53 protein-coding genes and 1 tRNA gene (2 of these 54 running past the window's edge) are annotated in these 56,599 nt (G+C 65.1%); 21 read left to right on the plus strand and 33 right to left on the minus strand.

Going from position 1 to position 56,599, the window contains the following annotated elements:
* The 3 genes in view from ftsH to AC3FNH_RS03875 are tightly spaced (at most 44 nt apart) and all read left to right on the plus strand, a layout consistent with a single transcriptional unit that may run on beyond the window.
* Positions 1–1,361, plus strand: the 3' portion of a protein-coding gene (gene ftsH / locus AC3FNH_RS03865) for an ATP-dependent zinc metalloprotease FtsH (RefSeq protein WP_488719129.1). 577 nt of this gene lie to the left of the window's left edge; 1,361 of the gene's 1,938 nt are visible here — the last part of the coding sequence; its start codon lies beyond the left edge, outside the window; it ends in the stop codon at positions 1,359–1,361.
* Positions 1,342–2,145 carry a polyphosphate kinase 2 gene (gene ppk2 / locus AC3FNH_RS03870; RefSeq protein ID WP_488719130.1) on the plus strand — a complete coding sequence of 268 codons (804 nt, stop codon included), beginning with the start codon at positions 1,342–1,344 and terminating at the stop codon, positions 2,143–2,145. Before ftsH ends, ppk2 (AC3FNH_RS03870) begins: the two co-directional genes overlap by 20 nt.
* Positions 2,146–2,189: 44 nt before the next feature.
* On the plus strand, positions 2,190–4,625 hold the full coding sequence (locus AC3FNH_RS03875; RefSeq protein ID WP_488719131.1) for a heavy metal translocating P-type ATPase: 2,436 nt from the start codon (positions 2,190–2,192) through the stop codon (positions 4,623–4,625).
* 532 nt (positions 4,626–5,157) lie between these two features.
* On the opposite strand, the gene AC3FNH_RS03880 is transcribed toward AC3FNH_RS03875, so the two are convergent.
* The 8 genes from AC3FNH_RS03880 to cysS form a co-directional block, all read right to left on the minus strand.
* Positions 5,158–5,373 carry a DUF3330 domain-containing protein gene (locus AC3FNH_RS03880; RefSeq protein ID WP_488719132.1) on the minus strand — a complete coding sequence of 72 codons (216 nt, stop codon included), beginning with the start codon at positions 5,371–5,373 and terminating at the stop codon, positions 5,158–5,160.
* An 820-nt stretch (positions 5,374–6,193) separates the two neighbouring features.
* The gene (locus AC3FNH_RS03885; RefSeq protein WP_488719133.1) at positions 6,194–6,712 is read right to left on the minus strand and encodes a hypothetical protein; all 519 of its coding nucleotides are present in this window, start codon (positions 6,710–6,712) and stop codon (positions 6,194–6,196) included.
* A gap of 1,070 nt (positions 6,713–7,782) precedes the next feature.
* A tRNA-Ser gene (locus AC3FNH_RS03890) sits at positions 7,783–7,876 on the minus strand.
* Between the two features lie 131 nt (positions 7,877–8,007).
* A complete protein-coding gene (locus AC3FNH_RS03895; RefSeq protein ID WP_276097803.1) occupies positions 8,008–9,258 on the minus strand; it encodes an aspartate kinase in 1,251 nt (416 codons plus the stop codon).
* Between the two features lie 85 nt (positions 9,259–9,343).
* On the minus strand, positions 9,344–10,828 hold the full coding sequence (gene tilS / locus AC3FNH_RS03900; RefSeq protein WP_488719134.1) for a tRNA lysidine(34) synthetase TilS: 1,485 nt from the start codon (positions 10,826–10,828) through the stop codon (positions 9,344–9,346).
* Positions 10,794–11,765 (minus strand): acetyl-CoA carboxylase carboxyltransferase subunit alpha, encoded by a 972-nt coding sequence (locus tag AC3FNH_RS03905; protein ID WP_276097804.1) that lies wholly within the window; start codon positions 11,763–11,765, stop codon positions 10,794–10,796. The genes tilS and AC3FNH_RS03905 overlap by 35 nt, the downstream gene beginning before the upstream one ends.
* 115 nt (positions 11,766–11,880) lie before the next feature.
* Positions 11,881–12,639 carry a DNA-3-methyladenine glycosylase family protein gene (locus tag AC3FNH_RS03910; protein ID WP_488719135.1) on the minus strand — a complete coding sequence of 253 codons (759 nt, stop codon included), beginning with the start codon at positions 12,637–12,639 and terminating at the stop codon, positions 11,881–11,883.
* Positions 12,636–14,024, minus strand: coding sequence for a cysteine--tRNA ligase (gene cysS / locus AC3FNH_RS03915; RefSeq protein WP_488719136.1), 1,389 nt, complete (start codon positions 14,022–14,024; stop codon positions 12,636–12,638). Before cysS ends, AC3FNH_RS03910 begins: the two co-directional genes overlap by 4 nt.
* Positions 14,025–14,267: 243 nt before the next feature.
* On the opposite strand from cysS, the gene AC3FNH_RS03920 reads away from it, so the two are divergent.
* The 4 genes from AC3FNH_RS03920 to AC3FNH_RS03935 all read left to right on the plus strand — a co-directional run bounded on the left by AC3FNH_RS03920 (position 14,268) and on the right by AC3FNH_RS03935 (position 16,983).
* Complete coding sequence (locus AC3FNH_RS03920) at positions 14,268–14,921, plus strand: tetratricopeptide repeat protein (RefSeq protein WP_488719137.1); 654 nt, start codon at positions 14,268–14,270, stop codon at positions 14,919–14,921.
* 75 nt (positions 14,922–14,996) lie between these two features.
* Entirely contained in the window at positions 14,997–15,584 is a 588-nt protein-coding gene (locus AC3FNH_RS03925) for a peptidylprolyl isomerase (protein ID WP_488719138.1), read from the plus strand.
* A 24-nt stretch (positions 15,585–15,608) separates the two neighbouring features.
* Positions 15,609–16,109: a peptidylprolyl isomerase gene (locus AC3FNH_RS03930; RefSeq protein ID WP_276097809.1), complete on the plus strand. Its 501-nt coding sequence runs from the start codon at positions 15,609–15,611 to the stop codon at positions 16,107–16,109.
* Positions 16,110–16,185: 76 nt separating this feature from the next.
* Complete coding sequence (locus AC3FNH_RS03935) at positions 16,186–16,983, plus strand: UDP-2,3-diacylglucosamine diphosphatase (RefSeq protein WP_488719139.1); 798 nt, start codon at positions 16,186–16,188, stop codon at positions 16,981–16,983.
* Between the two features lie 42 nt (positions 16,984–17,025).
* Here AC3FNH_RS03935 and cysE read toward each other — a convergent pair whose 3' ends face one another.
* Positions 17,026–17,769 carry a serine O-acetyltransferase gene (cysE, locus tag AC3FNH_RS03940; RefSeq protein WP_276097811.1) on the minus strand — a complete coding sequence of 248 codons (744 nt, stop codon included), beginning with the start codon at positions 17,767–17,769 and terminating at the stop codon, positions 17,026–17,028.
* Positions 17,770–18,031: 262 nt separating this feature from the next.
* Entirely contained in the window at positions 18,032–18,910 is an 879-nt protein-coding gene (locus AC3FNH_RS03945) for an RNA methyltransferase (RefSeq protein WP_488719140.1), read from the minus strand.
* Positions 18,911–19,089: 179 nt separating this feature from the next.
* On the opposite strand from AC3FNH_RS03945, the gene AC3FNH_RS03950 reads away from it, so the two are divergent.
* From AC3FNH_RS03950 to AC3FNH_RS03975, 6 genes are all read left to right on the plus strand, one after another.
* Positions 19,090–19,911, plus strand: coding sequence for an inositol monophosphatase family protein (locus AC3FNH_RS03950; RefSeq protein ID WP_276097813.1), 822 nt, complete (start codon positions 19,090–19,092; stop codon positions 19,909–19,911).
* A gap of 160 nt (positions 19,912–20,071) precedes the next feature.
* Entirely contained in the window at positions 20,072–20,287 is a 216-nt protein-coding gene (locus AC3FNH_RS03955; protein ID WP_276097814.1) for an HP1242/YdcH family protein, read from the plus strand.
* Position 20,288: 1 nt separating this feature from the next.
* Positions 20,289–21,383 carry a polyphosphate kinase 2 gene (gene ppk2 / locus AC3FNH_RS03960; protein ID WP_276097815.1) on the plus strand — a complete coding sequence of 365 codons (1,095 nt, stop codon included), beginning with the start codon at positions 20,289–20,291 and terminating at the stop codon, positions 21,381–21,383.
* 41 nt (positions 21,384–21,424) lie between these two features.
* Positions 21,425–21,859, plus strand: coding sequence for a universal stress protein (locus tag AC3FNH_RS03965; protein ID WP_488719141.1), 435 nt, complete (start codon positions 21,425–21,427; stop codon positions 21,857–21,859).
* A gap of 333 nt (positions 21,860–22,192) precedes the next feature.
* Positions 22,193–24,817, plus strand: coding sequence for a DNA mismatch repair protein MutS (gene mutS, locus AC3FNH_RS03970; protein WP_488719142.1), 2,625 nt, complete (start codon positions 22,193–22,195; stop codon positions 24,815–24,817).
* Positions 24,814–25,857, plus strand: a complete 1,044-nt coding sequence (locus AC3FNH_RS03975) for a hypothetical protein (protein WP_276097818.1) — start codon at positions 24,814–24,816, stop codon at positions 25,855–25,857. Before mutS ends, AC3FNH_RS03975 begins: the two co-directional genes overlap by 4 nt.
* Before the next feature lie 71 nt (positions 25,858–25,928).
* Here AC3FNH_RS03975 and AC3FNH_RS03980 read toward each other — a convergent pair whose 3' ends face one another.
* Entirely contained in the window at positions 25,929–26,453 is a 525-nt protein-coding gene (locus AC3FNH_RS03980) for an FKBP-type peptidyl-prolyl cis-trans isomerase (protein WP_276097819.1), read from the minus strand.
* Positions 26,454–26,464: 11 nt separating this feature from the next.
* Here AC3FNH_RS03980 and AC3FNH_RS03985 point away from each other — a divergent pair, with 11 nt between their 5' ends.
* Both AC3FNH_RS03985 and AC3FNH_RS03990 read left to right on the plus strand, forming a co-directional pair.
* A complete protein-coding gene (locus tag AC3FNH_RS03985) occupies positions 26,465–27,673 on the plus strand; it encodes a ribosomal protein uL16 3-hydroxylase (protein ID WP_488719143.1) in 1,209 nt (402 codons plus the stop codon).
* A 200-nt stretch (positions 27,674–27,873) separates the two neighbouring features.
* Positions 27,874–28,113, plus strand: coding sequence for a hypothetical protein (locus AC3FNH_RS03990; RefSeq protein ID WP_276097821.1), 240 nt, complete (start codon positions 27,874–27,876; stop codon positions 28,111–28,113).
* 75 nt (positions 28,114–28,188) lie between these two features.
* On the opposite strand, the gene AC3FNH_RS03995 is transcribed toward AC3FNH_RS03990, so the two are convergent.
* The 7 genes from AC3FNH_RS03995 to AC3FNH_RS04025 all read right to left on the minus strand — a co-directional run bounded on the left by AC3FNH_RS03995 (position 28,189) and on the right by AC3FNH_RS04025 (position 34,207).
* A complete protein-coding gene (locus AC3FNH_RS03995; protein ID WP_488719144.1) occupies positions 28,189–28,974 on the minus strand; it encodes an MBL fold metallo-hydrolase in 786 nt (261 codons plus the stop codon).
* 73 nt (positions 28,975–29,047) lie between these two features.
* Positions 29,048–30,280 carry an NlpB/DapX family lipoprotein gene (gene bamC / locus AC3FNH_RS04000; protein ID WP_488719145.1) on the minus strand — a complete coding sequence of 411 codons (1,233 nt, stop codon included), beginning with the start codon at positions 30,278–30,280 and terminating at the stop codon, positions 29,048–29,050.
* Positions 30,281–30,326: 46 nt separating this feature from the next.
* Positions 30,327–31,211 (minus strand): 4-hydroxy-tetrahydrodipicolinate synthase, encoded by an 885-nt coding sequence (gene dapA / locus AC3FNH_RS04005; protein WP_488719146.1) that lies wholly within the window; start codon positions 31,209–31,211, stop codon positions 30,327–30,329.
* A 137-nt stretch (positions 31,212–31,348) separates the two neighbouring features.
* A complete protein-coding gene (locus AC3FNH_RS04010; protein ID WP_276097825.1) occupies positions 31,349–31,924 on the minus strand; it encodes a class I SAM-dependent methyltransferase in 576 nt (191 codons plus the stop codon).
* A gap of 10 nt (positions 31,925–31,934) precedes the next feature.
* The gene (locus AC3FNH_RS04015; RefSeq protein ID WP_276097826.1) at positions 31,935–32,600 is read right to left on the minus strand and encodes a site-2 protease family protein; all 666 of its coding nucleotides are present in this window, start codon (positions 32,598–32,600) and stop codon (positions 31,935–31,937) included.
* 52 nt (positions 32,601–32,652) lie between these two features.
* A complete protein-coding gene (locus AC3FNH_RS04020) occupies positions 32,653–33,276 on the minus strand; it encodes an L-threonylcarbamoyladenylate synthase (protein WP_488719147.1) in 624 nt (207 codons plus the stop codon).
* An 85-nt stretch (positions 33,277–33,361) separates the two neighbouring features.
* On the minus strand, positions 33,362–34,207 hold the full coding sequence (locus AC3FNH_RS04025; RefSeq protein ID WP_276097828.1) for a 3',5'-nucleoside bisphosphate phosphatase: 846 nt from the start codon (positions 34,205–34,207) through the stop codon (positions 33,362–33,364).
* Positions 34,208–34,360: 153 nt separating this feature from the next.
* Between AC3FNH_RS04025 and AC3FNH_RS04030 the strand changes: the two genes are divergently transcribed.
* Entirely contained in the window at positions 34,361–35,452 is a 1,092-nt protein-coding gene (locus AC3FNH_RS04030; RefSeq protein WP_488719148.1) for an NAD(P)/FAD-dependent oxidoreductase, read from the plus strand.
* Between the two features lie 11 nt (positions 35,453–35,463).
* Here the strand turns inward: AC3FNH_RS04030 and AC3FNH_RS04035 are convergent, their stop codons facing one another.
* A complete protein-coding gene (locus tag AC3FNH_RS04035) occupies positions 35,464–36,357 on the minus strand; it encodes an alpha/beta fold hydrolase (RefSeq protein WP_276097830.1) in 894 nt (297 codons plus the stop codon).
* Positions 36,358–36,478: 121 nt separating this feature from the next.
* Between AC3FNH_RS04035 and AC3FNH_RS04040 the strand changes: the two genes are divergently transcribed.
* The gene (locus AC3FNH_RS04040; RefSeq protein ID WP_488719149.1) at positions 36,479–38,209 is read left to right on the plus strand and encodes an acetate--CoA ligase; all 1,731 of its coding nucleotides are present in this window, start codon (positions 36,479–36,481) and stop codon (positions 38,207–38,209) included.
* On the opposite strand, the gene AC3FNH_RS04045 is transcribed toward AC3FNH_RS04040, so the two are convergent.
* Positions 38,206–39,060, minus strand: a complete 855-nt coding sequence (locus AC3FNH_RS04045) for a ferritin-like domain-containing protein (RefSeq protein WP_488719150.1) — start codon at positions 39,058–39,060, stop codon at positions 38,206–38,208. The two genes, AC3FNH_RS04040 and AC3FNH_RS04045, sit on opposite strands and share 4 nt — an antisense overlap.
* Positions 39,061–39,214: 154 nt before the next feature.
* Here AC3FNH_RS04045 and AC3FNH_RS04050 point away from each other — a divergent pair, with 154 nt between their 5' ends.
* The 3 genes from AC3FNH_RS04050 to AC3FNH_RS04060 all read left to right on the plus strand — a co-directional run bounded on the left by AC3FNH_RS04050 (position 39,215) and on the right by AC3FNH_RS04060 (position 41,320).
* Positions 39,215–39,739 carry a gamma carbonic anhydrase family protein gene (locus AC3FNH_RS04050; RefSeq protein WP_488719151.1) on the plus strand — a complete coding sequence of 175 codons (525 nt, stop codon included), beginning with the start codon at positions 39,215–39,217 and terminating at the stop codon, positions 39,737–39,739.
* 42 nt (positions 39,740–39,781) lie between these two features.
* Positions 39,782–40,783, plus strand: a complete 1,002-nt coding sequence (gene hslO, locus AC3FNH_RS04055; RefSeq protein ID WP_488719152.1) for an Hsp33 family molecular chaperone HslO — start codon at positions 39,782–39,784, stop codon at positions 40,781–40,783.
* A gap of 150 nt (positions 40,784–40,933) precedes the next feature.
* Entirely contained in the window at positions 40,934–41,320 is a 387-nt protein-coding gene (locus AC3FNH_RS04060) for a hypothetical protein (RefSeq protein WP_488719153.1), read from the plus strand.
* 44 nt (positions 41,321–41,364) lie between these two features.
* On the opposite strand, the gene ftsB is transcribed toward AC3FNH_RS04060, so the two are convergent.
* The 12 genes from ftsB to edd all read right to left on the minus strand — a co-directional run bounded on the left by ftsB (position 41,365) and on the right by edd (position 54,433).
* Complete coding sequence (gene ftsB, locus AC3FNH_RS04065) at positions 41,365–41,706, minus strand: cell division protein FtsB (protein WP_276097836.1); 342 nt, start codon at positions 41,704–41,706, stop codon at positions 41,365–41,367.
* Positions 41,707–41,865: 159 nt separating this feature from the next.
* Positions 41,866–43,155, minus strand: a complete 1,290-nt coding sequence (eno, locus tag AC3FNH_RS04070; protein ID WP_276097837.1) for a phosphopyruvate hydratase — start codon at positions 43,153–43,155, stop codon at positions 41,866–41,868.
* Between the two features lie 106 nt (positions 43,156–43,261).
* Positions 43,262–43,555 carry a DUF1330 domain-containing protein gene (locus AC3FNH_RS04075; RefSeq protein ID WP_276097838.1) on the minus strand — a complete coding sequence of 98 codons (294 nt, stop codon included), beginning with the start codon at positions 43,553–43,555 and terminating at the stop codon, positions 43,262–43,264.
* 82 nt (positions 43,556–43,637) lie between these two features.
* Complete coding sequence (gene kdsA / locus AC3FNH_RS04080; RefSeq protein WP_488719154.1) at positions 43,638–44,507, minus strand: 3-deoxy-8-phosphooctulonate synthase; 870 nt, start codon at positions 44,505–44,507, stop codon at positions 43,638–43,640.
* Between the two features lie 26 nt (positions 44,508–44,533).
* Positions 44,534–46,186: a CTP synthase gene (gene pyrG / locus AC3FNH_RS04085; RefSeq protein ID WP_276097840.1), complete on the minus strand. Its 1,653-nt coding sequence runs from the start codon at positions 46,184–46,186 to the stop codon at positions 44,534–44,536.
* A 128-nt stretch (positions 46,187–46,314) separates the two neighbouring features.
* A complete protein-coding gene (locus tag AC3FNH_RS04090) occupies positions 46,315–47,121 on the minus strand; it encodes an alpha/beta fold hydrolase (RefSeq protein WP_276097841.1) in 807 nt (268 codons plus the stop codon).
* 13 nt (positions 47,122–47,134) lie between these two features.
* Positions 47,135–47,956: a proteasome-type protease gene (locus AC3FNH_RS04095; RefSeq protein WP_488719155.1), complete on the minus strand. Its 822-nt coding sequence runs from the start codon at positions 47,954–47,956 to the stop codon at positions 47,135–47,137.
* A 338-nt stretch (positions 47,957–48,294) separates the two neighbouring features.
* A complete protein-coding gene (locus tag AC3FNH_RS04100; RefSeq protein ID WP_276100754.1) occupies positions 48,295–49,134 on the minus strand; it encodes a transglutaminase family protein in 840 nt (279 codons plus the stop codon).
* Between the two features lie 69 nt (positions 49,135–49,203).
* Positions 49,204–50,157 (minus strand): alpha-E domain-containing protein, encoded by a 954-nt coding sequence (locus AC3FNH_RS04105; protein ID WP_488719156.1) that lies wholly within the window; start codon positions 50,155–50,157, stop codon positions 49,204–49,206.
* A 37-nt stretch (positions 50,158–50,194) separates the two neighbouring features.
* On the minus strand, positions 50,195–51,670 hold the full coding sequence (locus AC3FNH_RS04110) for a circularly permuted type 2 ATP-grasp protein (protein ID WP_276097844.1): 1,476 nt from the start codon (positions 51,668–51,670) through the stop codon (positions 50,195–50,197).
* A gap of 225 nt (positions 51,671–51,895) precedes the next feature.
* A complete protein-coding gene (locus AC3FNH_RS04115) occupies positions 51,896–52,402 on the minus strand; it encodes a gluconokinase (RefSeq protein ID WP_488719157.1) in 507 nt (168 codons plus the stop codon).
* A gap of 135 nt (positions 52,403–52,537) precedes the next feature.
* Complete coding sequence (edd, locus tag AC3FNH_RS04120; protein WP_488719158.1) at positions 52,538–54,433, minus strand: phosphogluconate dehydratase; 1,896 nt, start codon at positions 54,431–54,433, stop codon at positions 52,538–52,540.
* Positions 54,434–54,679: 246 nt separating this feature from the next.
* Between edd and AC3FNH_RS04125 the strand changes: the two genes are divergently transcribed.
* Positions 54,680–55,609: a MurR/RpiR family transcriptional regulator gene (locus tag AC3FNH_RS04125; protein ID WP_276097847.1), complete on the plus strand. Its 930-nt coding sequence runs from the start codon at positions 54,680–54,682 to the stop codon at positions 55,607–55,609.
* 12 nt (positions 55,610–55,621) lie between these two features.
* On the opposite strand, the gene AC3FNH_RS04130 is transcribed toward AC3FNH_RS04125, so the two are convergent.
* Positions 55,622–56,599: the 3' portion of a DNA internalization-related competence protein ComEC/Rec2 gene (locus tag AC3FNH_RS04130; RefSeq protein WP_488719159.1), read on the minus strand. 1,434 nt of this gene lie beyond the right edge of the window; only the last 978 of its 2,412 coding nucleotides appear in the window; the start codon falls outside the window, past its right edge; the stop codon is at positions 55,622–55,624.

A 56,599-nucleotide genomic window follows, 5' to 3' on the forward strand; every position in this document is an offset into this window, starting at 1 on the left:
CCCTGCGCTACCGGCGCCTCGGCGGCAAGATTCCCAAGGGGGTATTGCTGCTAGGTGCACCGGGAACTGGCAAGACGCTTCTGGCAAAGGCAGTCGCGGGGGAAGCCGGCGTTCCATTTTTTAGCATGAGCGGCTCGGAGTTCGTGGAGATGTTTGTCGGCGTAGGTGCAGCGCGCGTTCGCGACCTCTTCAACCAGGCCGAGACCAAGGCACCCTGCATCATCTTCATTGACGAACTCGACGCGCTGGGCAAAACCCGTGCCCTCGGTGCAGTTACCGGCAACGACGAGCGCGAACAGACTCTGAACCAGTTGTTGGTCGAGATGGACGGCTTTGATACCAACAAAGGCGTCATCATCATGGCCGCGACCAACCGGCCGGAAATACTGGACCCAGCACTCTTGCGCCCCGGGCGGTTTGACCGTCATGTTGCGCTGGACCGGCCAGACCTGAAGGGCCGCGAGCAGATTCTCAAGGTACACGTCAAGAACGTCGTCCTTGCGCCCACTGTCGACCTGACAAAACTGGCAGCCCGCACGCCCGGTTTCGCTGGTGCCGACCTGGCCAATCTCGTCAACGAAGCTGCGCTTCTTGCCGCTCGCAAGGGCAAAGACGCGGTGGACATGACTGATTTCGATGAGGCGCTTGACCGCATCGTAGGCGGACTCGAGAAGAAGAATCGCCTAATGAATCCGCAGGAAAAGGAAACCATTGCCTACCACGAGGCTGGTCACGCTATCGTGGCGGAATTGCGCCCTCGGACTGACCGGGTCTCCAAGGTGTCGATTATCCCGCGAGGCGTCGCCGCCCTGGGCTACACGCAGCAGACCCCCACAGAAGACCGCTATCTCCTGAAGCAGAGCGAACTGTATGACCGGCTAGACGTCCTGCTGGGTGGGCGCATTGCCGAGCAGATTGTCTACGGAGACGTTTCAACTGGAGCACAGAACGACCTTCAACGTGCCACCGACATGGCTCGGCAGATGATTACGCGGTTCGGCATGAGCGAGCAGCTTGGGCTTGCCACTTATGAGGATATGCGGAATCCGCTCTTCAACGAAGCGGGCATGATGCCCCGTGACCTGAAGGAGTACAGCGAGAGCACTGCACAAATCATTGATGCAGAGGTCCGCAAGATTCTGGGTGACGCGAGCCTGCGGGTGAAGCAGACGCTGCTGGCGAATCGGCACAAGCTTGACGCACTGGCAAAGCTTCTCCTCGAACAGGAGGTGGTAGACCGACCTGCCCTGGACCTGCTGCTCTCCGAAAAAGTCACCACGCTAACACCCGGGAAGCCCCACCCAGCCACGCCCGCTGCGCCAGATGTACGGAAGGGAAATCATGAAAATGAAGGCAAGTAGCCACAGCGCTACATCCGAGGTAAGCGCGATTTCCCATGAGAACTACGAGGGGAACCTCCACCTGCTGCAAATTGAACTGGTCAAGCTGCAGAAACACTTCATCTACTGCAATGACCGGATTCTGGTGATTTTTGAAGGCAGGGATGCTGCCGGGAAGGATGGCACCATCAAACGCATTATCGAACATCTCAGCCCTCGTGAAACCCGCGTGGTCGCGCTGGGAAAGCCTTCCGACCGCGACCGGGGCTCCTGGTACTTCCAGCGCTATACCGCCGAACTCCCAGCCGCTGGCGAGTTCACGCTCTTCAATCGCAGCTGGTACAACCGAGCGGGCGTGGAACACGTGATGGGCTTCTGCACTGATGACGAGCACGAGGAGTTCATGGCAAGCGTTCCGGAGTTCGAAGGGATGCTCGTGCGCTCCGGGATTCGTCTTATCAAGTACTACCTGGACATCAGTAAAGCCGAACAGAAGAAGCGCATCGAAGAGCGCCGTCGAGACCCGCTAAAGCAATGGAAAGTCAGCCCCATCGACGAGCAAGCAGTATCGCTCTGGAAGAAGTACAGCAAGGCGCGCAACGAGATGTTTGCTCGGACCAGCGACATCGTGCCATGGAACGTCGTGCGCGCCGACGACAAACGTGTCGCGCGCCTCAGTGTCATCAAGGATTTACTGACCCGTCTGCACTATGCGAACAAAGATAAAGAGCTGATAAGTCCCAATCTCGAAGTGGTGTTCCCCTATGCAGAGGAACATCTGGTGAGCGGTGCGATTGCGAAGTGATGCTGTAGCTCGTTGCGAACCCACGTACAGCAAGGATGGATAAGATGAAGACTAGTATCATCGAAGTAGGAGGTCTCCTGTCTGTCCTCAGCGCGCGCGGGGTCGAGAAGCAGCTTGCACGCCTACCCGGAGTTGTCCGGGTGGAGGTCAACTGCGTCTCCGGTAGCACCACGGTCGAGTATGACGATACGGTGACGAGTCTAAGCGCCATCAAGGCGAAGCTCGAAGAGTGCGGCCACCATTGCCATGGTGAACTGGTGCCACGGCACATCTGCACGCCAGAAGACCCGCCGGGCGGCCTCGTCGCAAGCGGCATTGTTGGCGAGCACGCGCACACAGCAGCCCGGCTAGCCGCGCTTGGCAGACACCCGGACCGTATCCATGCGGCTACACACGGTGCGAAAGGGAAAGCAGAAGCCCACACTACACATGGCCAGATGGCCCGTGACATGGGGCACGGCGCGGGCATGGATATGGGGGAAATGGTGCGCGATATGCGCAACCGGTTCTGGATTTGCCTGGTGTTCACCATCCCCATCTTTCTCTACGCGCCGATGGGAATGCAGATTCCCATGCCGAGTCCGCCATTCGGCCTGGGCATGAACCAGTGGCTGTTCCTGCTGGCGAGCGCGGCCATCCTGTATCCAAGTTGGCCCTTCTTCGTATCCGCGTGGCGCGCCCTCCGGGACGGCACGCTCAACATGGCCACACTGGTTGTCCTCTCTGTCGGTACGGGCTATCTGTTCAGCGTCGGAGCGACTTTCTTCTTTCCGGGAGAGCAGTTCTACGAGGCCTCGGCAGTCCTCCTGGTATTTGTCCTCCTGGGACATTGGTTGGAGATGCGCGCGCGTGCTGGCGCATCGGACGCCATTCGCTCGCTGATGAATCTGGCGCCACCCAAGGCCACGGTACTGCGCGATGGCCGCGAGTTCGAGATAGCGACAGCCGATGTCAAGCTAGGGGACATCGTTATCATCCGCCCTGGCAACAAGATTCCTGCTGACGGTGCGATTATCGATGGTGTATCCCAAGTGGATGAATCGATGTTGACCGGAGAATCGCTTCCCGTGCGGAAGGGACCAGGCGACAGCGTCATCGGCGCCACGATTAACAAGAGCGGCAGCTTCCGCTACCGAGCGACGCGGGTCGGGAGTGACACTGCTCTGGCGCAAATCGTGAAGATGGTGCAAGAGGCTCAGAACTCCAAAGCACCTGCACAACTGCTGGCGGACCGCGCCTCGCAGTGGCTCGTGCTCGCCGCTCTCGGCATTGGCATAGCGACTTTTGTCATCTGGTATGGCTGGTTGGGCCAGACCTTGCTGTTTGCCATGACCCTCACCATTACAGTCTTCGTCATTGCCTGCCCCGATGCGCTTGGGCTGGCAACCCCGATGGCGGTTATGGTTGGGACCGGGCTGGGGGCCATGAACGGGATTCTGTTCAAGAATGCTTCTGCCTTGGAGGATGCCACCAAGCTTGACGTGGTCGTCTTCGACAAGACGGGTACCCTGACCATGGGCGAACCGGATGTGGTGGATATCTTCGCGCACCAAGACGTCGATGCAAATGCGATGCTCGCGCTTGCGGCATCGGTGGAACAAGCGTCAGAGCACCCTCTGGCTCAGGCCATTCTCAAACGAGCTAGCGGCCTTGCGATGTTGGCGACAACTAACTTTACCAATATCGACGGTATGGGTGCCAAGGCGGTAGTTGACGGACGAGTAGCACTACTCGGCAACCGCGTCCTGATGACCACACACGGGGTGGATATGAATGGCCTGACTGAAAAGGCCGACCAGATGCAGGGTGCGGGCCGGACGGTCATCCACGTCGCCTACGGCGGAAAACTGTTTGGCTTGATTGCCATTGCCGATGCCACGCGACCAACCTCTGCAGCTGCGGTCAAGAAGCTGCGTGAACGAGGCGTGCAGGTGGCGATGCTGACTGGGGATAACAAGGCCACAGCGGAGCGTATCGGTGCAAGCTTGGGCATTGAGTTAGTGCTGTCGGACGTGTTGCCTGGGCAAAAAGCCGAGAAGGTCAAGGAACTGCAGGCGCAGGGCAAGAAGGTTGGCATGGTGGGCGATGGCATCAACGACGCACCTGCGCTAACCCAGGCGGACGTCGGCTTCGCGATTGGCGCCGGCACGGACGTCGCGATGGAAAGCGCGGACATCGTGCTCATGAAGAGCGACCCGTTTGATGTGGTCGGGGCCATCGAGCTGTCGCGCGCAACGCTGCGCAAGATGCACCAGAACCTATGGTGGGCGGTCGCCTACAATCTCATTGCCTTTCCATTGGCAGCGGGTGTGCTGTACCCGTTCACATTAAGCCCAGCGATTGCTGCACTGTCCATGTCCGGCAGCTCTGCCTTGGTAGCGGTCAATGCGCTGTTGCTCAAGCGCACCAAGCTCGCGGGCATTCGCGCTCCATCACCGCCAGTGTCGCCTTCAGATGTGGCTGCACCGGTGGCCAGTTGAGCGGTGTGTACGTGGACGCGGACACAGATTGCCGGCGTTACTGACGACTACGGACTCTTTGCACTGACGGCCATCGCGGCTTCGCCGTTGCCGCAAACGCCGGCCCTCGTGTTTGTCGCGCTAGCGGAGGCTGTTCCGCAGCAGTCAGCATTTGCTCGCGGTTTTATTGGACGACAATAGTCTCTCTCTCGCCAGCGTCATAGCGACCCGGCAGCAGGAAACTCTGGACCTGCGTTCCCGTCGACTGGAAGCTAAAGACGTCGTTTCTCCGCCATGAGAGCGAAATCGGGGCCGAACCCGAGATGGGCGTCTCGTTGAAATTACAACCAATAGTCCAATCGCAGCCGTACGAGTCCGGTTGAACTGCGCCGCACCGAACTGCCAGCTTCATCCTCGCCGCAGCTCCTGCTTCCGTTGGAGCCCTCAGTGCAAGAGGTGACCAGGGCTCGCTTTGCTCGGGAGATAACCCGTCCCAACATGGATGCCGCGACGCTGGCGGTGGGGCTCCAGGCAGCGTTGTGGAATTGCCTGCTCACGCTGGTGGCCCGATGGAAGGCGGCGCAGTCTCCTGCTGCACGACTTTCTCTGGGAACTGACGACGCCACTGTGCATAGCAGTCCAGACCGCAGAAGTAGACGACGTAGTCGCATGCCTCGGGGACGATCGCCTCGGACTGTGGTACTTCCTTCATACAGACCTCGCAGGGGACGTGAACGAGGTCTTTGGGTGGGGCAAGCTTGTTGGTCATGATTCGACTCCCGGCACCGCGGCGGTGATTCTTCGCAGCAGCGGCGCATAAACGTCAATCGCCCGATGGCTGGCGAACGGATCTTCGTGGAGCAACGATACGGAATCCTCTCAAATTAAGGATCCTCTATTGCAGAGCGCCGTGGTTGATATGCATCAAGGCAAGGCCACGGCAAGCAGTCGGGACGCCATAGTGCAGTTGCGCTGGTCATCTCCAACGATGGCGGGCGCCCGGGCGCCTGCTCCAGGACTCGCCCCTCGTCTATCGCCGAAGCGTTGGGCCATGGCTCGAGGTCTGGATGGACGGTGGCATACACGGCAGCCAATACGTGCTCAGGGCTCCGGGGCTTTGGGCACGCGGCACGATGCTCTGACGCAGCTTCCTCCATGGCTTGGCGCGCCGGCATCATCACGTGACCGCGGATCGACGCCAGCAAGCAGGACCTGACGATGGCCTTCTGGGACGCAGCCTGCGTGGGCAGGAGTCCCTTAGCGCGCATTGGACGTGCGTTTAAAACCGCTTTTCTTCCCGCGCGGTCACTTGACGAGAAAGGCGCGGACAGCGCAACTGGCAAGGACAGGCATCAAACAAACCTAGACAACCTGCGACACTTGGAACGTAGACATCCAGGCCAAAGTTCACGGGTCGGCCTTTTGGCGCCAGCCTAAATGTCTTGCGCGATCCATGGGTCGTAAAGGCTTCCGAAACGGTGCCCCCGGCGCCTCAGCCCCCATCTTCGGAATGCGGTTGAGGAAAGAGAGAATGTAGCGCCAGAAAAACGGGAACCCTGCCACACGGCACTTATTGCGACGCGCAGCAATTACTTGCTTGGATTCGTCTTCATGGAAAAATCAAGAAATTCCTGATCTTTTGCCTTTGGTATTTTGAATTTTATGAATCCATACCCAAGCGAAGTATGGCAAGCGTTGCAACCATTGACAGCCTCGGAAAAATGTCGGTTGAATTGGTTGATATCTTGTTTTTCGATCGCCTTGCTCAGCGGCAATAGGTACGTTTGCTCATTTGCTTTTAGCATCGAGGCGCGCTGAGGTCTCGTTACCTCACCAACCTCTTGCGCTTCCAGTAGCTCCTTGAGTTCATATTGTGCAAGGCCCCAGTTTCCGCCATTAGCTGCCCAGTAAATTTCGACAAAGCGGCGACCCATCTCGTGCATTACGGCGCCAAGACCCGGCTGAATGGATGCGATGGCATCAACTCGCTTTTCCAGCGAACCTTTTTCGATGCTCTTCTCCGCCTCGCCCATCGTCTGTGCCGATAGCCAAGTTGCGGTGAACATTGAGACTAGAAGGAGCAGACCGCGTAGCGCAAAGGTGTTCATCACAGTAGCTCGTCAATTTTTTGAACGATGAATATGCCCTCCGCCACAGCGCCGAGAAGCGATCGTCTGGGCGGTTGGAGTCGCCAGGAACGGCCACAAGCGACGCGACCATGCCCACTCCCCATTGAAGGCCAGCGTCAAAGTAATGACAACCTAATCGAACCGCCTCTTCGTGTATCGCTAGAAGCGGATCAAAACCAGACCCAGAGGCACTTGACATAGGGCAGCCAAAGACCGGAAGGCCATTCTGTCAGCCGTATCTGTCACAAATTCATATGCACCCAAAGACACACCGGTTGGGAGGTCAGGGTCGGTCAGAGGCGGCAGCAGCTTTTTGCGGTGGGCATTCGAGGTGTCATTTGCCCATTGGCGCGACTGGATATGGGATATTTGTCCTTCCCGTGCAAATGGATACGGTTGAAGAGAAAATTCTTCGTTATATCAATGACTTGCAAAAATACCACAGTGCTATTTTTCTATGCCGTAAGTCGTTGGTGACATTGGAAAGTTCGCATCTCAGCGTATCAATCTGCGCGGAAAGCGCGACCCCCAAGTTGAAGGACGAAGGTCGCCGGCCCAAGATCGGAAGCCCTGCGCGCATTGTAGGTGCCTCATTGGCCTCTTGGTAGCTGGTCGTCAGCCCCCGCTTTTGGGCAGTCTCCAAGAAAACTCCACAGACGGTGAGCCCTTCGGCGTTGGGGTGGCAGACCGCCGGCGACGGTGATGGTGGCGACTCGACCCCTGAGGGTTGACCGGGATTCGAAGTTGAAGGACGGAGGTGCAAAATTCGACCAGCTTGGCGGCGTACGATTGGCCTCGCCGACCGAATTGGTGGGCAGGCGAAAGCAGACTTCTTTGCGAACGTTGCCGACGACCAGACGACGCACGTCAGCCGGTACGTGCCATCCGAAAATACGGAGCGCCTTTACGGACTTTGATGTAGGAGGAGTATTTCATGGAAGCCACCAATCCATGGTACGCCGTTTGGTACAAACGACGGGACAGCGGCACGGACATAGTAGCCCGATTTTAGGCCAGAACCCGGCCCCCGCAGGGGCCGGGCAGTCTTCTGGCGGAGACGGAGGGATTCGAACCCTCGATCCAGGTTTTGGCCCAGATGCTCCCTTAGCAGGGGAGTGCCTTCGACCTCTCGGCCACGTCTCCCAAACTTGCGTTGTTCGAGGGAGCCGAACAACGAAGCGCAAATTCTAGCGATACCTTCGTGGTTGGTCAACGAAAAATCGATAACTCAACACAAAAAATTTCGGCGTCGCCAGAAAAAACTTACGAACGGATCAGGCCTGTTCCAGTTCGAACGCCTTGTGCAACGCGCGCACGGCGAGTTCCATGTACTTCTCGTCGATCAGCACCGAGATCTTGATTTCCGAGGTGGAGATCATCTGGATGTTGATGCCCTCTTCCGACAGCGTGCGGAACATCTTGCTGGCGACGCCAACGTGCGAGCGCATGCCCACGCCGACCACCGAGACTTTCGACACCTTCGGGTCGCCCGAAACGTTGGCCGCGCCAACGTGCGGCTTGACGCTGTCGTTCAGCAGCGACAGCGTGCGCTGGTAGTCGCCGCGCGGCACGGTGAACGTGAAGTCGGTCTTGCCGTCCACCGACTGGTTCTGGATGATCATGTCGACGTCGATGTTGGCGTCGGCGACCGGACCCAGGATCTGGTACGCGATACCCGGCTTGTCGGGCACGCCCAGGACGGTGATCTTGGCTTCATCGCGGGCAAAGGCGATGCCGGAGATGACTGCGGCTTCCATGTTGGAATCTTCCTCAAAAGTGATCAGCGTGCCCGAGTTGATTTCCTGCTCGAGCGGCATAAGCGGGTCGGTCAGCGACGACAGCACGCGGGTCTTCACGCGGTACTTGCCTGCGAATTCCACCGAACGGATCTGCAGCACCTTGGAGCCCAGGCTGGCCATTTCCAGCATTTCCTCGAAGGTGATCTTGTCCAGGCGGCGGGCGTCTTCGACCACGCGCGGATCGGTGGTGTACACGCCATCCACGTCGGTGTAGATCAGGCATTCGTCGGCCTCGATGGCGGCGGCAATGGCCACGGCCGAGGTGTCCGAGCCGCCACGGCCCAGCGTCGTGATGTTGCCGTCGTCGTCAATGCCCTGGAAGCCGGTGATGACCACCACGCGGCCGGCGTCGAGATCGCCAAGGATGCGCTCGTCGTCGATCGACTCGATGCGGGCCTTGGTATAGGACGAATCGGTCTTCACCGGCACCTGCCAGCCCGTGTAGCTCACGGCGTCGATATTCTCGCCGTGCAGCGCAATGGCCAGCAGCGCGACGCTGGCCTGTTCGCCGGTCGAGGCGAGCATGTCCAGTTCACGCGGATCCGGCTGTGCCGAAATCTCCTTGGCGAGTCCCAGCAGGCGATTGGTTTCGCCCGACATGGCCGAAGGCACCACGACTACGCGGTGACCGGCGCGGTGCCACTTGGCCACGCGCTTGGCGACATTCTTGATGCGTTCCGTGGAACCCATCGAAGTGCCGCCGTATTTGTGAACGATGAGAGCCATCTTCTTGTCGACGCCAGCGATTGTGCAAAGCTCTTGAAAATACACGAACCACGCCCATCAGGCAAGGCGCAGCCGCTTTGGCAAGTCACCGAAAGTGATCCTGCGGCCGGCCTTGCGTTATTCCGTGTGTGCCGGCGGCCACCTGCACCCACTCGACACGCCAACGTGGCGCGTGTGGCGCCTCGTCCCAGCGTCTATGCATGCCCAGCCCCGCAGCCAGCACCAGCGCATCTCCGGCCCAAAGCAGCGGCAGCCAGCACCGCCGCCAGCGCGGCACACCGGCCTCCTGGTAAGCCTGCTTGAGCGCACGCGCGGGACCGCCGGGCCGCAGCACGATGCGCTCGCCGCCATGGCGCGCGGCAAGCCGCAGCGGCTGCCGCAGCACGGCTTCGGGCACGCCGAAGGTGTCGTCGCGCGTGAAGCGAAGTTCGCCGCGCCAGGCCGGCACCACAATGCGCGCTTCACCGCGCCACGCAAATGCCTGCGGCGCTGGCCGCGTATTGGGCTCGGGCCGGCAGGCCAGCACCCTGCCCTGGAACCGCCGCAGCACCAGGCCGTCATGGGGAATGGCCGGCTCGCCACCACCATGGTCGAGCAATTGTTCGCGCATGGCGGCCAACCTCGCCGTCGACGGGGCCCGTACGCCGAGGTCGCGCAGCCAGAGACGCAGCACGGCGTCGGCATGGGATGCGGGCAATTCCCGCAGGCCTCGCAGGTCCAACTCGGCCAGCGTGTCGGCATCGCGGCCCGGCACAACCAACCTCGCCAGAGCGGTGCTTGCCAGGTCATCGAGCATGCTGACGGCTTGGGCGAAATGGCCAGCCGCCTGTGCAACGTTCGCGCGTAGCGCCGGGAATGCCTGCTCAAGCTGTGGCAGTTGCGCGCGCAGCGCATTGCGTGCGTATCGCGTGCTGTCGTTGGATGGGTCTTCGATCCAGGTCAGCTCATGCGCGGCGCAATAGCCATCGATATCGGCGCGCGGCACGTCCAGCCACGGCCTCAGCAAGGCGATGTCACCGTCTTCATCCAGTCTGCGCATGGCAGGCATGCCGGCCATGCCTGCCACGCCCGCGCCGCGAAAAAGCCGCAGCAGCACGGTTTCAACCTGATCGTCGAGGTGGTGGGCAAACAGCAGCAGCCCGGCCCCGCTCGCGCGGCACATCTCGCCCAGCGCCGCATAGCGTGCGCGCCGCGCGGCTGCCTCGACGCCCTCGCCCGTGCCGGCCTGTACCGTGACACGCCGCACGAAATAGCCAATCTGCCAGCGCGCGCACAGGTCCGCGCAGAACCTGTCCCAGTCGTCCGCCTGCGCCTGCAGGCCATGGTGCACGTGCAGTGCCACCACGCGGGCTGGCAGGTTCCATGCGGAAACGGCGGCCTGCGCGGCATGCAGCAGCGCCACCGAATCGCGGCCGCCGGACAGCGCCACGGCTACCGCCAATTCGGCTTGACCGGACGCCGCGCCGCCAGAAACAACAAAGGCCGCACTGGCCTGGAGGGCCTGTGCGACCTTGTCGGTCAGGCGGTCGGACAACTCAGTCCTGGACGCCGGTTTCCTTGAACTTGCCATAGGCGAGCAGGCGCTCGTAGCGGCGCGCTTGCAGCTCCTTCACGCTCACGCCCTGGAACTGGCGCAGCGATTCAGCCAGGGAACGCTTGAGCATGGCGGCCATGCCCTTGACGTCGCGGTGGGCGCCGCCCAGCGGCTCGCTGACGATCTTGTCGATCAGGCCCAGCGCCTTCAGGCGGTGGGCGGTCAGGCCCAGGGCTTCCGCGGCTTCCGGCGCCTTCTCGGCCGTCTTCCAAAGGATCGACGCGCAGCCTTCCGGCGAGATCACCGCGTAGGTCGCGAATTGCAGCATCTGCACCACATCGCCGACGGCAATGGCCAGGGCACCACCCGAGCCACCTTCGCCGATGATCGTGGCAATCAGGGGCACCTTGAGGCCGGCCATCACGTAGAGGTTATGGCCGATGGCTTCCGACTGGCCACGCTCTTCGGCATCGATGCCAGGGAACGCGCCCGGCGTATCCACGAACGTGAAGATCGGCAGGCCGAACTTGTCGGCCAGCTCCATCAGGCGCTTGGCCTTGCGATAGCCCTCGGGCTTGGGCATGCCGAAATTGCGCAAGGCGCGCTCTTTCGTGTCACGGCCCTTCTGGTGGCCGATGACCATGCACGACTGGCCGTTGAAGCGGGCCAGGCCGCCGACGATCGAAAGGTCGTCGGCAAAGGTGCGATCGCCATGCAGCTCGTGGAAATCGGTGAAGATCTCACGCACATAGTCGAGCGTGTATGGGCGCTGCGGATGACGGGCGATCTGCGCAACCTGCCACGGGGTCAGGTTGGCGTAGATGTCCTTGGTGAGCTGCTGGCTCTTGCCAGCCAGCCGCGAAATCTCTTCGGAAATATCGACAGCCGAATCGTCCTGCACGAAACGCAGTTCTTCGATCTTTGCCTCGAGTTCGGCAATGGGCTGCTCAAAATCCAGGAAGGTGGTTTTCATAAAATCACACGTACCTGTCTGTGAAGGGGCGCATTCTACCGGAATTTGGCCGCTATCTTTGCGCCGGGCAGATAGCCTTTACTGCACCTGCAGCTACTTTTTGTTACGGCTATGCCTAATAAGTCACTGGCAGCGGGTCGAGACTACGCCACATGTACCATGTAGCCACTGTTCGCCAGGGCTCCCAGTTTGCCGCGACTTCGCGCGCTTCGCTACGGGTCACGGGCTCGCCGCTGAAATAATTGGTCGAGATCGCATTGATCAGTCCGATGTCGTCCAGGGGCAGGACGTTGGGCCGCATCAGATTGAACATCAGGAACATCTCGGCCGTCCAGCGACCGATGCCGCGGATCTGCGTGAGCTCCGCGATGACGGCTTCGTCGTCCATCACCGCCCATTCGCTCACATGGACGCGGCCGGCCTTGAAGTGATCGGCGAGGTCGGTGATGTATTCCGCCTTGCGGCGCGACAGCCCGCAGCCGGCCAGCTTCTCGGGCCCCGCGCGCAGAATCTGTGCAGGCGTCAGCTTCGGACAGGCCGCGGCCAGCCGCTCCCAGACCGACTGCGCCGCCTTGACCGAAATCTGCTGACCCACCACCGAGCGCGCGAGCGTGATGAACGGATCCCCGCGCGAGACCAGATGGGCCGGACCATAGGTCGGGATCATCTTGCGCAGGATCCGGTCGCGCTTCATGAGGTCGGCGCAGGCCTCATCCCAGTAGGCGGGACGTACGGCGTCGACGACCGTCTCGACCGGCAGCGGCAATGCCTCGGCTTCCGGCAGCACGGCCTTCCCGTCCCTCGCACCACCCTTGGCGGTGCGGGAAGTGGCGGTCTTGGCCGGTGCGGCGGGCTTGCGCGCGGCAGCGTTCAAGCACGCCTCCATTCGGTCGCACCGCCTGGCTTGTCTTCCAGCACGATGCCCGCGGCCAGCAGTTCCGCGCGGATGCGGTCGGCTTCCGCGAAGTTACGCTCGGCCTTGGCCGCCTTGCGCGCCGCGATCAGCGCCTCGATTTCTTCCGGCGCCGGGCCGTCCGCCTGCTTGCCGCCCTGCAGGAATGTATGCGGATCACGCTCGAGCAGGCCCAGCGTACCGGCCAGTCCCTTGAGCTGGCGGGCCGCCACGGAGGAGCCGGTGCGGTTGATCTCGCTGGCCAGGTCAAACAGCACCGCCATGGCGATCGGCGTGTTGAAGTCGTCGCCCATAGCCTCGGCAAAGCGCTTCGCGTGCGCCTCTTCCCAGTCCACGGCATAGCCGCCGGGCTGCGCATCCTTGAGCGCCGTATAGAGTCGCGTCAGCGCGTGCCGTGCATCGTCGAGGTGGGCATCGCTATAGTTCAACGGGCTGCGGTAGTGCGCACGCAGGATGAAGAAACGGACCACTTCCGGGTCGTATTCCCTCAACACCTCGCGGATCGTGAAGAAGTTGCCGAGCGATTTCGACATTTTCTCGTCATTCACGCGCACAAAGCCGTTGTGCATCCAGACATTGACGAACGGCCTGCCGCTCGCGCCTTCGGACTGCGCGATCTCGTTCTCATGGTGCGGGAACTGCAAATCGGCACCGCCGCCGTGGATATCGAAATGCTCGCCGAGCAGCGTGCAGCTCATGGCCGAGCATTCGATATGCCAGCCGGGGCGGCCCTTGCCCCACTTCGAATCCCACTTGCTCTCGGGCGGCTCGCTTTCCTTGGCGGATTTCCACAGCACGAAGTCGAGCGGATCCTGCTTGGCATCGTTGGCCGTCACGCGCTCGCCGGCGCGCAGGTCTTCCAGCGACTTGCCGGAAAGCTTGCCGTAGCCGTCGAACTTGCGCACGGAGTAGTTCACGTCGCCATCGGTCGCCTGGTAGGCAAGCCCCTTTGCTTCGAGCTTGCCGATCAGGTCGAGCATCTGCGGCACGTAGTCGGTCGCGCGCGGTTCATGGTCCGGGCGGACGATGCCCAGCGCATCGGCATCCTCGTGCATGTACTGGATGAAGCGCGTGGTCAGCTGGCCGATGGTTTCGCCATTCTCTGCCGCGCGGCGGATGATCTTGTCGTCGATATCCGTAATGTTCTGGACAAATGTCACCTCATAGCCGGCGGCCCGCAGCCAGCGATGCACCATGTCGAACACCACCATCACGCGCGCGTGGCCGACGTGACAGTAGTCGTACACGGTCATGCCGCACACGTACATGCGGACCTTGCCGGGCTCGATGGGCACGAATGGCTGTTTCTCACGCGCGAGCGTGTTGTAGATGTTCAGAAGCTGCATGAAGCAATGAGTGTGATGTGAGGTGACTGCCGGCAACTGTCGCCCGGCCCGTGACGGCGTCGTCAGGCCCGGCGCGATGGCGCGCGCGCAAACCCCGGAGCCCCATATCTTACCGGAAGCGCCCTGCCGCCACCCACCGCCGACGGGTTACGTGGCGCCGCCCCGGTGGCGTGTCATCTACGTGCATCGTGCCGGCGGTGCCGCTTTGCTAGAATGCCGCGGAGTATAACGGACCGCCCTTCAATGAGCCTGACCCTGCCCACCGAGCGCCTCGCCCCAGCGCGCCGCGCCATGACCGCACTGGCCGTGCTTGCCGCGCTGGCAGGCACTGCCCATGCGCAGAACGGCCCGCTGTCCCTGGCCGCCCCGACCGCGCCGCCATCGGGGCCGCGTTCGGCCGACCCTGGCATGGCCAAGGCTGAACGCGCCGCCGCCGGCAAGCGCTACGACGAAGCCATTTCCGGGTACGACCGCGTGCTGGCCACCAACCCTCGCAATGCGCAGGCCCGTTTCGAGCGCGCCTGGGCCATGGCGCAGGCTGGCCGCGAGGACGACGCGATCCGGGCATTCGCCGAAATGGCGCAGGATTTCCCAGAGCTGCCAGAGCCGCACAACAACCTCGCGCTGCTCTACGCAAAACGCGGCGACCTGAAACGCGCGGAAGCGGAGCTGTTGCTCGCCACCGAGGTCAAGCCCGGCTTTGCCATCGGCTACACCAACCTGGGTGACGTCTACCGGCGCCTGGCCGAGCAGGCCTATGCCGAAGCGCTGCGCCGCAACCCCGGCGATGCGCGCGCCGGCGCCGCGCTGCGCCAGTTGCGGCCTGCCGCAAGCCCGGCAAGCCCGACCACCCCGGCCCCGGTCCACGCGCCTGCCAGCGCACCGGCCGCGCGCTGATACCGCCGCCCACTTCCTGTTCCGTCGCCGGGCCCCAGGGCCCGGCGCAATCCCAAGACTACCGGAGCCGCAGTCATGATCCGTTCCCGCCGCATCCTCCTGGCCGGCCTGAGCGCCGCCGCACTGGCCCTGTCTGCCCTGCCGTCGATGGCACAGCAGACGCAGAAGGCCGAACGTGTGCAGTTCGTCACCAGCCAGGGCAAGTTCACCGTCGAGGTCTATCCCGACGCCGCGCCCAAGACCGTCGCCAACTTCATGGAGTATGTGAAGAGCGGCTTCTACACCGGCACCATCTTCCACCGCGTCATCAACGGCTTCATGGTGCAGGGCGGCGGTTTCGACCGCGAGATGAAGCAGAAGCCCACGCGCGCGCCGATCCCGCTCGAAGCCCAGAACGGGCTGAAGAACAAGGCCGGCACGGTGGCCATGGCACGCACCGGCGACCCGAACTCGGCCACCGCCCAGTTCTTCGTCAATGTGGTGGATAATCCGAATCTCGACTACCCGCAGCCGGACGGCAACGGCTACGCCGTGTTCGGCAAGGTGGTGGAAGGCATGGATACGATCGAAAAGATCAAGAACGTGCCGACCACGGCCTACGGCCCCATGCGCAATGTGCCGGCCACGCCCATCGTGATCGAGTCGGCCAGCGTCATCCAATAAACACTACCGTACAGAGGAATGCCCATGTCCAAGGTCCAGCTCCACACCAACCAGGGTGTCATTACCATCGAACTCGACTCCGAAAAGGCTCCGAAGTCGGTCGAGAACTTCCTGTCGTATGTCCGCAAGGGCCACTATGACAACACCATCTTCCACCGCGTGATCAAGAACTTCATGATCCAGGGCGGCGGCTTCGAGCCCGGCATGAAGCAAAAGGGCACGGATGCACCGATCGAGAACGAAGCCGGCAACGGCCTGAAGAACGACAAGTACACCGTGGCCATGGCGCGCACCAACGCACCCCACTCCGCCACGGCCCAGTTCTTCATCAACGTGGTCGACAACGACTTCCTGAACTTCAGCTCGCCGACGCCGCAGGGCTTCGGCTATGCCGTGTTCGGCAAGGTCGTCGAAGGCACCGAGGTTGTCGACCAGATCAAGGGCGTGCGCACCGGCAGCTCGGGCTTCCACCAGGACGTGCCGCTGGAAGACGTGGTGATCGAAAAGGCCGTGATCGTCGAGTAAGCGCACGATCGATGCCCCACGATTGCGGCCTCATGCACCCTCTCCTGCCGGCAACCATCTCCCCCAGGCCCTGCGCATGACCGCAATCCCCACCACGCCGGTGGCCAGTCCCCTCGAGGTACAGGCACCGGCGTGGTTCATTTCCGACCTGCACCTGACCCCGGGCATGCCCCGCACGCTGGCCGCGTTCGAGCGCGCGCTGGAGCGCGCCGCCTCGGAAGCCCGCACCCTCTTCATACTGGGCGATTTCTTCGAGTTCTGGGTCGGCGACGAAGAGACCAGCTCCCCGTTTGCCACACAGGTGGCAAACGCACTGCGCACGCTGGCCGGGCGCGGCGTGCCGGTTTACCTCATGCATGGCAACCGCGATTTCCTGCTGGGCAAGCGCTTCGCCAATGCGGCAGGCGTGACCTTGCTGCCCGACCCGACCGTCATTCTCTGCGCCGGCCAGCGCGTGGTGCTGAGCCACGGCGACATGCTGTGCACCGATGACGAGCGCTACAACCGCTTCCGACGCTGGACCCGCAAACCCTGGGTCCAACGCCTGTTCCTGGCACTGCCGCTGTCGGCTCGGCTGGGCGTGGCGCGACGCCTGCGCGTGGACAGCGAAGCCGGACGCGCGCGCCAGCTTGCGCAAGGCCTGCCGACCCAGGTCGTATACGGCGATGCCACACCCGCTGCGGTGACGGCACTGCTCGAAGCCTGCGACGCCCGGCTGCTAGTGCACGGCCACACGCACCGCCCTGCACGGCACCAGGATGTCTCGGGCGTGCGCTGGGTGCTCACCGACTGGGATCTCGACGGCAGCCAGCCGCGCGCCGCGGTGCTGCAGCTGGACGAAGGCGGCTTCCATCTGTTGCCACAGACGACATAAGGGGCAGCCCAGGCCGCCCCTCTCTGTGTTCCGACGCTACACCTACTTCATCAGTCTGCGCAGTTCGCTTGCATCGAAGCGGTCGTTCGGCGTGTTCTCCAGATGCTCGCCCAGCCGGTCGAGCGCGGCCAGCACGGCCTCGATGCGATCGTTCTGCTTGGCGGCATTGTCGATCAGGCCCTTGAGCGCAAGCGAAACCGGATCATCGGCATTCGGCGTGATGCCATAAGCGGAGAACTCCTGCTTCGCGCCTTGCTGCGATACCGGCGCGTCGGGCAGGATGATGCGGGCCGGCACGCCCACGGCTGTCGCGCCAGGCGGCACGGGCTTGAGCACCACGGCATTGGATCCAACGCGCGCACCGTCGCCCACCTCGAAGCCGCCAAGCACCTTGGCGCCGGCGCTCACGACCACGTTGGCGCCCAGCGTCGGATGCCGCTTCTGCCCCTTGTACAGCGACGTGCCGCCCAGCGTCACCCCCTGGTAGATGGTGCAGTCGTTACCAATCTCCGCGGTTTCGCCGATCACCACGCCCATGCCGTGGTCGATGAAGACGCGCCGGCCCAGCTTGACCGCCGGATGAATTTCGATGCCGGTGAGAAAGCGCGACCAGTGCGAGATCCAACGCCCCAGCCAATGGAATCCGGCATTCCAGCAGACATGGGCGAAGCGGTGAAACACCACGGCGTGCAGGCCGGGATAGCAGGTCAGGACTTCGAGACGGCTGCGCGCGGCGGGATCGCGCAGCATGATGGTGTCGATATCTTCCTTCAGGCGAGAGAACATCTTGGTTCGTGTCGTGTTGCCGCGCCGTGCGCCAGCCATGTCGGCATCTGCCGCGGGCCTGGTCGCCGGCGTGGTCATTGGCCGGTGAAAACGGGATCAGGGAGTGTAAGAGATTTGGGGCCCCGATGCCGTCATGGTCATTGGCTTCGACGCGTGTTCAACATCGCCCGGACAGGTGCGCGCGGCCGCCCGCCGGGCGATGCGCGCCTTGGCGCGTCGCTGCGGGGGAATGTGGGGCTCGGGCCGGGGTGTGCGCCACCGTTCAGTACTCCTCTTGCCGGGACGGCGCAGCCGGACCGGGTTGTTCTGGCTTGGCGGTACCGCCTCGCACCGCCAGCAACATGTGCTTGGCCATACCGCGCAGGATATTCACTTCCTCGCGCTCCAGCCCTGCGCGGGCCAGCAGGCGCCGCAGACGCGACATCAGCTTGCGCGGATTGCCAGGGTCGAGGAAGCCGATCGCTTCGAGCCCCTGCTGCAGGTGCCCGAACATGGATTCGACCTGCTCCGCCGTCGCCGGCTCACCAGCATAGCCGATATTGCCACTGTCGTCCGGCGCGCCCTGCGCGCGGTCCAGCAATGCCAGGCGCATCTCGTACGCGACGAGCTGCACCGCCTGCGCCAGGTTGAGCGAGGTATAGGCGGGATTGGCAGGGATATGCGTCACCGCCGCGCAGCGCTGCACGGCTTCGTTGGGCAGACCGTAACGCTCGTTGCCAAACACGAACGCGATCTCGTCTTCGGCACGCGCGGCCAGCGCCGTAGCGCCGCGTGCGGCGGCGTCGCGCGGCAGCACGCGCGGCGGCCCGAATTCACGCTGTCGCGCGGTCATCGCCACGGTCTGCGTGGCACCCTCCAGCGCGGCCTCGATGCTGTCTACGATCACGGCGCCGGCCAGCACGTCGTCGGCGCCGCTGGCCATGGCCACCGCGTCCGGATGTTCACGCACGGCCGGGTCGCGTGGCGAAACCAGCACCAGGCTGCCGAAGCCCATGGTCTTGATCGCGCGCGCCACCGAGCCGACATTGCCAGGGTGGCTGGTCTCGACCAGTACAAAGCGCACGCGCGTGAACATCGCCTCCGCGGATGTGGCCGGCGCGGCTGTTCCGCCAGCCTGGCTCGTCTCGTTTGCCGGGTTCATATACAATTCAGCTTCTTCTTTTGGTGCGGCGCCGATACTTTGCCTGCTCGCGAGACGCTTGCAGCACATATGGCGACGCCCCACGTTCTTCTACAATTCGTTGTGTTGTCAGCTGCCCGGGGCCCGGCTCGCGAATCCGTTCGCGCCGCTGTGCGATTCCGGCCAGCCTGGAGAGATTCATGCATCCGATGCTCAATATCGCCATCAAGGCGGCCCGCAAGGCGGGTTCCATCATCAACCGCGCGTCGCTCGACGTCGATCTGGTGCGCGTCTCGCGCAAGCAACACAACGATTTCGTGACCGAGGTCGACAAGGCTGCCGAAGCGGCCATCATCGAGATCATCCGCACGGCCTATCCCGAACACGCCATTCTAGCGGAAGAGTCCGGCCAGTCCTGGGCCGATGGCGAAGACAGCCACGAGTACACCTGGGTCATCGATCCGCTGGACGGCACCACCAACTTCATTCACGGCTTCCCGCAGTACGCGGTGTCCATTGCCCAGCTGCATCGCGGCGTGCCGTCGCAGGCGGTGGTCTATGACCCGACCCGCGACGAGCTGTTCACCGCCTCCAAGGGCGCCGGCGCATTCCTGAACAACCGCCGCATCCGCGTGACGCGCCGCGACAAGCTGGCCGACTGCCTGATCGGCACCGGCTTCCCGTTCCGCGACCTGGAAGGCGTGGAAGAGTACCTAGAAATCTTCGCGCTGATGACGCGCAGCTGCGCCGGCCTGCGCCGCCCGGGCGCCGCCGCGCTGGACCTGGCCTACGTGGCCTGCGGCCGCCTGGACGGCTTCTTCGAACGTGGCCTGAAGCCGTGGGACATGGCCGCCGGCATGCTGCTGATCTCCGAATCGGGCGGCCTGGTCGGCAACTACGCCGGCGAAGCGCGCCAGATGGAACAAGGCGAAGTGCTGGCCGGCAACCCGAAGGCGTTTGCCCAGATGGTCCGCCTGCTGGCCCCTTACTCGCTGGACAACGCCAAGCCCGCCGCGGCCTGAGCCCGCTCGTTTGCGCGCCAGACGCCCGCCAGCCCGGCGGGCGTTTTTGTTTCTGCGCCCTGCCCGCGACGTCAGGGCGGCGATGATCCAGATCAAGACCACCGCACCCTGGGTTACTCAGAATAGGTATATCGAAGCACCTTTTCTGAGGAGGCCCCGAATGTTCCCCGAGTACCGCGACCAGATTTCGCTGCTGAAGGCCCAGGACGCCCATTTCGCGCGGCTGTTCGCCCTGCACAATCAGCTCGACCAGGAAATCCGCAACATGGAAGCCGGCATCGTGCCCGGCACGCCGCTGGAGATCGAACGCCTCAAGAAGGAAAAGCTCCAGATCAAGGACCAGCTCTATGCCATCCTGCGTAAGGCGCGCGCCTGACATGGCAGGAACCGTTCACGACGACACCTCGCCCGGCGCGGTCCGCGCCACCGCACGCGGCGACGTGCTGCCCACCAATACGGCCCGCTCGGCTGAACGCAATCAGGTCAACGATGCCGTCGACGCGGCCGTCCAGCTCGCGGCCAGCAGCCTGCAGGACGTGATGTCCAGGCCGGACAACGATGGCGTGCTCGACGCCATCCGCACGCTGATGGACGGCCTGTCGCCGGACGAGGCAGGGCAACTGCGCAGCCTGATCCTCGAAGGCGATCCCGGCGCCTGGCAGGCTGGCCGGAAACGGCACCCCGACGAGGAACTGTCTGCCGGCTGGCGTGAAGGCGCCTATCCGTACCAGAACCTGATGTCGCGCCGCAATTACGAAAAGCAGAAGTACCGCTTGCAGGTGGAACTGCTGAAGCTGCAGGCCTGGGTGCGCGAGACCGGCCAGCGCGTGGTGATCGTCTTCGAAGGCCGCGACGCGGCCGGCAAGGGCGGCACCATCAAACGCTTCATGGAACACATGAATCCGCGTGGCGCCCGCGTGGTGGCGCTCGAAAAGCCCACCGAATCGGAACGCGGCCAGTGGTACTTCCAGCGCTACGTGCAGCATCTGCCGTCCGCCGGCGAGATCGTGCTGTTCGACCGCTCCTGGTACAACCGCGCCGGCGTCGAGCACGTGATGGGCTTCTGCTCGCCGCAGGAGTACCAGGACTTCCTGCAGCAGGCGCCCGAGTTCGAGCGCCATCTCGTCCGCAGCGGCATCCACCTGTTCAAGTTCTGGTTCTCCGTCAGCCGGCACGAACAACGCCGGCGCTTCAAGGAGCGCGAAATCCATCCGCTCAAGCAATGGAAGCTGAGCCCGGTCGACATCGCCTCGCTCGACAAGTGGGAAGCCTACACCCGCGCGAAGGAAGCGATGTTCGCCCATACGGACACGGCCGATGCACCGTGGACGGTGATCCGTTCCGACTGCAAGAAGCGGGCACGGCTGAACGCGCTGCGCTTCATCCTGTCCCGCTTCCCTTATGCCAACCGCGACACCACCTCGATCGGACAGCCCGACCCGCTGATCGTCGGACGCGCGATCGCCAACTGACCCTGCACCCCTCTTACCCTTCCGTCATTGAAAGGAAATCCATGTTCAAGCACATCCTGCTCTCGGTTGATGGCACCGACCTTTCCCACAAGGCAGTTTCCGCCGCGATCGAGTTCGCGCGCACGACCGGGGCCCGGCTGACGCCATATATGTGCGTGGAGGAATATCCCTACGTCCTCTCGACCGATTCCAGCCACGAGAAGCGGGACGTATTCAAGCAACGTGTCGAGGCTGCCGCCCGGCAGGAGCTGTCGCGCATCGAAGCCGCCGCGGCATTCGCCGGCGTGCCGTGCACCGGCCACGTCTCCACGGCTGCCGTACCGTACCGCGGCATCATCAACAGTGCACAGGAGCTTGACTGCGACGTCATCTTCATGGCTTCTCATGGCCGCAGCGGCATCAGTGGCCTGCTGCTCGGCAGCGAGACGCAGAAGGTACTGACGCACAGCACGATTCCGGTGCTGGTCTTCCGCTGATACGGCTTCAGTGTCCTGCCCCACCGCCGGCCTCCCCAGCCAGCTCTCCGGCATAGCGGCCGCTATGCCGGACCGCACCACGATTTCCCCACCTCACGCGCTCCGGCCACAAGCCAGCCTGCGGTAAACTCCTTGCTTTGGCCGCCCGGACACAATCCGGGCCGCATCCGCACGCCGCGGAATCACAGGCCGACGAAGAGACGGCAACGACCCGCAACGTTGTGCGCAACGCGTTGCCCAAGTTGCCGCAAGGCCATGCCAGACAAGGGAATGCAGGAGAAAATCGAATTGAATCAGGAAGTTGCAAAACCCCTTGCGGAGAAGCACACCCCCATGATGCAGCAGTACCTGCGCATCAAGGCGGACCATCCGGACACCCTCCTCTTCTACCGGATGGGCGATTTCTACGAGCTGTTCCACGACGATGCCGAAAAGGCCGCGCACTTGCTCGACATCACGCTGACCGCGCGCGGCAGCTCCAATGGGGTGCCGATCCGCATGGCCGGCATTCCATTCCACTCCGTGGACCAGTACCTCGCCAAGCTGGTCAAGCTTGGCGAATCCGTGGCGATCTGCGAGCAGATCGGCGACCCGGCCGCGAGCAAGGGACCGGTCGAGCGCAAGGTCGTGCGCATCGTCACGCCAGGCACGCTGACCGATGCCGCGCTGCTGCCGGACAAGTCCGATACCTTCCTGATGGCCGTGCACCAGCAGACCACGCGCCGCGGCGTCAGCAAGACAGGCCTGGCCTGGCTCAACCTGGCAAGCGGCGAGTTGCGGCTGATGGAATGCAAAGCGGCGCAACTCACGCGCGAACTCGAGCGCATCCGCCCCGCTGAACTGCTCTATGCGGACGGCATCGAACTGCCGGCCGTTGCGTGCGCGCGTACGCGCCTGCCGGAATGGCACTTCGACCAGGACGCCGCCACGCGCCGCCTGCTGGAGCAGCTTGGCGTGGCCAGCCTGGAACCATTCGGCTGCACCGGCCTGGGCGCCGCGATCGGCGCGGCAGGCGCGCTGCTGAACTATGCGGCCACCACACAAGGGCAGTCGCTGCGCCATGTGCGCGAAGTCAAGGTCGAGCGGGAATCGGAATTCGTCGGGCTGGACTCGGCCACGCGCCGCAACCTGGAGCTGACCGAAACGCTGCGCGGCGGCGAATCGCCCACGCTGTTCTCGCTGCTCGACACCTGCGCCACCACCATGGGCAGCCGTGCCCTGCGCCACTGGCTGCATCATCCGCTGCGCGATCCGGCCCTGCCAAGGGCGCGCCAGCAGGCCATCGGCGCGCTGATCGACCATGGCATCGAGGACCTGCGCGGCGCGCTGCGCAAGCTCGCCGACGTAGAGCGCATCACCTCGCGCCTGGCGCTGCTGAACGCGCGCCCGCGCGACCTGTCGTCGCTGCGCGATACGCTGCGCGCATTGCCCCACGTGCGGGCCTGCCTCCAGGCAGAGCCTGACAGCTCGCTGCTGTCGCTGACGCTGGCCGAGCTTGGCGTGCCCCATGCCTGCCTGGACCTGCTCGTCTGCGCTGTCGCGGAAGAGCCCGCCACGGTCATCCGCGACGGGGGCGTGATCGCGCGCGGCTACGACGCCGAGCTGGACGAGTTGCGGGATATCTCGGAGAACTGCGGCCAGTTCCTCGTCGACCTGGAAGCCCGCGAGCGCACGCGCACGGGCATCGCCAACCTGCGCGTGGAATACAACCGCGTGCACGGCTTCTACATCGAAGTCACCAATGGCCAGGCCGACAAGGTGCCGGACGACTACCGCCGACGGCAAACGCTGAAGAACGCCGAGCGCTACATTACGCCCGAGCTGAAGGCCTTCGAGGACAAGGCGTTGTCGGCACAGGACCGGGCGCTGGCACGCGAGAAGCAGCTCTATGACGGCCTGCTTCAGGCGTTGCTGCCGCATATCGGCGAACTGCAGCGCGTGGCCGGTGCGTTGGCGCGTCTTGACGTGCTGGCGGCCCTGGCCGAGCGCGCCCAAACGCTGGACTGGTCATGCCCCGAGCGTGTCCCAGAGAATGTGATCGACATCGTGCAGGGCCGCCACCCGGTGGTGGAAGGCCAGCTGGCCGCCGAATCGGTGCCCTTCATCGCCAACGACTGCCAGCTGAACGAGGCACGCAAGCTGCTGCTGATCACCGGCCCGAACATGGGCGGCAAGTCGACTTTCATGCGCCAGACGGCACTGATCGTGCTGCTCGCCTGTGTCGGTGCCTACGTGCCGGCCCGGCGTGCCGTGATCGGCCCGGTGGATCGGATCTTCACGCGCATCGGCGCGGCGGACGACCTGGCCGGCGGACGCTCCACGTTCATGGTGGAGATGACCGAGGCGGCTGGCATCCTGCACCATGCCACGCCTGCCAGCCTGGTGCTGATGGACGAGATCGGCCGCGGCACCTCGACGTTCGACGGGCTGGCGCTGGCCTGGGCCATCGCGCGCCACCTGCTGTCGCACAACCGCAGCCACACGCTGTTTGCGACCCATTATTTCGAACTCACGCAGCTGCCGCAGGAATTCCCGCAGGCAGCCAATGTGCATCTCTCGGCCGTGGAACATGGCGACGGCATCGTCTTCCTGCATGCCGTGCAGGACGGCCCCGCCAGCCAGAGCTACGGCCTGCAGGTCGCGCAACTGGCCGGCGTGCCCCAACCCGTGATCCGCGCGGCGCGAAAGCACCTGACCTGGCTTGAGCAGCAGTCGGCCGAGGCCACGCCTACCCCGCAACTGGACCTGTTTGCCCCGCCGCCTGTGCCCGACACCAGCGACGAAGACGAACACGCCGACGCCCCAACCCCGGTGCGTGCGGCCTCACTGCCGCCCGAACAGGCAGCCGTGCTCGACGCGCTTGCGGACCTGGATCCGGACAGCCTCACGCCACGGGCTGCCCTGGACGCGCTCTATCGGCTCAAGATGCTGGCGGACGAGGCTGTCGACGCCGCATGAGTGCTTCAGGTAGCCGGCCCCGCGGCCGGACTCTCGTGCTTGCCGCGTTGCTGCCGTTGCTGGTGGCCGCGTCGGTGTCCGCCGCGGAGCCTGCCCGTCGCTCGGGCAAGCCCGCACTCGCGCCACCGACCGTCCGCATCGCCTTGCTATCGGACCTGCCGCAATGGCCCGCTGCCGAAGAACGCGTGGCTGCCCTGTTCGACCTGCTGGCCGAGCGCAAGCTCGACCTGGTGGTCCACGCGGGCGGCATCAAGGGCGATACGGAGTCATGCGGGGATACGGTGCTGCAGGCCCGCCAGCACCTGCTCGACCAGTCGCCGCTGCCGCTGGTGTACGTGCCCGGCGAAACCGACTGGGCCGAATGCCACCTGCCGGTCAATGGCAACTTCGATGCCGTGGAGCGGCTCAACCGCCTGCGCGAGCTGTTCTTTCCGGAAGACGCCACACTCGGCAAGCAACCGCGCACCGTGGTGCGGCAATCGGACCAGGCCATGTTCCGCAGCTTCCGCGAGAACGTGCGGCTCGGCATCGGCAACGTCCTGCTGGTCGGCCTGAATATCCCTGGCGACAACAACCATTACCGCAGCGAAGGGGGCCGCAACGGCGAGTTCGAAGACCGGCGCGAAGCCAACCACCAGTGGCTGGCGCGCGCGTTCTCGCTCGCCCAGCAGCGCGGCATGGCCGGCATCGTCATTGTCGCGCACGGCGATCCGCAGTTCGGCAATGGCTGGGAGAAGCGCGGCAAGCCGACGCTGCTGGACGGCTTCATGCGCCGGCGCCCGCGCGACGGCTACCTGGAGTTCAAGCGTCAATTGCGCGAACTCGCCGGACGCTACCGCGGACAGGTGCTGCTCGTCCATGCCGGCAGCAATGGCTTCCATACCGACAAGCCGCTGCGCGACACGGCGGGCAAGCCGATGCCGAACTTCACGCGCGTGGCCTTGCCGGCCGGTACGACGGCGCAATGGACTGAACTGATCGTGACGCCTCAAATATCCTCGCCATTCTCCGTGGTACTGAAGGATGGGGTCGGAGGCTAGCCGGCAAGCCGTCAAAAGCAAAAAGAGCCGGAAACTCCGGCTCTTTTTGCTGAGATCATGACTGCGATGCGTCAGTGCAGCGTGTGCGGCGTGTCGTCGTCATCTTCGTCGACAACTTCGACACCCGATGCGCCGTGCGCATGGCCATGCTGGACTTCCTCGGCCGTGGCTTCACGCACCTCGGACACCTTCAGCCAGAAGCGCAGCGCCATGCCGGCCAGCGGATGGTTGCCATCGAGCACCACCTTGTCTTCGGCCACATCGGTCACGGTATAGATGACGGAGTCCTCTTCATCGCCATCTTCGGGCATGCCTTCGAACTGCATGCCGACTTCGAGCGGCTCGGGGAAACGGTCGCGCGGCTCGACCTTGACGAGTTCGGCGTCGTAGTCGCCAAATGCGTCTTCGGGCTCCAGCTGCAACTGGGTCTCGAAGCCGGTGTCGTGGCCGTCGAGTGCTTCCTCGATCTTGGGGAACGTGCCATCATACCCGCCGTGCAAGTAGACCATGGCCTCGTCCGATTCCTCGATCAGATTGCCTTGCGCATCCGACAGCTTGTACATCACGGACACCACCGTGTTCTTAGCGATTTTCAATTCTTGACTCCATGAACGATTCCGCATTATACGCGCACGCCCTGCCGCCTGGCCCCGTCGATCCGGATGCACCGCTCGGCCTTCTTGGTGGCATGACGCCCGCTGCATTCATGCGTGATATCTGGCAACGCAAACCGCTTCTGATTCGACAGGCATTTCCCGGAATCGTGCCGCCTGTGTCGCGCGAGGCGCTTTTGTCGCTGGCGGACCGCGACGAAGTCGAATCGCGCCTGGTGACGCACTTCCGCAACAGGTGGAAGCTCGAGCAAGGGCCTTTTGCCACCGAAAACCTGCCGTCCCTCAAGACCAAACAGTGGACCCTGCTGGTGCAGGGTGTCAACCTCCATGATGCAGCCGCGGCGGACCTGATGGGCCAGTTCCGCTTTGTGCCCGACGCACGCCTGGACGACCTGATGATCAGCTACGCCACCGACGGCGGCGGCGTCGGCCCGCACTTTGATTCCTATGACGTGTTTCTGCTGCAGGTTTCGGGCCGGCGCCGCTGGCGCATCTCGTCGCAGACGAAGCTCGATCTGCTGCCGAACCTCCCGCTGAAGATCCTGGCCGACTTCAGCGCCGAGGAAGAATGGGTACTGGAACCCGGCGACATGCTCTACCTGCCGCCTCAGTACGCACACGATGGCATTGCCGAAGGCGAATGCATGACCTGCTCGATCGGGTTCCGCGCCCCCGCCTATCGCGAGCTTGCCGGCCATTTCCTGGCCTGGCTCTCCGAAACGGTGGAAGACAACGAAGACCTCGGCGGCCGCTATGCGGACGCCGGCGAACGCGCGGCAAAGCATCCCGCGCAACTGCCCGCGGGCATGGCAAAGGCGGTCGCGCAGCGTCTCAAGGCCCTGCAATGGAACAGCGCGATGGTGTCGGAATTCCTCGGCACCTATCTGTCCGAACCCAAGCCGACGGTCGAATTCGCGGAAGTGCCCGACATCCCGATGCGCCAGTACGCAAAGCTCGCGCGCACGCATGGCGTCGTGCTGGCACCGGGCTCGATTGCTCTCTATGACGGCACCCATTTCTTCCTGAATGGCGAAGCTTATGAGCCTCCGCCCGAACTGGCGCGCTGGCTGCACAGATTGGCCGATTATCGGCAACTCTCCGCTGAGGAAATCAAGGCATGCGCAGAACTGCCTGACCTGCTTGACACGTTCCATCACTGGACGCTGGAGGGCTGGCTGCAGTTGTCATCGGCGGCACTGTAATAATGCGTAACATTGCAATTCCGCAAATTTCGACGCTACACAAGCCGGGAAAACGCGGATATAATCAGCGGCTGGCTAGTACTGTGTACCATTGCATTTGACGGCACCGGGAGAGCCTCTATTTTGCAGTTCAAGAGCGATAATTACCGGTAATTATTCATCGCCTGTTTTTTTGGTTATTACAAGTTAAAGGACGAACAATGAAGAAGTCTCTCCTGATCGCATCGCTGCTGGCCGCTGTTGCTCTCGCCGCCTGCGGCAAGAAGGAAGAAGCTGCTGCCCCGGCCGCTGACACCGCTGCTCCGGCTGCTGCCGCCCCGGCTGCTGAAGCTTCGGCCCCTGCCGCTGCCCCGGCCGCTCCGGCTGCTGAAGCCTCGGCCCCGGCTGCTGAAGCCTCGGCTCCGGCTGCTGAAGCCTCGGCTCCGGCTGCCAAGCAGTAATTGGTTCGTACCAATAAAAAAACCGACCTTCGGGTCGGTTTTTTTATTTCCCCGCCACACGCGGCGCGCGCTTCATCAACGGACTGACTGCCAGTCCAGGCCCGCTTCCTGATCCGCCACCAGCACGTCCGTCGGCAAGGTGCCGAGCGCGGACGCCAGCGCTGCCGTGGCCAGTTCAACCGTATTGTTCTGCTTGCTGAGGTGTGCCGCGACAACGCGGTTCAGCCCGCCATGGGCCACCTGCGCCAGGATGCTGGCCGCCACTTCATTGGCCAGGTGACCGAAGTCCCCGCCAATGCGGCGCTTGAGCGAAGCCGGGTAGACTGAGTTGCGCAGCATCTCGCGGTCGTGATTGCATTCGAGCACCAGCGCATCGACACCCGAAAGGCGCGCCGTCACATACGGCGTTTCCATGCCGATATCCGTCAACACACCAAGACGCGCATCCCCGTTGGACAGCACAAACTGCAAGGGTTCGCGCGCATCATGCGGCACGGTGTATGGCAATACCTGCAGGCCACCGACGCTGAAGACGTGATCGGCAGCACAGACACGCACATCGGCCGCGTTTGCGCCGCGCAGGTGGCATGTCGCCAGCCATGTGCCATGACTGGCATGCACGGCCAGGCCGTGGCGCGCGGCAAAGGCATAGGCCGAGCCCACGTGGTCGCCGTGCTCGTGCGTCACAAGGATAGCGTCGAGCTGGTCCGGCGTGACGCCCAGGCGCTCCAGGCGCCTGGCAGTCTCGCGGATGCCGAAACCGCAATCCAGCAGGATACGGGTGGTGGTGGTTCCTTCGCGGGATTCAACCAGCAGCGAGTTGCCCTCGCTGCCACTACCAAGAAAGGCAAAGCGCATCATGCGTGCGCCCGCCTCATGGCATGTCCTGCGAACCGGGCCGGATGGCCCGTTCGATCGGCCTGCACACCAGGCGTCAGTGGAGTTGCTCGTCGAGCAGCGAGAGGATGCGCTTGCCGATTTCGCCGTTCTCAGGCTGGCCGGCTTCGTTGAGCACCGTCACGAGCGTGCCCGATCCGGTGCCCTTGAGCGCCACGCGGTACTTCTTGGCAGTCTTCGCATCATCGGGCTTGGTGAACAGCTTGGAGAAGAAGCCACGGCTGTCGACGCTGGTGCGCGGATCGACATAGCGCACGTAGTACAGGCCCTGCGCACGGTCGCGGTCTTCCACGGTGAAGTTCACGCGATCGAGCGACAGGCCCACCGAACGCCAGGCACGGTCGAACGGCTCCGGCAGTTGCAGCGCCGGAGCGCCGTTGACCTGCGACAGGTACGACTTGCCGGCTGCCGAGGACGTCTCGCCCGCGGCGGCTGCACCAGTTGCCGCCGCACCGGTTGCTGCTGCAGCTGCGCTGTTGCCGGCCGGCGTCGGGCTCTTGGCCATCCGGTCGGCCTGCTCCTTCTGCACGCCCAGGCGTTGTGCCAGGCGCGAGAGGAATTCGGCTTCCAGCTCCGGATCGGCCGGACGCGGCGTCCAGACGGTGGTCGACTTGTCGACACCGGTCAGTTGCTCCTGCGCGCCGCGATGGCTGATGAAGACCTCGAGCGTGCCGTTCTGCGAGCGCTCCACACGCGTGCGGAACTTGTCGCGCTCCGACGTCGAGTACAGGCCGTCGAACACCTTGCCGATGGTATTGCGGATGATGTCCTGAGGAATCTTGGCGCGATTCTCCGCCCAGTCGGTTTCCATGATGCCGGTCTCAGGCGAATCCTGGACCAGCAGGAAACCGCTTTCCTGCCAGAAGCCGCGCAGCGATTGCCACAGCTGGTCGGCACGCATGCCGTTGCTGATCACCAGCCAGCGCTGGTTGCCGTCGCGCTCCATGCGGATGCCCTGCGCCGAAGGCAGGACGTTTTCCGTCGGCGAGGCTTCGCGCGTCTTGGTCGCCTGGCTGTAGTTCGACAGCGTCGACGTGCCGTTCTGGTCGGGCACTGAGTAGCGGCGATCGCCTTCCAGCTTGGTCAGGTCGGGCGGAATATCGAGCGACGGGGTACGCTTCGAAGCCGACGACTTGTAGTCGATCTTGTCCGGCTGCATCGCTTCATTGATGCTGCTGCAGCCCGTGATTACGCCTGCGGCAAGCACGGGCACAACCAGTGCGGCGCGGCGGACTTGCATCGCGCCACGGCGGTTAAGCTTGAGTTTCATTGACACGCAATCCTAGTTGATGGGAGCGGCACGGGTGCGCCGGAAATCAGCGCAGCAGGCCGGCGGCGGCCAGTGCCTTGCGCACGGTCTCGTAGTTGGACTCGGACAGCGGCGTGAGCGGCAGGCGGATGCCGCCTTCCATCTTGCCCATCTGCTGCAGGGCCCACTTGACCGGAATCGGGTTGGCCTCGCAGAACATCGCCTTGTTCAGCTCGATCAGTTCCATGTGCAGGCGGCGCGCGGTCACCACGTCGCCCTTGAGCGCGGCCGCGCACATCTCGTGCATCTTGCGCGGCGCGACGTTGGCGGTCACCGAGATATTGCCCTTGCCGCCCAGCAGGATCAGCGCCACGGCGGTGGGATCGTCGCCGCTGTAGATCGCAAAGCCTTCCGGCGCGTCCTTGATCAGCTGCGCGGCGCGGTCGATGTTGCCGGTCGCTTCCTTCACCCCGACGATGCCAGGCACCTGCGCCAGGCGCAGGATGGTGTCGTTGTTCATGTCCGCAACGGTGCGGCCCGGCACGTTGTACAGCAGCACGGGCAGATCCACCGCCTCGGCAATGGTGCGGAAATGCCGGTACATGCCTTCCTGGGTCGGCTTGTTGTAGTACGGCACGACCTGCAGCGAGGCGTCGGCACCAACCTTCTTGGCGAAGGCCGTCAGCTCGATGGCTTCATTCGTCGAGTTGCCGCCGGTACCGGCGATGATGGGAATCCGCTTGCCTGCCTGCTCCACCGCCACGCGAATCAGTTCGCAATGCTCGTCCACCGAGACGGTGGGCGATTCGCCGGTGGTGCCAACGATCACGATGGCATCGGTGCCCTCGGCCACGTGCCAGTCGACGAGTGCGCGCAGTGCCGGATAGTCCAGGCTGCCGTCCTCATGCATCGGGGTGACGATGGCAACAATGCTGCCGGTAATCTGTGTCATAACGTTAGGGAATTCGGGATGCGAATAACAGGATTGTACCGGAACCGCCGGCCGCCTCGACCGATGTTCCGACACGGGGTTAAACCAAGCGTATCAACGTGTGAAGCAGCATTCTCGCGGACCAACGGGGCGCCACTTCACGCGGGCAGCCGGTAGCGCGGCCGCACGTCGCTGCCTGCCGCTTGCGCCACCTCGCGCACGGCACACAGACGCTGCACGAAAGCCGTTCCGGGCACTTCGAGCACGCCATCCTCATAGCCGATCACACGCAGTCCGTGCATGCGCGCCACTTCCAGCAACTCGCCCGGCTGCAGCAGGAAATCAGGCCGCGAGGGCTTGCCGACGGTCTCGTTTCCGCTGGCAAAGGTCTCATACAGCAGCACGCCGCCCGGTGCCAGCGCATCGGCAAGGTCGGACCACAGCGGGCGATGCAGGTAATTGGTGACAACCACGGCATCGAACGGCGCCTCGCCGGCGAGCGGCCATGTGCCCTGCTCAAGGTCCTCGACGCGCCCGGCAATGGGCGCTGGCAGCGCCGCAATGGCTTCGGCATCGCGGTCGACGCCGACCACCGCATGGCCGCGTTCGGCAAACCAGCGCGCATGGCGGCCGCTGCCGCATGCGAGATCGAGCACCCGGCCTGCCGGACGCACGAGGTGGGCCCAGCGCGTGACCCATTCAGACGGAGCGCCGGTCGGCGCGTGAGCGAGCATGGACAGCACCTTACTGCAACAGCATGATGATTGGCCGCAGCATCAACTCCACGATCGAGCTGAGCAGGTTGATCACCGGCCGCATCCAGACCGACGTGATCACGCCGGCCGCGACCAGGGCCAGCACGACGAAAATGCCGTACGGCTCGATGCGCGACACCGAATAGGCCACGCGCGGCGGCAGCAGTGCGGTCAGCACGCGGCCACCGTCCAGTGGCGGAATCGGGAACAGGTTGAACGCCGCCACCACCAGGTTGACCAGCACCCCGGCGCGCGCCATTTCGCTGAAGAACGGCTCGGACACCCGCGCCCAGGCCAGCCCGATCGCGATCAGCGCCCACAGGAAGGCCTGCACGACATTGCTGGCCGGCCCGGCCAGTGCCACCCACATGCCATGCCAGCGCGGGTTGCGCAGCCGCCCGAAATCGACCGGTACGGGCTTGGCGTAGCCAAACACGAACTGACCGCTCGTCAGCAGGTACAGCAGCAACGGCACGGCGATGGTGCCGATCGGATCGATGTGCCGCGCCGGGTTCAGGCTCACGCGCCCCAGCGCATAGGCAGTGGTGTCGCCGAAGTGCTTGGCCACATAGCCGTGCGATGCCTCGTGCAGCGTGATCGCAAACAGCACCGGCAGGGCATAGACGGCAAAGGTCTGAATGAGGGAAGAATCCATGAGGCTTATTGTACCGGGCAGGCTGGCTGTCGGATCACTCGCCAGCGGGAATTCAGAGGCCGAAGCGTGCGATGTCGCCCCTTCCGGCGCGCACCAGTTCCGGTTCGCCGCTGGTCAGGTCGATCACGGTCGTGGGCTGGGCCGGCGCGGGCCCGCCGCAAATCACGAGGTCCAGCAGCTTCTCGAGCCGTGCCCGGATCTCCGAGGGATCGTTCATCGGCTCCTCGTCGCCGGGCATTTGCAGCGTCGCGGTCAGCAGGGGTTCGCCGCCTTCGGCCAGCAGCGCCAGCGGGATGGCGTGATCGGGCACGCGCACGCCGATGGTCTTGCGGGCCGGGTGCGACAGCCGGCGCGGCACTTCCTTGGTCGCCTCGAGGATGAAGACGTACGGCCCCGGCGTGGCGCCCTTGATCCAACGGTACTGCCGGTTGTCGACACGCGCGAAGCTGCCCAGCTCGGACAGGTCGCTGCACATCAGCGTGAGATGGTGCTTGTCGTCGATGCCGCGCAGCCGGCGCAGGCGCTCCACCGCCGCCTTGTCGTCAAGCTGGCAGGCGAGCGCATAGCTGGAGTCGGTCGGCAGCGCGATCAACCCGCCCTGGCGGATGATCTGCGCGGCCTGCTTGACGAGGCGCGACTGCGGGTTGAGCGGGTGGATCTCGAAGTACTGTGACATGGCCGGGCTCAGGTGCGGGTTCGGACGGGATTCGCGGCCGGCGGCCAGGCACTCTCGCCCGCGCCAGCCCGGCGGCCTGGGCAGGTTACCAGTCGTGCCATACGGGCGTGACCGTAGCGGGCAAGGGAGGCAAGGCGCCCAATTCCACGCGCCCCTCGCCGGGTCCGTGGAAGTCCGAGCCGCGCGATGCCAGCAGGCCGTAGTGCCGGGCCACGTCGGCGTAGCGCCGGTACTGGTCTGGCGTGTGGCTGCCCGTCACCACCTCGACCGCGCCGCCACCCAGCGCCGTGAACTCGTCGAACAGCGCATCGTGCTGCGTATCGGTGTAGTTGTAGCGACCCGGGTGGGCCATTACGGCAATGCCGCCAGCCGCGCGGATCCAGCCAATGGCCTCGGACAGGTTCGCCCAGCGATGCCCCACGTAGCCAGGCCGCCCCTCGGACAGGTACTGGCTGAAGACGTCGCTGATCGTGGCGCAGTAGCCCTCGTCCACTAGCCAGCGGGCGAAATGGGTTCGCGAGATCAGGTCCGGGTTGCCGACATGCTTGAGCGCGCCCTGGTAGGCACCTTCGATGCCGATCTTCGCCAACGCGTCCCCAATATCGCGGGCCCGCCGCGCACGGCCCGAGCGCGTGTCGGCCAGCCCGTCGATCAGCTCCGGGCAGAACGGGTCGATCCGCAGGCCGACGATATGCACGGTCTGCCCGGCCCACGTCACCGAGACTTCGACGCCCGGGACATAGCGCATGCCCAGGGCCTCGGCAGCGGCACGCGCCTCGGCCTGGCCACCGACCTCGTCGTGGTCCGTGAGCGACCACAACCGCACGCCGCCGGCATGCGCGCGCTCCGCCACGGCGCGTGGCGACAGTGTGCCGTCTGACACGGTGGAATGGCAGTGCAGGTCGGCGTTGAGTGTGCGGGGGTCGGGCATGTGGCTATTCTACTCCCCCTATGTGCCTTCGGGCTGGCTCGACCGGTACGCGGCGCCGCAACGCAAAGCCCTTGCCGGCAACGCTGGCGTCGGCGGGATGGCGCCGGCGGCGCGGTATAGTCGGGTTTTGGAATTTCCGCCGCACCCAAGCCAATGCCCACCGACAACGCCACTGCCCTGCCCGGGACCGCCGACACCACCACCACCACCGACGTGCTGATCGTCGGAGCGGGCCCGGTTGGCCTGTTCGCCGCCTTCCAGGCCGGCGTGCTTGGCCTGAAATGCGAGCTGATCGATGTGCTGGATCGCGCCGGCGGCCAATGCACCGAGCTATACCCCGAGAAGCCGATCTACGACATCCCGGCCGTGCCGGGCTGCCTGGCCCAGGATCTCGTGGACCGCCTGCTGGAACAGTGCGCGCCCTTTGCCTTCCCGATGCACTTCAACCAGCGTGCCGAAGGCGTGACCGAAGTGCTGCCCGTACAAGGCCACGGCCATCCGCGCCTGCTGGTGACCACCGACAACGGCAAGCGCTTCGACGTTGCCGCCGTGCTGGTCTGCTCCGGTGCCGGCGCCTTTGCGCCGCAGCGCGTGTCGCTGCCGGAAGCCCCGGCGCTCGAAGGCCGTCATGTGCATTACGCGGTGCGCGACGTGTCGCGCTTCGCCGGCAAGCGCGTGATCGTGGCAGGCGGCGGTGATTCCGCGCTGGACTGGGCGCTCGCGCTGCGCAAGGTGGCTGCGCGCGTCACGCTGCTGCACCGGCGCGATGGCTTCCGCGCCGCCGACGGCACGGTGGCGGAAATGCACGCGGCCGTGGCGGCCGGCGAGATGGATTTCGTCGTCGGCATGCTTGGCGCGCTCAAGACCAGCGGCGAGGGCAACGATGCCGCGCTCACGGAGATCGAGGTCCGCAGCCGCGACGGCGTCCAGACCCTGCCCGCGGACGAACTGGTGGCGCTCTACGGACTGGTCTCGGAACCCGGCCCGATCGCGCAGTGGGACATGGACATGCGCGCCGGCCGCATCCTGGTCGACACCACCACCTACGAAAGCTCGCGGCGCGGCATTTTCGCGGCCGGCGACATCGCCTACTACGCCAACAAGCAGAAGCTGATCCTGTCAGGCTTCCACGAGGCCGCGCTGGCCTTGCGCAAGGCCTATCACTACGCGTTTCCCGAGAAGTCGCTGGTGCACGTGCACACCAGCAACAACGCGGCGCTTAAAGAAAAGCTCACGCACGCCTGAGCACCGCGCGCTCAGGTGCAGAACGACTCGATCAGCGCTGCCACCGCGGCGGGCTGGTCATGGTGCAGCATGTGGCCCGCATCATCGATCACCGCCTCGCGGAAATCGCGGAACGCGCGGAAGCGCTCGCGGAATTCCTCGAGCGTCTGCTTGTGGGCGATATGGCGCAGCGTTTCCGAATCGCGCGCCTCCACATGCAGCACCGGGGCGCTCACCTGCGCCCAGATCGCCATGATCTCGTCGAGGCGGTACAGCATCGGGTTCACCAGCTTGTGCGCCGGATCGCCAAGGATCTCCCAGCGCCCGGCCTCGTTGCGGCGCGACCAGTGTTCGGCAAGGAACGCGGCGCGGTCGTCGGGCAGCCGCGGATTGGTCTTCTGCAGCCGCGCCGCCACGCCGGCAAGATCGTCGTAGGTACGCAGCTCCGGCCCCTGGCGCAATTCGTCGAGCCAGCGCGCGTAGCGTTTCGGCGCCTGCTCGGCACGTGTCTGCGTCAAGCCGAACCCCTCCAGATCCACTACCCGGCGCACACGCCCGGGGCGGATGCCCGCATACAGGCAAGACACATTGGCACCCATGCTGTGCCCCACCAGGTCCACCTGCCCGTCGGGCTGGTAGTGGTCGAGCAGCGCCTCCAGGTCGGCGAGGTAGTCGGCAAACCAGTATGACTGCGTGCCCGGATAGTGCGTCGGCCAGTCGCTTTCGCCAAAGCCGCGCCAGTCGGGCGCGATCACGTGCCACTCCCGCTCCAGGCAGTCGACCAGGAACTGGAACGATGCCGCCACGTCCATCCAGCCATGCAGCATGAACAGCTTCGGCGCGCCCGGCGTTCCCCACTGCCGCACGTGATAGCGCAGCCCACGTAACGTGATAAATTCAGAACGCGAGGTTTCCTTGATGGTCATCTGTCTCCCCTGGTTGCAGGCTTTCCCAGCCTCGCCCGGCCCCGGAGGCCGGCGTGGAAGCCCGCTTAAAATCGAACGATCGTTCGCAGAATTATAGCGAGACTGACAAGGAGACAGCAGGATGGCTGCAGCGGGCCTGCCGGCGAGCCGGCGCGACGATTACCAGTCGCTCTACGATACTTTCCGCTGGGAGGTGCCCGCGCACTTCAACTTGGCTGAAGCGTGCTGTGGCCGCTGGGCACGCGACCCGGCCACGGCCGACCACATTGCGGTCTATACCGAGCATGAGGATGGGCGCCGCGACGCCTTCAGTTGCGCGTACCTGCAAGCCGAATCCAACCGGCTGTCGGCAGCGCTGCGCGGGCTTGGCGTGCAGCGTGGCGACCGCGTTGCCATCGTGATGCCGCAACGCATCGAGACCGCCATTGCCTACATGGCGATCTTTCAGCTCGGCGCCATCGCCACACCGCTGTCGATGTTGTTCGGGCCCGAGGCGCTGGCCTACCGCATCGGCCACAGCGAGTCTGTCGTGGCGATCGCGGATGAGACATCGATCGACAACGTTCTCGCCGCGCGCCCGGAATGTCCGACGCTCGCCACCGTGATCGCCGCCGGCGAAGCGCGCGGGCGCGGCGACCACGACTGGGACGTCCTGCTGGCCGCGCAACTGCCGACCTTCACAGCCGAGCAAACCAAGGCCGAGGAAGCCGCCGTGCTGATCTACACCAGTGGCACCACGGGGCCGCCCAAGGGCGCGCTGATCCCGCACCGGGCGCTGATCGGCAACCTCCCCGGCTTTGTCTGCTCGCAGAACTGGTATCCGCAGGACGACGACGTATTCTGGAGCCCCGCCGACTGGGCCTGGACCGGCGGCCTGTGGGATGCACTGATGCCGGCGCTCTATTTCGGCAAGCCGATCCTCGGCTACCAGGGCCGGTTCTCGGCCGAGCGCGCGTTCGAGCTGCTAGAGCGCTACGCCGTCACCAACACCTTCCTGTTTCCGACCGCGCTCAAGCAGATGATGAAGGCCTGCCCCGACCCGCGGCAACGCTACACGCTGAAGCTGCGCGCGCTGATGAGCGCCGGCGAAGCGGTCGGCGAAACCGTCTTCAACTGGTGCCGCGATGCCATGGGCGTGATCGTCAACGAGATGTTCGGCCAGACCGAGATCAACTACATCGTCGGCAACTGCACCGCCCAGCACGACGAGGCGCGCCTGGGCTGGCCGGCACGGCCGGGCTCGATGGGCCGGCCCTACCCGGGCCATCGCGTACAGGTCATCGATGACGAAGGCCGGCCGTGCGTGCCCGGCGAGGATGGCGAGGTCGCGGTCTGCACCACCGACATCCACGGCCATCCCGATCCGGTCTTTTTCCTCGGCTACTGGAAGAACGAAGCGGCCACCGCCGCCAGGTATGTGGAGCGCGACGGCCAGCGCTGGTGCCGCACCGGCGACCTGGCCCGCATCGATGCCGACGGCTACCTCTGGTACCAGGGCCGTGCCGACGATGTCTTCAAGTCGTCGGGCTACCGCATCGGCCCGAGCGAGATCGAGAACTGCCTGCTCAAGCATCCGGCCGTGTCCAACTGCGCGGTGGTGCCTTCGCCGGATGCGGAGCGCGGCGCGGTGGTCAAGGCCTTCATCGTGCTCACGCCTGCGGTGGCGCGCTCGTTCGACAGCGACGCCGCGCTGGTGACCGCATTGCAGGAGCACGTGCGCGACCAGCTCGCGCCTTACGAATACCCGAAGAAGATCGAGTTCATCGACCAGTTGCCGATGACGACTACCGGGAAAGTCCAGCGACGGGTGCTCAGGCTGCTGGAGCAGGAGCGTGCGGCCGGCAAGCGCTAACCGGCCGAGGCCTCCAGCCATGCCAGCTCATCCTCGTCGAAACCGGCGGCGCGGCGCGCAGCGAGGTTGAACGGGCCGCGCAGTTTCGGCGCGCGGTGCTGCAGCGCCAGCGCGGCATAGGTCGATACCGGGTCGAGCCCGCGCTGCTCGCAAAGCCAGCGGTACCAGCGGTTGCCGATGGCCACGTGCCCCACTTCATCGCGCAGGATGATGTCGATGATGGCGGCGGCCGCGTGGTCGCCCGCACCGGCCAGCTTCGCGCGCACCGGCGGCGAGGCATCGAGCCCGCGCGCTTCCAGCGTGCGCGGCACCAGCGCCATGCGCGCCAGCACGTCGCCCGCGGTGCGGTCGCACATCTCCCACAGGCTGTTGTGGGCAGGGAAATCGCCATAGCCAAAGCCAAGCGTGCCGAGATGGTCGGCCAGCAACGTGAAATGCAGCGCCTCCTCGTCGGCCACGCGCAGCCAGTCGCGGTAGTAGTCCGCCGGCATGCGGGGAAAGCGCCAGACCGCGTCGAGCGCCAGGTTGATGGCGTTGAATTCGATGTGGCACAGCGCGTGAATCATGGCGGCGCGCCCGTCATCGGTATGCAGCGAGCGGCGACGCTGGACCCGTTGCGGCGGCACCAGTTCGGGCCGCGGCGGACGGCCCGGAATGCGCTGCGCCGCGTCGGCGGCAATGTGATCTTCCGCCCCCATACGAGCGGCATCGGCCTGCGCGAAGTCCCGGAACAGTGCGCGCGCGGCCTTGGCCTTGTCCCTCGCATCGGTCAGGCAAAGCACGCCGAGTGCCTGCTGGCGCAACGTTTGTGGAGGATCAGGCAAATGGGCGTCGGGTGAAATCTCTGGCATGGGCGTAAAATCCGGTCTGCCGCTATTGTAGAGCCGCGCCGGGCGCTCCCGGCCATGCATGCGGCGTGCCGGCGCCAAGGCCGGCCGCGACAACTCCCGGCTCTTTAAAGGCCGGCGGCAATCCCCAGATAACAACTTTCGTGCAGGAGATTCCATGGCGCTGTACCAGCTCGGCGAACTCGTTCCCAATATCGATCAGGACGCCTACGTGGCCCCCGAAGCCACCATCATCGGCAACGTGACGCTGAGGTCGCGCGCCAGTGCATGGCCGGGCGTGGTGATCCGGGGCGACAACGAACCGATCGTGGTCGGTGCCGACACCAATATCCAGGAAGGCTCCGTGCTGCATACCGACCCGGGCTGCCCGCTGACGCTGGGCGACAAGGTCTCGATCGGCCACCAGGCCATGCTGCACGGCTGCACCGTCGGCGACGGCTCGCTGATCGGCATCCAGGCCGTGGTGCTGAACCGCGCCGTGATCGGCAAGGAATGCCTGGTCGGCGCGGGGGCGGTGGTGACCGAGGGCAAGGTGTTCCCGGACCGTTCGCTGATCCTGGGCGCTCCGGCCAAGGTGGTGCGCGAACTGACCGACCAGGACGTGGCCAACCTGTACCGCAATGCCGAGACCTACGCCACGCGCCAGGCCATGTACAAGCAACAGCTCAAGCGGATCGACTGACAGGCACCGCGGCAGCTACAACCGATTGACAGACAGATTATTGTGACTGATACGACCACTACCGACACCCTGCAGAAATTCCTGTTCGACGCGGCCCCCGTGCGCGGCGAACTGGTCCGCATGGAAGCCACCTGGCGCGAAGTGCTGAACCGCCACGCCTATCCCGCGCCGGTGCGGCGCGTGCTGGGCGAGATGATGGCTGCCGCCGCGCTGCTGTCGGCCAACCTCAAGTTCAACGGCGCGCTCGTGATGCAGCTGCATGGCGATGGCCCGGTGCGCATGCTGGTGGTGGAGTGCCTGTCCGACCTGTCGATGCGCGCCACCGCAAAACTGGCGGAAGGCGTGCAGATCGCCGACGACGCCACGCTGCCCGACCTCGTCAATGTCCACGGCCACGGCCGCTTTGCCATTACGCTCGACCCGAAGGACAAGCTGCCAGGCCAGCAGGCCTATCAAGGCATCGTGCCGCTGGCTGACACCCATGGTCCGCTGGCCAGCATGAGCGCCGTGCTGGAGCACTACATGCAGACCTCCGAGCAGCTCGACACGCGCCTGTGGCTGGCCGCCGACGACCATACTGCGGCCGGCATGCTGCTGCAGAAGCTGCCGTCCTACGGCGGCACGCAGGAAGTCGGCGAAACCGGTGCGGCCCTGTCGGGCCACGGCCGTGCGCAGGACCTGGACACCTGGGACCGCGCCTGCCAGCTCGGCCACACGCTGAAAGCGGAAGAGCTGCTGGCCGAGACGCCGGACACGCTGCTGCGCCGCCTGTTCTGGGAAGACCTGCAAGAGGCCGGGCTGCGCGTCTTCGAGCCGCTCACCCCGCACTTCCATTGCTCGTGCTCGCGTGCCAAGGTGGCGGGCATGCTGCAGTCACTGGGACAGGACGAGATTGACGGCATCGTGGCCGAACGCGGCAATGTGGAGATCCATTGCGATTTCTGCGGCCAGCGCTATGAATTCGATGCGGTGGACTGCGCCCAGCTGTTCACGCCCGCGCATGTCGCCACCGGCGCTGGCGAAGGCGTTCATCACCAGCACTGATCCCCGGACTGGCCCATTGGGCCGGCGGTGCAGCGGACATGTCGGGTGCGAACCACCCGGCAGGGTGCAAGTCCAACGGCTAAGCTGATATCGATGGCGCCGTCGCCTCAAGGCTGGCGCCGACGCTCCAACCCGTCATTGGTCGCTGCCATGTCCGTCGCCCGTCTGTCTCGCTCCCTGCCTGTCCTGCCAGCATTGCTGGCTGCCGCACTGCTGGCTGGCGGCTGTGCCGCCCCGGTACCGCGCGATATCAACGGCACGCCCGCCACTGCGCGCCTGGCCCCGGATGCCGCATCTACGGCCCCGCTCAGCGTCGGGCAGATTCAGCAGCTCGATGCCCTGAACCAGCAGATCCTGCGTGACCAGGAAGCCGCCATCGGCCGGCAACAGGCGGCCGAAGCGGCCTACCGCGCGGCGTATGCCTATCCCAATACGAGCTGGAACCTGTTCTATGGAGGCTGGGGTGGCGGCCACTGGGGCGGTGGCGTGAGCGTCAGCTCGCCCGGCTACTGGGGCGGCTACCCATACTGGTGGTAATGATGACAAAGCCGGCCGCGCCTGGACCGGCCAGCGGCGAGTGCTCAGTGGTGACCGGTGGCTGCGGGCGAGTTCGGCGGCGGCGGCAGCGGCGGCGTGGCGCTGACCTTGGGCGCCGGCGCGACGAACTGCACGAACACCTCGCCATCCTTCACCATGCCCAGCTCGTAGCGGGCACGCTCCTCGATGGCACCCGTACCGTCCTGCAAGTCCTTCACTTCCCCCTCCAGCTTGGCATTGCGCAGCTTCAGCGTCTGATTGTGGGTGACCTGCTCCTCGACTTGCCGGTTCAGTTCCCAGACGCGCAGCCAGCCGCCCTTGCCGAGCCAGAGCGGATACTGGATGGCGAGCAACAGCACGAACAACAGCAAAGAAATCAGGCGCATGAGGCGTGGCGGACAAAAATTTCCGCACAATGATGTGCGAACTCGGGCCGGAAGGCAATGCCGGCCAGATTTCGATACAAATCCGGATACAAAAACGGCGGCGGCACGGATCGAGTCCGTGCCGCCGCCGTCAGGGGCGCGTCAGGCGCCTGCGCTGGTTCAGCGCAGGTTGTAGAACGCGCTCTTGCCCGGGTAGCTGGCGATATCGCCGAGGTCTTCCTCGATGCGCAGCAGCTGGTTGTACTTCGAGATACGGTCCGAACGCGACAGCGAACCGGTCTTGATCTGGCCGGCGTTAGTGCCCACGGCGATGTCGGCAATGGTGCTGTCTTCGGTTTCGCCCGAACGGTGCGAGATCACGGCGGTGTAGCCGGCACGCTTGGCCATCTCGATGGCGGCGAAGGTCTCGGTCAGCGTGCCGATCTGGTTGATCTTGATGAGGATCGAGTTGCCGATGCCCTTCTCGATGCCTTCCTTCAGGATCTTGGTGTTGGTCACGAACAGGTCGTCGCCCACCAGCTGAACGCGCGTGCCCAGCTTTTCGGTCAGCGTCTTCCAGCCGTCCCAGTCGCCTTCGGCCATGCCGTCCTCGATCGACACGATCGGGAACTTGTCGCACAGGTTGGCCAGGTAGTCGGCGAACTGCGTCGACGACAGCTTCAGGCCTTCGCCTTCGAGCTGATACACGTCTTCGGCTTCGTGGTAGAACTCGCTCGCGGCGCAGTCCAGCGCCAGCAGCACGTCCTCGCCCATGCGGTAGCCGGCCTTCTCGACGGCCTGGACGATGGTGTTCAGGCACTCCTCGTTCGACGAGAAGTTCGGGGCGAAGCCGCCCTCGTCGCCCACGGCGGTGGACATGCCCTTGTCGGCCAGGATCTTCTTCAGCGCGTGGAAGACCTCGGCGCCGCAGCGCAGGGCTTCACGGAAGCTGCTCGCCGACACCGGCATGATCATGAATTCCTGGATGTCCAGGCTGTTGTTGGCGTGCGCGCCGCCGTTGACGATGTTCATCATCGGCACCGGCATCTGCATCGCGCCCGAGCCGCCGAAATAGCGGTACAGCGGCAGCCCGGCTTCTTCGGCGGCGGCCTTGGCCACGGCCATCGACACCGCCAGCATGGCGTTGGCGCCCAGGCGGCTCTTGTTCTCGGTGCCGTCCAGGTCGATCAGGGTGCGGTCCAGGAAGGCCTGCTCGGAAGCGTCCAGGCCCATGATGGCTTCGGAGATCTCGGTGTTGATATGCTCGACAGCCTTCAGCACGCCCTTGCCCAGGTAGCGGCTCTTGTCGCCGTCGCGCAGCTCGATGGCTTCGCGCGAACCGGTCGACGCGCCCGACGGCACAGCCGCACGGCCCATCACGCCGGATTCCAGCAGCACGTCGCATTCGACGGTGGGATTGCCACGCGAGTCGAGAACCTCGCGACCGATGATATCTACGATTGCACTCATGAATTCCTCTCTGACTGTTGATTCTTGCTGCTGCTGATTACTGCAACCTGCTCGTGTGTCAGGGCGATGTCACGCGCCCGGAAAAGGCAAAACAGGGCTTGCCGGCTCAGGCCGCGCCCTCGACCACGATCATGTTCATGCGCGCCGCATGCTCGCGTGCCTTGCGGGCAGCACGGTAGGCCTCCCCGTCATGGAAGGCCTTGGCGGCGTCGAAGCTGGGGAATTTCAGCACGACGACGCGGGTGGGCGCCCATTCCCCTTCAAGGTTCTCGGACTTGCCGCCGCGCACCAGCACTTCCGCGCCATGGATCTGCATGGCCTTGCTGGAGAGCACCTTGTATTCCTCGTACTGCTGGGGGTCCGTCACGTCGACGTAGGCGATGATATAGCCGGCGGCCATGCTGTATCTCCCGATGTTTTGTATTGTCTTTCGATACGGTTTGTCACGGCCGGCCTAGCGGCAGTGACAAACCGGGGCCTGTTCAGGCGCAGGCAGGCCAGCCGAAGTTGTCTTCAAGGAAGCCGGCACGCTTGACCAGCGTGTCGAGGTCCTTGAGCACGGCCAGCAGTTCCTTCATGCGCGACAGCGGCACCGCGTTCGGGCCATCGGACATGGCCTTGCTCGGGTCCGGGTGCGTTTCCATGAACAGCCCGGCCACGCCGGTGGCCACCGCAGCACGCGACAGCACGGGCACGAACTCGCGCTGGCCGCCCGAACTGGTACCCTGCCCGCCCGGCAGCTGCACCGAGTGAGTGGCGTCGAACACCACCGGGGCGCCGGTCTCGCGCATGATCGCGAGCGAGCGCATGTCCGAGACCAGGTTGTTGTAGCCGAAGGACACGCCGCGCTCGCAGGCCATGAAGACGTCGTCCGGCAGACCGGCTTCGCGCGCGGCGTCGCGGGCCTTGTCGATCACGTTCTTCATGTCGTGCGGCGCCAGGAACTGGCCCTTCTTGATATTCACCGGCTTGCCGCTCTGGGCGCAGGCACGGATGAAATCGGTCTGGCGGCACAGGAACGCCGGCGTCTGCAGCACATCGACCACGGCCGCCACCGGCTTGACCTCGTCGATCTCGTGGATGTCGGTCAGCACCGGCACGCCGATCTCGCGCTTCACGGTCGCCAGGATCTCCAGGCCCTTCTCCATCCCGAGGCCGCGGAACGACTTGCCCGACGAACGGTTGGCCTTGTCGAACGACGACTTGTAGATGAACGGGATACCCAGCTCGCTGGTGATCTTCTTGAGCTCGCCGGCGGTATCGAGCGCCATCTGCTCGGACTCGATCACACACGGGCCGGCGATCAGGAAGAACGGCTTGTCGAGGCCAGCCTCGAATCCACAGAGTTTCATGACAGTCTCCTGCTTGGCGCCCGGCTTCAGGCGCCCTTGCGCTGCTGGCCGGCCAGCGCGGCTTCGACGTAGGCCTTGAACAGCGGGTGGCCGTCACGCGGCGTGGAGGTGAATTCCGGGTGGAACTGCACGCCGACGAACCACGGGTGCATCGACTCCGGCAGCTCCATCATCTCGGGCAGGTTCTCGGTCGGGGTGCGCGCGGAGATCACCATGCCGGCGTCTTCGAGCGTCGGCACGTAGTGGTTGTTGACCTCGTAGCGGTGACGGTGACGCTCGTTGACCTCGGCGCCGTAGATCGACGCGGCCTTGGTCCCTTCCTTCACCGGCACGCGCTGCGCGCCCAGGCGCATGGTGCCGCCCAGGTCCGATTCCGCCGAACGCTGCTCGACCTTGCCTTCGCGGTCGACCCACTCGGTGATCAGCGCGACCACCGGGTGTTCGGTTTCCAGGTTGAATTCGGTCGAGTTGGCGTCAGCCATGTTTGCCACGTGGCGGGCAAACTCGATCACGGCGAGCTGCATGCCCAGGCAGATACCCAGGTACGGAATCTTGTTCTCGCGAGCGTACTGGATCGCGCGGATCTTGCCTTCCGTGCCGCGCTTGCCGAAGCCGCCCGGCACCAGGATGGCGTCCAGCGGGGCCAGCACTTCCAGGTGGCCCGATTCCAGTTCCTCGGAATCGATGTACTCGATGTTCACGCGCGTGGCGGTGTGCATGCCGGCGTGGCGCAGCGCCTCGATCAGCGACTTGTACGACTCGGTCAGGTCGACGTACTTGCCGACCATGCCGATGGTGATCTCGTGCTGCGGGTTTTCCTGCGCGTTGACCAGCTTCTGCCACATCGACAGGTCGGCCGGCTTCGGGTCCAGGCGCAGCTCTTCGCAGATCAGGCGGTCGAGGCCCTGCTCGTTGAGCATCTGCGGGATCTTGTAGATGCTGTCGGCATCCCACACCGAAATCACGGCGTCCTGGGGGATGTTGGCGAACAGCGAAATCTTGGCGCGTTCGTCGTCCGGGATCGGGCGGTCGGCGCGGCACAGCAGCGCGGTCGGCGAAATGCCGATTTCGCGCAGCTTCTGCACCGAGTGCTGCGTCGGCTTGGTCTTCAGCTCGCCAGCGCTGGCAATGAACGGCACCAGGGTCAGGTGCACGAACGCGCAGCGGTTGCGGCCCATGCGCAGGCTCATCTGGCGCGCGGCTTCCAGGAACGGCAGCGATTCGATGTCACCGACGGTACCGCCGATTTCCACCAGCGCCACGTCGGCCTTGCCGTCGTGCGAGGCAGCGGCGCCCTTCTCGATGAAGGCCTGGATCTCGTTGGTGATATGCGGGATCACCTGCACGGTCTTGCCCAGGTACTCGCCGCGGCGTTCCTTGCGGATCACCGATTCGTAGATCTGGCCCGTGGTGAAGTTGTTCGACTTGCGCATCTTGGCCGAGACGAAACGCTCGTAGTGGCCGAGATCGAGGTCGGTTTCCGCGCCGTCTTCCGTGACGAACACCTCGCCATGCTGGAAGGGGCTCATCGTGCCGGGATCGACGTTGATGTAGGGATCTAGCTTGAGGAGGGTGACTTTGAGGCCGCGCGACTCAAGAATGGCCGCGAGCGAGGCAGCAGCGATGCCCTTGCCGAGAGAAGAGACGACGCCACCGGTGACGAAGACGAATTTGGTCATAAACCGAGCTTGCCGGGGAAATCGGGATTATACATGAGACCCCGTCCCCCGCAGGCCCGGAAATTTGTGACAAGCGCAGGCCGGCAGCCGGTCTTCGGCGCCTCTGCGGCGCATTCGCCGCTTGCGGTTCAGCGCCCGTCGCGCCGCATTCCGGCGATCAGTTCGCGGATCAGTTGCGCGGTCTCCTGCGGCCGCTCCATCGGGTAGAGATGGCCGCCTTCGATGAAGCGCAGGTTCTCGCCGACCAGCTTGCGCGTGGCGCCAAGTCCACATTGCCTGACCTCGCGTGATTTCGTGCCGGCCACGAAGCCGACCGGTACCGGCGCACCGCGCGCTACCTTGCGGCCCAGGCCGGTCGGCAGCGTGCGGTAGATCCAGTATTCCACCTCGCGGTTGAAGCGCAGCTGCCGCTCGCTGTCCTTGCCGGTCGGCTCGGTCCCATGCAGCGCATAGTCGCGCAGCATTTCCTGATCCCAGATCGCGAAGTTCGGTTTCGACCGGAAGTGCTCCCAGACCGCTTCGGCATCCGGCCAGTGCGTGCGCCGGTTTTTGGTCACCGCGGCGGGGCCCGGCTTCTCATCCATGCCGAGCATCTGCGCGGTCTTCAGCAACGACGCGCGCCAGCCCGCGATGATCGGCGAATCGAGCATCACCACGCCGCGCACCCACTCGGGGCGCCGCAGCGCGGCCATCAGCGACAGGAAGCCGCCAAGCGAATGCCCGACCAGCCATACCGGCTCGCGGTACTGGCGCTGCACCAGATCGAGCAGCTCCTCCACCAGATGCGGCCAGCCGCGCGTCACCGGATATTCGGGCCGGTGCCCGTAGCGCTCGACGGCGCGGAACTCGAAATCGCCCTCGAGTTCGGCGAACAGCTTGCGGTAGGTCGGCACCGGAAAGCCATTGGCATGGGAAAAATGGATGATCTCGCGCATCGCCCCGCCCCGCTCAGTCCTGCGTGCGCGAACGCTCGCGCGTGGCCCGCACCGGCTGCCCCCAGCGGTCGGCCTCGTCCGTGCGCGCAAGCGGAAACTCGGCCTCGCGCGAGGCATCCCACTCCGGGTCATGGATCTCGCCGAACACCTGGCGCAGGCGCTGGCCCCAGGTGTCGCGGATCATGCGGAAATAGGCGTTCTTCTCGTCGATGTTGACGAAGTGCGTGACCCGCAGCGTGTCGGCCTCGTAGACCAGCAGATCGAGCGGCAGGCCCACGGAGATGTTCGACTTCAGTGTCGAATCCATCGAGATCAGCGCGCATTTGGCGCTTTCGCCGAGCGGCAGCGACGGGTGCACCACGCGGTCGATGATCGGCTTGCCGTACTTGGCTTCTCCGATCTGGAAATAGCAGTTCTCGGGCGTGGCCTCGACGAAATTGCCGGCCGCGTAGACGTTGAACAGCCGCATGCGCTCGCCGCGGATCTGCCCGCCGAAGATCAGGCTCACATTGAACTCGATGCCGGCATCGCGCATCGCATGGGCATCGCGCTTGTGCACCTGGCGCACAGCATCGCCGACGATGGAAGCGGCCTCGAACATATCGCGCGCGGTCCATAGCGAGCGCTTCTCGTCGCGCCCCTCGACCAGGCACTGGCGCACCGACTGGCTGATGGCAAGATTGCCGGCGGTCAGCAGCACCATCACGCGGTCGCCAGGCTCTTCGAACACCGTCATCTTGCGTGCGGTGGAAATCGCGTCGACACCGGCATTGGTGCGCGAATCGGAAAGGAACACCAGGCCGGCATCGAGCCGCATGGCAACACAGTAGGTCATGGTCTTGTCGTCGGAACCGTGCGGGGTTGCAGCGGGAATTCTAGCGCCCGCTGGCCTGCTGCGGGCGCCGGCATCACCGGTTTCGAGACAGTGTTCGGATTTCGATTTCGGGCAAGGCGCCCCGGACTGGCCCCGCTCAGCCGCTGACAGCGTGCCGGAGGGCCATCGCAGCTTCGACGAGAGGGTGGCAACGGCTTCGACGACGATATCGCCGGGATCCGTTACTGCTGTGCGAGCCATTGCCGCGCACGCCCACCGGCAAGCTGGTGAAACACCTGCTACCTGCTGTGCACCATGCAGGTGACGTGCCGCACCTGCATGGTGCGGCACGCATCACATCAGTCGGTCACGGGGATGATGGCGATATTGACTTGCAGGGTCTCGCCGCTGCCGCCTTCCAGGATGCCCCGAACCGGTGCCGCGGACTGGTAGTCGCGTCCCACGGCCAGGCGAACGTGCCGGTGGTCCGTGACGCAACGGTGCGTGACGTCGATGCTGCACCACAGGTCGCGGCTGGCATCCAGGCAGACATCCGTCCAGGCATGGCTAGCCAATTCGGTCGCAGCCGGATCATAGAAGTATCCGCTCACGTAGCGCGCGGGGATGCCGAAGGCGCGGCAGGCCGCCACCATCACTTGCGCCTGGTCCTGGCATACGCCGCTGCCCAGTTGAAATGCCTCGGCGGCAGATGTACCGACGTGCGTCGTGTTGGCCGCATAGCGCACGCGTTCGGCGATGCCATCGGCCAGCGCCAGCAGCGCCGGCACCTCGTGCCCCGCCGCCAGAAATGGCGCGGCGAAAGCCTGCATCTCCCGCGGGGCCGCGGTGAGCGGCGTACCGCCGATGAAGTACAAAGGCGACACGCGCGCTTCACCCGCCATGGGTGCATCGCGGAACGCATGGGGGCCGTCGCGTTCCGCGCCTTCGTTTCCTCGAGTGACGTGCACCTCACCGATCGCGGTGATCGCGATCTTATTGGCCGGCCCGCTGACGGTGAAGTTATGGACGATATTGCCGAAGCCGTCACGCGCCTCGGACAGGTTGCCAGGCGCCTGCAGCTCCCAGGCCTGCACGGCCTGCAGCGGACCCGAGCGCGGCGCGAGCCGCAGTTCGTGCACGCTGCGCCGCACCGGCTCCGCGTAACGGTAGACGGTCTGGTGATGGATCTTGTATTTCACGGTGTCAGGAGTGCCGCTGCGACGACTGCTGCGCATGGCCGCCTCTTGGGTCGCGCGGCGGCTGCTCCACTAGGCTGCCATCAGCGGCACCAGGAAGTCACGGCTGATGCCGTTGCCGATGTCGCCGATGCGCTCGAGGAAGCTCGTCAGGAAGGCGTGCAGCCCGACGGCAAAAATGTCGTCGATGCGGGCAAATTTCAGGTCGGCATGCAGTTTACCAGCCTGCCGCTCGGTCTCGTCCGAGTGCTGGTTGCCGACCAGCGCCAGGATGGCCACGACCTCGTCCATGCTGGACACCAGCGAGCGCGGCATGTCCGGCCGCAGGATCAGTAGTTCGGCCACGCGCTGCGGCGTGATGACGGCTCGGTAGACCTTGCGATAGACCTCGAAGCCCGATACCGAGCGCAGCACCGCTGCCCAGTGGTAGAAGTCGTTCTGCTCGCGGTTGGGATCGCTGTCGTCGCTGCCCGAGGACTGGAACTTCACGTCGAGAATCCGCGCGGTATTGTCGGCACGCTCGAGGAAGGTGCCGAGCCGCATGAAGTGAAACGCGTCATCCTTCAGCATCGTGCCGAACTGCACGCCGCGCGCCAGGTGCGAACGGAACTTGACCCACTCGAAGAAGCGCGACGGGTCGTCCTGCAACTCGCCGTCCGCGATCATGCGCTGCACGTCGAGCCAGGTGGTATTGACCGTCTCCCAGACCTCGGTGGTAAGCGAGCCGCGCACCGCGCGCGCGTTCTCGCGCGCCGCGCGCAGACAGCTCATGATCGACGACGGGTTGGTCATGTCGCGCACCATGAAATCGATCACGTCGTCGCGCGTGAGCAGTCCGTACTTGTGGTCGAACGCGCGGGTCAGCTCGGAGATGTCGAGCATGGCCCACCAGCCCTGCTCCGCCACCTCCGCGGACTGCGGCAGCAGCGAGGTCTGGTAGTTGACGTCCAGCATGCGCGCGGTATTTTCGGCGCGCTCGGTATAGCGGGCCATCCAGAACAGATGGTCGGCGGTGCGGCTCAGCATGGTAGTTCTCCTCGCAATGCGGTCGTGGGCGGTGCGTTCAGCGCTCCAGCACCCAGGTGTCCTTGGTACCCCCGCCCTGCGAGGAATTCACCACCAGCGAGCCCTCGCGCAGCGCCACGCGCGTGAGCCCGCCCGGCACCATGCGCACCTCGCGCCCCGACAGCACGAACGGGCGCAGGTCGATATGGCGCGGCGCGATGCCCGATTCCACATAGGTCGGACACGTGGACAAGGCCAGCGTCGGCTGCGCGATGTACTGCTCGGGCCGCGCCTTCACCACCTCGCGGAAGGTATCGATCTCCGCGCGCGTCGCTGCCGGCCCCACCAGCATGCCGTAACCGCCCGCGCCGTGCGTTTCCTTGACGACCAGGTCGGCCATGTTGTCGAGCACGTACTGCAGGTCGTCGGGACGCCGGCACATATAGGTCGGCACGTTGCTGAGGATCGCCTCTTCGCCAAGGTAGAAGCGGATCATGTCGGGCACGTACGGATAGATCGACTTGTCGTCGGCCACGCCCGTGCCGATGGCATTGCAGATGCTCACGTTGCCCGCGCGGTAGACCGACAGCAGCCCCGCCGCGCCGAGCGAGGAATCGTGCCGGAACACGAGCGGGTCGAGGAAGTCGTCGTCCACGCGCCGGTAGATCACGTCGACGCGCTGCGGGCCCTGCGTGGTGCGCATGTACAGGTGCTCGTCCTCGACGAACAGGTCGCTGCCTTCCACCAGCTCCACGCCCATCTGCTGCGCGAGGAAGGCGTGCTCGAAGTACGCCGAGTTGTACATGCCCGGCGTCAGCACCACCACGGTCGGATCCGTGATCGCCTGCGGCGAGACCCCGCGCAGCATGTCCAGCAGCAGGTCGGGATAGTGGGCTACCGGCGCCACGCGGTTGCGCGCAAACAGGTCCGGGAACAAGCGCATCATCATCTTGCGGTTCTCGAGCATGTACGACACGCCCGACGGCACGCGCAGGTTGTCTTCGAGCACGTAGAACTCGCCCTCGCCGGCACGCACCACGTCAATGCCGGCCACGTGCGCGTAGATGTCGCGCGGCACGTCCACGCCGAGCATCTCGGGCCGGTACTGGGCGTTGTTGTAGATCTGGTCCGGCGGGATCACGCCGGCGCGAATGATGTCCTGCCCGTGGTAGATGTCGTGGATGAACCGGTTCAGCGCCGCTACGCGCTGGCGCAGCCCTTTCTCCAGCGTCGCCCACTCGCTGGCCGGGAAGATGCGCGGGATCACGTCGAACGGAATGGTCCGCTCGGTGCCGCTGTTGGATTCGTCCTTGTCGCCGTAGACCGCGAACGTAATGCCCACGCGGCGGAAGATCAGGTCCGCCTCGGCGCGCTTGTTGGCCATGGTGTTCCCGGACTGGCGCGCCAGCCAGTCCGCGAAGTGCCGGTAGTGTGGCCGTACCAGGCCGCCCGGCAATGCCTGCCCCGCCTGGATGACAGTATTCCTCTCGTCATCCCGCCAATCCAGCATCTCGTCGAAAAAACGCGCCGCCATGATGGCCCTTCCCTCCGTGAAATTGGGGGGCGTCCTGGTCGCCTGGCCTGCCGGCCTCCCACCGGAATCGCCGCCCCCTTGTTTTCCTGGCTATACAGCTGTCGAGTGACTGGCCCTTTCAGCATACCTGCGCCAGCGAAAGCCGCAAGTCCTTGCGGCTGCGCAGCACGGAAACGGGATTAGCAAGATGCCTGCCAGCGTCGTGGCAGGCGGCGCGCCGGAGGGTCAGTGCGCGGCCTTGACGCGGTGCCGTTCGCCGTCGTCGAGGATGGCCTGCACCAGCGCTTCCGGCGGCTGCCGGATATCGAGCACGAGCGCGCCGCGGGGTTCCTCGAGCGTTTCGAGCTGGCTCTGGAGCAGCGCCGGGTTGAAGAAGTGGTCCGTGCGCGAGGACAGGCGCGAGCCAATCAACGCCGCATCGCCCTTCATGTAGACAAAGGTCACGCCGCCATCGGGCGGCGTCAGCCGGTCGCGGTACGCCTGGCGCAGCGCGGAGCAGGTGAACACATGGGTGCGGCCCTCGGCCCGGGCGGCGTCGATCGCGGCACGCATGGCCGCGAGCCACGGCCAGCGGTCTTCGTCGGTGAGCGGGATGCCGGCGTGCATCTTGGCTTTGTTGGCAGCGCTGTGAAACTCGTCCGCGTCATGGAATGCGCAGCCCAGGCGTTCCGCCAGCATAGCGCCAACCGTCGACTTGCCGCTGCCGGAAACGCCCATCAGGATATAGATCATGTCTGCTCCATCGATCATGGTGTCGGATGGTTTGCCCCATCCTTGTCGGTAGCCTCGCGCCGGCAGGCGGCGCGCAGGGGCCCGGCCGGCGGCTGGCGCCGGCCAGGGAATCGGGTGAAACGGGCCCTGGCCCGGTTATTGTGCGACGGAATGCGCGGCCACGGCAGTTCCATGCGTGGCCGCGGCGGGAACGGCATCCGCCTCGGACAGGTCAAGTGCGCTGCCGCCCTCTTCCGCCTTGCGCGCGTGGCGGCGGAACAGGCCGAACAGGCCGCGGCCCACGCTGAACTGCGCGAACGCGTCGGCCGGGGCCTGCGCCACCGGGCGCGCGGCGAACTCTGCCGGATCGCCAAGCCAGGCCAGCGTGCCGGTCACAGCATCCACGCGCACCCGGTCGCCGTCGCGCACGCGCGCGAGCGGGCCGCCGGCCAGCGCCTCGGGGCCAACGTGGATCACCGCGGGCACCTTGCCGGACGCGCCGGACATGCGCCCGTCCGTGACCAGCGCCACCTGGTGGCCGGCATCCTGCAACGCACCAAGCACGGGCGTGAGGCGGTGCAGCTCGGGCATGCCATTGGCATTGGGCCCCTGGAAACGCACCACGGCCACCACGTCGCCGTTCAGCTCGCCCGCCTCGAAGGCGGCCTGCAGCCCCTCCTGCGAATCGAACACGCGCGCCGGCGCCTCGACCACGCGGTGTTCCGGCGCCACGGCGGACACCTTGATCACGCCGCGCCCCAGGTTGCCCTGCATCAGGCGCAAGCCGCCTTCGGCCGAAAACGGCTGCGCGACCGTGGCCAGCACCTGCGCGTCGCCGCTGGCGCTCGCGCCGTCGCGCCAGCGCAGCACGCCGTCGGCCAGCACCGGCTCCTGCGTGTAGCGCGCCAGGCCGGGACCGGCCACGGTCTGCACGTCTTCGTGCACGAGCCCGGCCTCGAGGAGTTGGGCGATGACATAACCGGTGCCGCCCGCCGCATGGAAGTGGTTCACGTCGGCCGAGCCGTTCGGATAGACGCGCGCGAGCAGCGGCGTGATCCGCGACAAACGGTCGAAATCGTCCCAGTCGATCAGCACGCCCGCCGCGCGTGCCATGGCGACCAGGTGGATGGTGTGGTTGGTGGAACCGCCGGTGGCCAGCAGGCCAACCATGGCATTGACGACGGCGCGCTCGTCGACGATGCGTGCCATCGGCAGGTATTCGCCGCCACGCGCCGACAGCGCCAGCGCGCGCTGCGCCGCCGCCGCGGTCAGCGCGTCGCGCAGGCCGCTGTCCGGGTGCACGAAGGCTGCGCCGGGCAGATGCAGGCCCATGATTTCCATCAGGAACTGGTTGCTGTTGGCGGTGCCGTAGAAGGTGCAGGTGCCGGCGCTGTGATAGGCCTCGCACTCGGCTTCGAGCAGGGCCTCGCGGCCGACCTGGCCGGTGGCGTAGAGCTGGCGCACGCGGGCTTTTTCCTTGTTCGGCAGGCCGCTCGCCATCGGCCCGGCCGGCACGAACACGACCGGGAGGTGGCCGAACTGCAGCGCGCCCATCACCAGGCCCGGCACGATCTTGTCGCACACGCCGAGCATCACCGCCGCATCGAAGGTATTGTGCGACAGCGACACCGCCGTGCTCATGGCAATCGCATCGCGCGAGAACAGCGACAGCTCCATGCCGGGATTGCCCTGCGTGATGCCATCGCACATGGCCGGCACGCCGCCAGCCACCTGCGCCACGGCGCCGACCGCGCGTGCCGCCTCGCGAATCACGCCAGGGTAGCGCTCGTATGGCTGGTGCGCGGACAGCATGTCGTTGTAGGCCGTCACGATGCCAAGGTTCGGCGCATGTTCCACGCGCAGCTTGAGCTTGTCGTGCGCCGGCAGCGCGGCAAAGCCGTGGGCCAGGTTGGCGCAGGACAGCCCGCGCAGCGGACCCAGCTCGGCCTGCGCCCGCTCGCATCGCGCCAGGTATGCCCGCCGGCTGGCTTGGCTGCGCTCGGTGATGCGTTGGGTCACGGCAAGGATTTCGGCATGGACGGCGTGGGGCATGGCTGAAGGTTCCTGAAGGTTCCTGTTGGAGGTCCGGGAAAACCGAGTCCCTGGACTTGTAGATTTTCTACATTATAACGACACACGAATCATCCAGGCAGCCTCGCTCACATCACAAATCGCTCACATCCCCAGAAATCCGGGAAATCCCTAGCGCACCCAAAGGGCAATCTATCGCTATTCGATAGCAGCATCAATGTAGAATATCTACATTCACGATCTTGCCCGCGACACCCCGCCACCCTCATGCGCGACCGAATCCTTGCCGTCTACGACACGCTCCGCCCGTCCGAACGCCGCCTGGCTGACTATGTGGCCCGCCATGGCGCCAGCGTGATCCGGCTGTCCATGCCGGAGCTGGCCGAGCGCGCCGGCGTGTCGCAGCCGACCATCGCACGCTTCTGCGCGGCGCTGGGCTATGACGGCTTCCGCGAATTCAAGCTGCAGTTCGCGCAGAACGTGGGCGGCGGCACGCCTTTCGTCCACCAGGACGTGAAGCCCGACGATGGCCCGGCGGACATTGCCGGCAAGGTGTTCGACCGCACCATCGCCACGCTCATGAGCGTGCGCAATGCACTGTCGGCGGACCAGGTCGAGCATGGCATCCGCCTGCTGGCCGCCGCGCGCCGGATCGAGTTCTATGGCTGCGGCAATTCCGGCATCGTGGCGCTCGATATCCAGCACAAGTTCTTCCGCCTGGGCATGCCCACCACGGCCTACTCGGACCCGCATGTCTTCAGCATGTCCGCCGCGCTGCTCGGGCCGGGCGATGTGGCCGTACTGGTTTCCAACAGCGGCCGCACCTGGGACATGCTGACCGCCGCCACGCTGGCGCGCGCCAGCGGCGCGAGCGTGCTGGCGCTGACGCATAGCGGCTCGCCGCTGGCGAAGCTGGCCGATGTCTGCGTATTCTCGGACGTGGAAGAGGACAGCGAAGTCTATACCCCCATGACCTCGCGCATCAGCCACCTCGTACTGGGTGACGTGCTCGCGGCCGGCGTGGCGCTGGAACGCGCCGATACCGTCGCCGCGGGACTGCAGCGCGCCAAGGCCCATTTGCGTGAGCGGCGCATCGGCGGCGCTGAGCCGGCGCGGGCCCCGCAGGAAGCCGATGCGCCGTTGCCGCCTGCGAGACCCAAGGCCGCCACACGAACGCGCACTCGCACAACGAGCTGACAGCGTAACCGGCTATCTCGGCGCTTCCGGAGCGTCGCGCCAGTAGCGACGCTCCGACTGGCGGAACGCCTCCAGCGAATAGCCTTCGCCATGCGTAGCCATGGTGACCGCACCGGTTTCGTCGGTGCGATAGCGCAGGATGCCCGCGCTGCCATAGCGCTCCCACACTTCGGCGCGCGGATGCTGGTAGCGGTTGCGGTAGCCAAGCTGGAAAACCGCCGCATCGGGCCCGACCGCTGCCAGCCACGCGGGACTGGACGATGTGCCACTGCCATGGTGCGGCACCACAAGGACTTCGGCGCGCAGCAATTCCGCGGGCAGCCGGTCGGCCAGCTCGCGCTCCTCCGTCCTGCCGATATCGCCGGTCAGCAACAGGCTGTGGCGGCCATTGTCAATGCGCAGCACGCAGCTGCGCGCATTGCTGCCGATTCCGGCATCGCCGGACTGCTCCACCGCCGGATGCAGCACGGTGAACAGCACGCCATCCCACTCCCAGTGCTGACCTGCGCCACACGGCACCCATTCCGCCTTGCCGAGCAGTGCGTGCCCTGGCGGCGCGGCGGTTGATCTGATATCGACCGGCACGGCTTCCAGGACGTGCTGGGCCCCGCCTGCGTGATCGATATCCTCGTGACTGACCATCAGATGGTCGAGCCTGCGCACGCCGGCCGCGCGCAGGTGGGGCACGACGACCTGCGCTCCGGCGCTGCCTCCCGAGGCATAGGCAGGTCCGGCGTCATAGAGCAAGGCATGCGCACGCGTCTGCACCAGTACGGCGGTGCCCTGCCCCACGTCAAGCATCACCGCGCGGAATTCTCCGGGCGCGACCTCATCGCCGCGCGCGAGCAGCATGGGAAGGGTCAGCAGCAGCCCATGCAGCCGTATGCGCAGCCCGAACATTGCCGGCACCAGCAGGACGAGCGTGCCCAGCAGGGCCAGCGCCGTCTCCAGCGCGCCGGCCTGCGCCGTTTCCCAGACCGCCCACCCGGG

The organism is Cupriavidus sp. 22TCCZM01-5 (genome assembly GCF_057798915.1).

Bases quoted from the DNA above. Each gene is read 5' to 3' on its own strand.
- AC3FNH_RS03965 (WP_488719141.1), top strand. From the start codon at position 21,425: ATGTTCAAGCACATCCTGCTCTCGGTTGATGGCACCGACCTTTCCCAC.
- AC3FNH_RS03985 (WP_488719143.1), top strand. From the start codon at position 26,465: ATGAACGATTCCGCATTATACGCGCACGCCCTGCCGCCTGGCCCCGTC.
- AC3FNH_RS03930 (WP_276097809.1), top strand. From the start codon at position 15,609: ATGTCCAAGGTCCAGCTCCACACCAACCAGGGTGTCATTACCATCGAA.
- tilS (WP_488719134.1), bottom strand. From the start codon at position 10,828: ATGGCAAGTTCAAGGAAACCGGCGTCCAGGACTGAGTTGTCCGACCGC.
- AC3FNH_RS04025 (WP_276097828.1), bottom strand. From the start codon at position 34,207: ATGCCCGACCCCCGCACACTCAACGCCGACCTGCACTGCCATTCCACC.
- AC3FNH_RS04095 (WP_488719155.1), bottom strand. From the start codon at position 47,956: ATGACCTACTGTGTTGCCATGCGGCTCGATGCCGGCCTGGTGTTCCTT.
- AC3FNH_RS03950 (WP_276097813.1), top strand. From the start codon at position 19,090: ATGCATCCGATGCTCAATATCGCCATCAAGGCGGCCCGCAAGGCGGGT.
- AC3FNH_RS03945 (WP_488719140.1), bottom strand. From the start codon at position 18,910: ATGAACCCGGCAAACGAGACGAGCCAGGCTGGCGGAACAGCCGCGCCG.
- bamC (WP_488719145.1), bottom strand. From the start codon at position 30,280: ATGAAACTCAAGCTTAACCGCCGTGGCGCGATGCAAGTCCGCCGCGCC.
- cysE (WP_276097811.1), bottom strand. From the start codon at position 17,769: ATGTTCTCTCGCCTGAAGGAAGATATCGACACCATCATGCTGCGCGAT.
- AC3FNH_RS03905 (WP_276097804.1), bottom strand. From the start codon at position 11,765: ATGAAAACCACCTTCCTGGATTTTGAGCAGCCCATTGCCGAACTCGAG.
- AC3FNH_RS03935 (WP_488719139.1), top strand. From the start codon at position 16,186: ATGACCGCAATCCCCACCACGCCGGTGGCCAGTCCCCTCGAGGTACAG.
- AC3FNH_RS04125 (WP_276097847.1), top strand. From the start codon at position 54,680: ATGCGCGACCGAATCCTTGCCGTCTACGACACGCTCCGCCCGTCCGAA.
- AC3FNH_RS03955 (WP_276097814.1), top strand. From the start codon at position 20,072: ATGTTCCCCGAGTACCGCGACCAGATTTCGCTGCTGAAGGCCCAGGAC.
- AC3FNH_RS03875 (WP_488719131.1), top strand. From the start codon at position 2,190: ATGAAGACTAGTATCATCGAAGTAGGAGGTCTCCTGTCTGTCCTCAGC.
- ftsB (WP_276097836.1), bottom strand. From the start codon at position 41,706: ATGCGCCTGATTTCTTTGCTGTTGTTCGTGCTGTTGCTCGCCATCCAG.
- AC3FNH_RS04010 (WP_276097825.1), bottom strand. From the start codon at position 31,924: ATGCTCGCTCACGCGCCGACCGGCGCTCCGTCTGAATGGGTCACGCGC.
- kdsA (WP_488719154.1), bottom strand. From the start codon at position 44,507: ATGAAACTCTGTGGATTCGAGGCTGGCCTCGACAAGCCGTTCTTCCTG.
- AC3FNH_RS04115 (WP_488719157.1), bottom strand. From the start codon at position 52,402: ATGATCTATATCCTGATGGGCGTTTCCGGCAGCGGCAAGTCGACGGTT.
- AC3FNH_RS03885 (WP_488719133.1), bottom strand. From the start codon at position 6,712: ATGAACACCTTTGCGCTACGCGGTCTGCTCCTTCTAGTCTCAATGTTC.
- AC3FNH_RS04090 (WP_276097841.1), bottom strand. From the start codon at position 47,121: ATGCGCGAGATCATCCATTTTTCCCATGCCAATGGCTTTCCGGTGCCG.
- mutS (WP_488719142.1), top strand. From the start codon at position 22,193: ATGATGCAGCAGTACCTGCGCATCAAGGCGGACCATCCGGACACCCTC.
- AC3FNH_RS03920 (WP_488719137.1), top strand. From the start codon at position 14,268: ATGAGCCTGACCCTGCCCACCGAGCGCCTCGCCCCAGCGCGCCGCGCC.
- cysS (WP_488719136.1), bottom strand. From the start codon at position 14,024: ATGCAGCTTCTGAACATCTACAACACGCTCGCGCGTGAGAAACAGCCA.
- AC3FNH_RS03990 (WP_276097821.1), top strand. From the start codon at position 27,874: ATGAAGAAGTCTCTCCTGATCGCATCGCTGCTGGCCGCTGTTGCTCTC.
- AC3FNH_RS03880 (WP_488719132.1), bottom strand. From the start codon at position 5,373: ATGACCAACAAGCTTGCCCCACCCAAAGACCTCGTTCACGTCCCCTGC.
- AC3FNH_RS03895 (WP_276097803.1), bottom strand. From the start codon at position 9,258: ATGGCTCTCATCGTTCACAAATACGGCGGCACTTCGATGGGTTCCACG.
- AC3FNH_RS03975 (WP_276097818.1), top strand. From the start codon at position 24,814: ATGAGTGCTTCAGGTAGCCGGCCCCGCGGCCGGACTCTCGTGCTTGCC.
- AC3FNH_RS03925 (WP_488719138.1), top strand. From the start codon at position 14,997: ATGATCCGTTCCCGCCGCATCCTCCTGGCCGGCCTGAGCGCCGCCGCA.
- dapA (WP_488719146.1), bottom strand. From the start codon at position 31,211: ATGACACAGATTACCGGCAGCATTGTTGCCATCGTCACCCCGATGCAT.
- AC3FNH_RS04045 (WP_488719150.1), bottom strand. From the start codon at position 39,060: ATGCCAGAGATTTCACCCGACGCCCATTTGCCTGATCCTCCACAAACG.
- pyrG (WP_276097840.1), bottom strand. From the start codon at position 46,186: ATGACCAAATTCGTCTTCGTCACCGGTGGCGTCGTCTCTTCTCTCGGC.
- AC3FNH_RS04110 (WP_276097844.1), bottom strand. From the start codon at position 51,670: ATGGCGGCGCGTTTTTTCGACGAGATGCTGGATTGGCGGGATGACGAG.
- AC3FNH_RS04015 (WP_276097826.1), bottom strand. From the start codon at position 32,600: ATGGATTCTTCCCTCATTCAGACCTTTGCCGTCTATGCCCTGCCGGTG.
- AC3FNH_RS04075 (WP_276097838.1), bottom strand. From the start codon at position 43,555: ATGGCCGCCGGCTATATCATCGCCTACGTCGACGTGACGGACCCCCAG.
- AC3FNH_RS04060 (WP_488719153.1), top strand. From the start codon at position 40,934: ATGTCCGTCGCCCGTCTGTCTCGCTCCCTGCCTGTCCTGCCAGCATTG.
- AC3FNH_RS04040 (WP_488719149.1), top strand. From the start codon at position 36,479: ATGGCTGCAGCGGGCCTGCCGGCGAGCCGGCGCGACGATTACCAGTCG.
- AC3FNH_RS04035 (WP_276097830.1), bottom strand. From the start codon at position 36,357: ATGACCATCAAGGAAACCTCGCGTTCTGAATTTATCACGTTACGTGGG.
- AC3FNH_RS04030 (WP_488719148.1), top strand. From the start codon at position 34,361: ATGCCCACCGACAACGCCACTGCCCTGCCCGGGACCGCCGACACCACC.
- AC3FNH_RS04050 (WP_488719151.1), top strand. From the start codon at position 39,215: ATGGCGCTGTACCAGCTCGGCGAACTCGTTCCCAATATCGATCAGGAC.
- AC3FNH_RS04105 (WP_488719156.1), bottom strand. From the start codon at position 50,157: ATGCTGAGCCGCACCGCCGACCATCTGTTCTGGATGGCCCGCTATACC.
- ppk2 (WP_488719130.1), top strand. From the start codon at position 1,342: ATGAAAATGAAGGCAAGTAGCCACAGCGCTACATCCGAGGTAAGCGCG.
- AC3FNH_RS04020 (WP_488719147.1), bottom strand. From the start codon at position 33,276: ATGTCACAGTACTTCGAGATCCACCCGCTCAACCCGCAGTCGCGCCTC.
- edd (WP_488719158.1), bottom strand. From the start codon at position 54,433: ATGCCCCACGCCGTCCATGCCGAAATCCTTGCCGTGACCCAACGCATC.
- ppk2 (WP_276097815.1), top strand. From the start codon at position 20,289: ATGGCAGGAACCGTTCACGACGACACCTCGCCCGGCGCGGTCCGCGCC.
- eno (WP_276097837.1), bottom strand. From the start codon at position 43,155: ATGAGTGCAATCGTAGATATCATCGGTCGCGAGGTTCTCGACTCGCGT.
- AC3FNH_RS03995 (WP_488719144.1), bottom strand. From the start codon at position 28,974: ATGATGCGCTTTGCCTTTCTTGGTAGTGGCAGCGAGGGCAACTCGCTG.